Source organism: Fictibacillus sp. B-59209 (assembly GCF_036216745.1).
Classification (GTDB): domain Bacteria; phylum Bacillota; class Bacilli; order Bacillales; family Fictibacillaceae; genus Fictibacillus_C; species Fictibacillus_C marinisediminis.
Genome location: NZ_JARMMC010000003.1, coordinates 115,343 through 173,013, shown reverse-complemented (window position 1 = coordinate 173,013; position 57,671 = coordinate 115,343). Strand labels below are relative to the sequence as shown.

The 57,671-nt window shown below is 44.1% G+C and carries 55 protein-coding genes (2 of these 55 running past the window's edge); 16 read left to right on the top strand and 39 right to left on the bottom strand.

Annotated elements, in window-relative coordinates:
- On the bottom strand, positions 1-1,627 hold the 5' portion of the coding sequence (locus P4361_RS01905) for a glycine betaine ABC transporter substrate-binding protein (RefSeq protein ID WP_328088111.1). 107 nt of this gene lie to the left of the window's left edge; the window shows 1,627 of its 1,734 coding nt (coding positions 1-1,627); the start codon lies at positions 1,625-1,627; the stop codon falls past the left edge of the window.
- On the bottom strand, positions 1,624-2,832 hold the full coding sequence (locus tag P4361_RS01900) for a glycine betaine/L-proline ABC transporter ATP-binding protein (RefSeq protein WP_328088110.1): 1,209 nt from the start codon (positions 2,830-2,832) through the stop codon (positions 1,624-1,626). The genes P4361_RS01905 and P4361_RS01900 overlap by 4 nt, the downstream gene beginning before the upstream one ends.
- A gap of 367 nt (positions 2,833-3,199) precedes the next feature.
- Between P4361_RS01900 and cls the strand changes: the two genes are divergently transcribed.
- On the top strand, positions 3,200-4,648 hold the full coding sequence (gene cls, locus P4361_RS01895; protein WP_265409608.1) for a cardiolipin synthase: 1,449 nt from the start codon (positions 3,200-3,202) through the stop codon (positions 4,646-4,648).
- A gap of 291 nt (positions 4,649-4,939) precedes the next feature.
- On the opposite strand, the gene cccB is transcribed toward cls, so the two are convergent.
- The gene (gene cccB / locus P4361_RS01890) at positions 4,940-5,263 is read right to left on the bottom strand and encodes a cytochrome c551 (protein ID WP_053357037.1); all 324 of its coding nucleotides are present in this window, start codon (positions 5,261-5,263) and stop codon (positions 4,940-4,942) included.
- Positions 5,264-5,281: 18 nt separating this feature from the next.
- Complete coding sequence (locus P4361_RS01885; protein ID WP_091002936.1) at positions 5,282-6,160, bottom strand: LysR family transcriptional regulator; 879 nt, start codon at positions 6,158-6,160, stop codon at positions 5,282-5,284.
- Between the two features lie 105 nt (positions 6,161-6,265).
- Here P4361_RS01885 and P4361_RS01880 point away from each other — a divergent pair, with 105 nt between their 5' ends.
- Positions 6,266-7,372 (top strand): citrate synthase/methylcitrate synthase, encoded by a 1,107-nt coding sequence (locus P4361_RS01880; protein ID WP_328088109.1) that lies wholly within the window; start codon positions 6,266-6,268, stop codon positions 7,370-7,372.
- A gap of 47 nt (positions 7,373-7,419) precedes the next feature.
- On the opposite strand, the gene P4361_RS01875 is transcribed toward P4361_RS01880, so the two are convergent.
- From P4361_RS01875 to P4361_RS01860, 4 genes are all read right to left on the bottom strand, one after another.
- Positions 7,420-7,965, bottom strand: coding sequence for a bifunctional transcriptional activator/DNA repair enzyme AdaA (locus P4361_RS01875; protein ID WP_328088108.1), 546 nt, complete (start codon positions 7,963-7,965; stop codon positions 7,420-7,422).
- Between the two features lie 24 nt (positions 7,966-7,989).
- On the bottom strand, positions 7,990-9,030 hold the full coding sequence (locus tag P4361_RS01870) for a methylated-DNA--[protein]-cysteine S-methyltransferase (RefSeq protein WP_328088107.1): 1,041 nt from the start codon (positions 9,028-9,030) through the stop codon (positions 7,990-7,992).
- A 131-nt stretch (positions 9,031-9,161) separates the two neighbouring features.
- On the bottom strand, positions 9,162-10,208 hold the full coding sequence (locus tag P4361_RS01865) for a hypothetical protein (protein WP_328088106.1): 1,047 nt from the start codon (positions 10,206-10,208) through the stop codon (positions 9,162-9,164).
- Between the two features lie 74 nt (positions 10,209-10,282).
- A complete protein-coding gene (locus tag P4361_RS01860; protein ID WP_328088105.1) occupies positions 10,283-11,560 on the bottom strand; it encodes a murein hydrolase activator EnvC family protein in 1,278 nt (425 codons plus the stop codon).
- A gap of 474 nt (positions 11,561-12,034) precedes the next feature.
- Between P4361_RS01860 and P4361_RS01855 the strand changes: the two genes are divergently transcribed.
- Positions 12,035-12,361 carry a nuclease-related domain-containing protein gene (locus P4361_RS01855; RefSeq protein WP_328088104.1) on the top strand — a complete coding sequence of 109 codons (327 nt, stop codon included), beginning with the start codon at positions 12,035-12,037 and terminating at the stop codon, positions 12,359-12,361.
- 621 nt (positions 12,362-12,982) lie between these two features.
- Here P4361_RS01855 and cyoD read toward each other — a convergent pair.
- The 4 genes from cyoD to P4361_RS01835 are packed head-to-tail and all read right to left on the bottom strand — an operon-like array spanning position 12,983 to position 16,785.
- Positions 12,983-13,288 (bottom strand): cytochrome o ubiquinol oxidase subunit IV, encoded by a 306-nt coding sequence (cyoD, locus tag P4361_RS01850; protein ID WP_053357028.1) that lies wholly within the window; start codon positions 13,286-13,288, stop codon positions 12,983-12,985.
- Positions 13,289-13,888, bottom strand: coding sequence for a cytochrome o ubiquinol oxidase subunit III (cyoC, locus tag P4361_RS01845; protein WP_248253877.1), 600 nt, complete (start codon positions 13,886-13,888; stop codon positions 13,289-13,291).
- Entirely contained in the window at positions 13,888-15,846 is a 1,959-nt protein-coding gene (gene qoxB / locus P4361_RS01840; protein WP_328088102.1) for a cytochrome aa3 quinol oxidase subunit I, read from the bottom strand. Before qoxB ends, cyoC begins: the two co-directional genes overlap by 1 nt.
- Positions 15,847-15,873: 27 nt before the next feature.
- Positions 15,874-16,785 carry a ubiquinol oxidase subunit II gene (locus tag P4361_RS01835; protein WP_328088101.1) on the bottom strand — a complete coding sequence of 304 codons (912 nt, stop codon included), beginning with the start codon at positions 16,783-16,785 and terminating at the stop codon, positions 15,874-15,876.
- Positions 16,786-17,043: 258 nt separating this feature from the next.
- Here P4361_RS01835 and P4361_RS01830 point away from each other — a divergent pair, with 258 nt between their 5' ends.
- A complete protein-coding gene (locus tag P4361_RS01830; RefSeq protein ID WP_053357025.1) occupies positions 17,044-17,640 on the top strand; it encodes a cupin domain-containing protein in 597 nt (198 codons plus the stop codon).
- A 44-nt stretch (positions 17,641-17,684) separates the two neighbouring features.
- Here P4361_RS01830 and arsC read toward each other — a convergent pair whose 3' ends face one another.
- From arsC to P4361_RS01810, 4 genes are all read right to left on the bottom strand, one after another.
- Positions 17,685-18,104, bottom strand: a complete 420-nt coding sequence (arsC, locus tag P4361_RS01825) for an arsenate reductase (thioredoxin) (protein ID WP_328088099.1) — start codon at positions 18,102-18,104, stop codon at positions 17,685-17,687.
- A 23-nt stretch (positions 18,105-18,127) separates the two neighbouring features.
- Positions 18,128-19,426 (bottom strand): arsenic transporter, encoded by a 1,299-nt coding sequence (locus P4361_RS01820; protein WP_091002903.1) that lies wholly within the window; start codon positions 19,424-19,426, stop codon positions 18,128-18,130.
- Between the two features lie 15 nt (positions 19,427-19,441).
- On the bottom strand, positions 19,442-19,789 hold the full coding sequence (locus tag P4361_RS01815) for an ArsR/SmtB family transcription factor (protein WP_091002901.1): 348 nt from the start codon (positions 19,787-19,789) through the stop codon (positions 19,442-19,444).
- Positions 19,790-19,915: 126 nt separating this feature from the next.
- The gene (locus P4361_RS01810; RefSeq protein WP_328088097.1) at positions 19,916-20,317 is read right to left on the bottom strand and encodes an ArsI/CadI family heavy metal resistance metalloenzyme; all 402 of its coding nucleotides are present in this window, start codon (positions 20,315-20,317) and stop codon (positions 19,916-19,918) included.
- A gap of 469 nt (positions 20,318-20,786) precedes the next feature.
- Between P4361_RS01810 and P4361_RS01805 the strand changes: the two genes are divergently transcribed.
- Positions 20,787-21,059 carry a metalloregulator ArsR/SmtB family transcription factor gene (locus P4361_RS01805; protein WP_328088121.1) on the top strand — a complete coding sequence of 91 codons (273 nt, stop codon included), beginning with the start codon at positions 20,787-20,789 and terminating at the stop codon, positions 21,057-21,059.
- Between the two features lie 264 nt (positions 21,060-21,323).
- Positions 21,324-22,190, top strand: coding sequence for a permease (locus tag P4361_RS01800; RefSeq protein WP_328088096.1), 867 nt, complete (start codon positions 21,324-21,326; stop codon positions 22,188-22,190).
- A gap of 304 nt (positions 22,191-22,494) precedes the next feature.
- Here P4361_RS01800 and P4361_RS01795 read toward each other — a convergent pair whose 3' ends face one another.
- The 6 genes from P4361_RS01795 to P4361_RS01770 form a co-directional block, all read right to left on the bottom strand.
- The gene (locus P4361_RS01795; RefSeq protein ID WP_328088119.1) at positions 22,495-23,691 is read right to left on the bottom strand and encodes a PDZ domain-containing protein; all 1,197 of its coding nucleotides are present in this window, start codon (positions 23,689-23,691) and stop codon (positions 22,495-22,497) included.
- A 406-nt stretch (positions 23,692-24,097) separates the two neighbouring features.
- A complete protein-coding gene (locus P4361_RS01790) occupies positions 24,098-25,558 on the bottom strand; it encodes a S41 family peptidase (RefSeq protein ID WP_328088094.1) in 1,461 nt (486 codons plus the stop codon).
- Positions 25,559-25,710: 152 nt separating this feature from the next.
- Entirely contained in the window at positions 25,711-26,916 is a 1,206-nt protein-coding gene (locus tag P4361_RS01785; protein WP_328088093.1) for a murein hydrolase activator EnvC family protein, read from the bottom strand.
- A gap of 256 nt (positions 26,917-27,172) precedes the next feature.
- Positions 27,173-28,066, bottom strand: a complete 894-nt coding sequence (gene ftsX, locus P4361_RS01780; RefSeq protein ID WP_328088092.1) for a permease-like cell division protein FtsX — start codon at positions 28,064-28,066, stop codon at positions 27,173-27,175.
- Positions 28,056-28,742 carry a cell division ATP-binding protein FtsE gene (gene ftsE / locus P4361_RS01775; protein WP_328088091.1) on the bottom strand — a complete coding sequence of 229 codons (687 nt, stop codon included), beginning with the start codon at positions 28,740-28,742 and terminating at the stop codon, positions 28,056-28,058. Before ftsE ends, ftsX begins: the two co-directional genes overlap by 11 nt.
- A gap of 458 nt (positions 28,743-29,200) precedes the next feature.
- A complete protein-coding gene (locus P4361_RS01770; RefSeq protein ID WP_231689207.1) occupies positions 29,201-30,073 on the bottom strand; it encodes a YitT family protein in 873 nt (290 codons plus the stop codon).
- A 495-nt stretch (positions 30,074-30,568) separates the two neighbouring features.
- Here P4361_RS01770 and P4361_RS01765 point away from each other — a divergent pair, with 495 nt between their 5' ends.
- On the top strand, positions 30,569-30,823 hold the full coding sequence (locus P4361_RS01765; protein ID WP_328088090.1) for a hypothetical protein: 255 nt from the start codon (positions 30,569-30,571) through the stop codon (positions 30,821-30,823).
- A 310-nt stretch (positions 30,824-31,133) separates the two neighbouring features.
- On the opposite strand, the gene prfB is transcribed toward P4361_RS01765, so the two are convergent.
- From prfB to hpf, 5 genes are all read right to left on the bottom strand, one after another.
- Positions 31,134-32,232, bottom strand: a protein-coding gene (prfB, locus tag P4361_RS01760) for a peptide chain release factor 2 (protein ID WP_328088089.1) whose coding sequence is annotated in 2 segments (ribosomal slippage) — positions 31,134-32,168 and positions 32,170-32,232 — 1,098 coding nt in all. Because the reading frame shifts where the segments join, the coding sequence is not laid out codon by codon here.
- 130 nt (positions 32,233-32,362) lie between these two features.
- Positions 32,363-34,879 carry a preprotein translocase subunit SecA gene (gene secA / locus P4361_RS01755; protein WP_265409588.1) on the bottom strand — a complete coding sequence of 839 codons (2,517 nt, stop codon included), beginning with the start codon at positions 34,877-34,879 and terminating at the stop codon, positions 32,363-32,365.
- A gap of 322 nt (positions 34,880-35,201) precedes the next feature.
- Entirely contained in the window at positions 35,202-36,455 is a 1,254-nt protein-coding gene (locus tag P4361_RS01750; protein ID WP_328088086.1) for a dicarboxylate/amino acid:cation symporter, read from the bottom strand.
- Between the two features lie 79 nt (positions 36,456-36,534).
- Positions 36,535-37,359: a GNAT family N-acetyltransferase gene (locus P4361_RS01745; protein ID WP_328088085.1), complete on the bottom strand. Its 825-nt coding sequence runs from the start codon at positions 37,357-37,359 to the stop codon at positions 36,535-36,537.
- Positions 37,360-37,524: 165 nt separating this feature from the next.
- Positions 37,525-38,082 carry a ribosome hibernation-promoting factor, HPF/YfiA family gene (gene hpf, locus P4361_RS01740; protein ID WP_053357012.1) on the bottom strand — a complete coding sequence of 186 codons (558 nt, stop codon included), beginning with the start codon at positions 38,080-38,082 and terminating at the stop codon, positions 37,525-37,527.
- A 227-nt stretch (positions 38,083-38,309) separates the two neighbouring features.
- Here hpf and P4361_RS01735 point away from each other — a divergent pair, with 227 nt between their 5' ends.
- A complete protein-coding gene (locus P4361_RS01735; protein WP_328088118.1) occupies positions 38,310-38,726 on the top strand; it encodes a hypothetical protein in 417 nt (138 codons plus the stop codon).
- Positions 38,727-38,855: 129 nt separating this feature from the next.
- Here the strand turns inward: P4361_RS01735 and cspD are convergent, their stop codons facing one another.
- Positions 38,856-39,053, bottom strand: a complete 198-nt coding sequence (gene cspD / locus P4361_RS01730) for a cold-shock protein CspD (RefSeq protein WP_053357010.1) — start codon at positions 39,051-39,053, stop codon at positions 38,856-38,858.
- Positions 39,054-39,390: 337 nt separating this feature from the next.
- On the opposite strand from cspD, the gene P4361_RS01725 reads away from it, so the two are divergent.
- Entirely contained in the window at positions 39,391-39,663 is a 273-nt protein-coding gene (locus P4361_RS01725; RefSeq protein WP_053357009.1) for a YqhV family protein, read from the top strand.
- An 89-nt stretch (positions 39,664-39,752) separates the two neighbouring features.
- Here P4361_RS01725 and P4361_RS01720 read toward each other — a convergent pair whose 3' ends face one another.
- The 5 genes from P4361_RS01720 to P4361_RS01700 form a co-directional block, all read right to left on the bottom strand.
- Positions 39,753-41,765, bottom strand: a complete 2,013-nt coding sequence (locus P4361_RS01720; RefSeq protein ID WP_328088082.1) for a methyl-accepting chemotaxis protein — start codon at positions 41,763-41,765, stop codon at positions 39,753-39,755.
- Between the two features lie 154 nt (positions 41,766-41,919).
- Positions 41,920-43,167, bottom strand: a complete 1,248-nt coding sequence (locus P4361_RS23180; RefSeq protein WP_425590215.1) for a site-2 protease family protein — start codon at positions 43,165-43,167, stop codon at positions 41,920-41,922.
- Positions 43,168-43,418: 251 nt separating this feature from the next.
- Positions 43,419-43,562 (bottom strand): Fur-regulated basic protein FbpA, encoded by a 144-nt coding sequence (locus tag P4361_RS01710; RefSeq protein WP_082683571.1) that lies wholly within the window; start codon positions 43,560-43,562, stop codon positions 43,419-43,421.
- A 17-nt stretch (positions 43,563-43,579) separates the two neighbouring features.
- Positions 43,580-44,281: an LrgB family protein gene (locus P4361_RS01705; RefSeq protein ID WP_256224591.1), complete on the bottom strand. Its 702-nt coding sequence runs from the start codon at positions 44,279-44,281 to the stop codon at positions 43,580-43,582.
- Positions 44,278-44,640 (bottom strand): CidA/LrgA family protein, encoded by a 363-nt coding sequence (locus P4361_RS01700; protein WP_234293321.1) that lies wholly within the window; start codon positions 44,638-44,640, stop codon positions 44,278-44,280. The genes P4361_RS01705 and P4361_RS01700 overlap by 4 nt, the downstream gene beginning before the upstream one ends.
- A gap of 211 nt (positions 44,641-44,851) precedes the next feature.
- On the opposite strand from P4361_RS01700, the gene P4361_RS01695 reads away from it, so the two are divergent.
- The 5 genes from P4361_RS01695 (at position 44,852) to dhaM (ending at position 49,047) form a co-directional block, all read left to right on the top strand.
- The gene (locus P4361_RS01695) at positions 44,852-45,181 is read left to right on the top strand and encodes a MerR family transcriptional regulator (protein ID WP_053357005.1); all 330 of its coding nucleotides are present in this window, start codon (positions 44,852-44,854) and stop codon (positions 45,179-45,181) included.
- A 129-nt stretch (positions 45,182-45,310) separates the two neighbouring features.
- Positions 45,311-46,906: an APC family permease gene (locus tag P4361_RS01690; RefSeq protein WP_328088081.1), complete on the top strand. Its 1,596-nt coding sequence runs from the start codon at positions 45,311-45,313 to the stop codon at positions 46,904-46,906.
- A 192-nt stretch (positions 46,907-47,098) separates the two neighbouring features.
- Positions 47,099-48,085, top strand: coding sequence for a dihydroxyacetone kinase subunit DhaK (gene dhaK / locus P4361_RS01685; protein ID WP_328088080.1), 987 nt, complete (start codon positions 47,099-47,101; stop codon positions 48,083-48,085).
- A 1-nt stretch (position 48,086) separates the two neighbouring features.
- On the top strand, positions 48,087-48,689 hold the full coding sequence (dhaL, locus tag P4361_RS01680; RefSeq protein WP_328088079.1) for a dihydroxyacetone kinase subunit DhaL: 603 nt from the start codon (positions 48,087-48,089) through the stop codon (positions 48,687-48,689).
- Positions 48,682-49,047 carry a dihydroxyacetone kinase phosphoryl donor subunit DhaM gene (gene dhaM, locus P4361_RS01675; RefSeq protein WP_328088077.1) on the top strand — a complete coding sequence of 122 codons (366 nt, stop codon included), beginning with the start codon at positions 48,682-48,684 and terminating at the stop codon, positions 49,045-49,047. The genes dhaL and dhaM overlap by 8 nt, the downstream gene beginning before the upstream one ends.
- Positions 49,048-49,144: 97 nt before the next feature.
- Here dhaM and P4361_RS01670 read toward each other — a convergent pair whose 3' ends face one another.
- The 4 genes from P4361_RS01670 to P4361_RS01655 form a co-directional block, all read right to left on the bottom strand.
- Positions 49,145-49,843 carry a hypothetical protein gene (locus P4361_RS01670; protein WP_328088076.1) on the bottom strand — a complete coding sequence of 233 codons (699 nt, stop codon included), beginning with the start codon at positions 49,841-49,843 and terminating at the stop codon, positions 49,145-49,147.
- Between the two features lie 27 nt (positions 49,844-49,870).
- Complete coding sequence (locus P4361_RS01665; protein ID WP_328088075.1) at positions 49,871-51,016, bottom strand: pre-toxin TG domain-containing protein; 1,146 nt, start codon at positions 51,014-51,016, stop codon at positions 49,871-49,873.
- Positions 50,988-51,314: a hypothetical protein gene (locus P4361_RS01660; protein WP_053356999.1), complete on the bottom strand. Its 327-nt coding sequence runs from the start codon at positions 51,312-51,314 to the stop codon at positions 50,988-50,990. The genes P4361_RS01665 and P4361_RS01660 overlap by 29 nt, the downstream gene beginning before the upstream one ends.
- Positions 51,315-51,502: 188 nt before the next feature.
- The gene (locus P4361_RS01655) at positions 51,503-52,678 is read right to left on the bottom strand and encodes a styrene monooxygenase/indole monooxygenase family protein (protein ID WP_328088074.1); all 1,176 of its coding nucleotides are present in this window, start codon (positions 52,676-52,678) and stop codon (positions 51,503-51,505) included.
- Between the two features lie 268 nt (positions 52,679-52,946).
- On the opposite strand from P4361_RS01655, the gene P4361_RS01650 reads away from it, so the two are divergent.
- Together P4361_RS01650 and P4361_RS01645 are read left to right on the top strand one after the other, a co-directional pair.
- Positions 52,947-54,185, top strand: a complete 1,239-nt coding sequence (locus P4361_RS01650) for a helix-turn-helix domain-containing protein (protein WP_328088073.1) — start codon at positions 52,947-52,949, stop codon at positions 54,183-54,185.
- A gap of 94 nt (positions 54,186-54,279) precedes the next feature.
- Entirely contained in the window at positions 54,280-55,035 is a 756-nt protein-coding gene (locus P4361_RS01645) for a Nif3-like dinuclear metal center hexameric protein (protein ID WP_328088072.1), read from the top strand.
- Between the two features lie 107 nt (positions 55,036-55,142).
- Here the strand turns inward: P4361_RS01645 and P4361_RS01640 are convergent, their stop codons facing one another.
- On the bottom strand, positions 55,143-55,910 hold the full coding sequence (locus P4361_RS01640) for an SDR family oxidoreductase (protein WP_328088071.1): 768 nt from the start codon (positions 55,908-55,910) through the stop codon (positions 55,143-55,145).
- Between the two features lie 549 nt (positions 55,911-56,459).
- Positions 56,460-57,671 carry the 3' portion of a malate:quinone oxidoreductase gene (locus tag P4361_RS01635; protein WP_328088069.1) on the bottom strand. 294 nt of this gene lie beyond the right edge of the window, so the window shows 1,212 of its 1,506 coding nt (coding positions 295-1,506); the start codon falls outside the window, past its right edge; its stop codon occupies positions 56,460-56,462.

The following is a 57,671-nucleotide window of genomic DNA, read 5'->3' as shown; positions in this document are numbered from 1 at the left end:
ACTTGTCGTAATAATCCTTATGCGTTGTCGGCAGCCATGCCGCAACCATAGCGTCAGCACTTCCATCAGCCACACCGGCGAACATCGGTCCGGCTTCAACTTGCTGAAGTTTTACTTTATAGCCTTGCTGTTCAAGAACTTTGGCTACTACGTTCGTACTTGCAATTTCGGATTCCCAGGCCACATAGACAAGCTTGACTTCTTTTCCGTTGCCTTTTTGTGCGCCTTTCGTCCATTTGCCTACTTCTTGTTTATGGGATTTCACCCATTTCGCTGCAGCTTTTTCAGGCTGTGCTCCATCTTGAACATCCACCATGACTTCTTCCATGTCAGAAGGCTTCCAGAAGAACTGATCCAGGATTTTGTTAGCACCTGGATTTTCCTGCTTGAACCCTTTTTTCGTTAAGGTATGAATGGATTCACCTTTACCGTATGACCCTTTAGGATCCTTCAGGTATTTAAGATCGTACTTACTGAACATCCAGTGCGGCGTCCAGCCAGTAACGATGATCGGTTCTTTCTTTTCATACGCTTTTTTCAATTCGGCGGTCATCGCTGCGGCTGAACCTTCTTTCAGTGTCCAGTCTTTCTTCAGACCATAGTCTTTCATTGCTTTTTCTGTTGATTTCATCAATCCGGCACCAGGATCGATACCCGTAATTTCATAGTTCACCTGGTCACCAACATTTTTTGAGCTGGTTTCATCTGGTTTTGCCTGGCTGATCGCTACTGCAGCGTAAGCTACGATTAGCAGACCTGCCAATACAGAATAAACGATTTTTTTATTGATGATATTGCCGAAAAGCGGTTTTCGCAAGTTCTGAGAGATACGGTCCAGAATGATCGCGATGATAACGATCGAAATTCCGGCTTCAAAACCTTCACCGACTTTAATTTGAGTAACAGCACGGTAAACTTCTGCTCCAAGTCCAGGTGCACCAACAAGTGAAGCGATAACGACCATTGACAGGGCAAGCATGATACTCTGGTTCACACCAGCAAGGATAGTTGGTGCAGCAAGAGGAAGCTGTACTTTAAACAGCTTTTGCCCTGTTGTTGAACCAAAGGCCTCTGTGGCTTCAATTAAATCTCTCGGTACTTCACGGATTCCGAGATTCGTAAGGCGGATCGTCGGAGGCACCGCGAAAATAACGGAAGCCAGGATACCCGGTACAACCCCGATTCCGAAAAACAGAATAGATGGTATTAGGTAAACAAAGGCTGGCATAGTTTGCATGAAGTCCAGAATCGGTGTGATGATCCGTTTGGCCGTATCATTTTGTGAAGCCCAAATTCCAAACGGTATTCCGATCACGATGGTCAGGACAACTGACGACAATACGAGTGCGATCGTATCGACGGTCGCATTCCAATATCCAAGATTGTCGATTAACAATAATCCAACCAATGTAAAAATAGCAACTCCCCATCTGCTCGTATAAAGAGCAAAAAGGGTAATAATTAAAATTAACAAGATAGAAGGACCTATCCCAAGAAGAGTAACAAGGTTGTCAAGAAGCCCTTCAATAAATCCAGTAATAGCATTAAAGACAGGATCAAATGTATTTGTGATCCAGTCTACTAGATGGTCAACCCATTGTGCTAAAGGGATTTTCGGAAAATTCATTCGTCATCCTCCTTTCCGTTCAGCCCATTGCGGTTTCCAGCAAGCGCGCCAATGACAGCGCCGCGGATGATAACTCCTTTTAACCGTTTTTCTTCATCAATTACGGCAAGAGGAATATTAGTATTCGCCATCGGTTCAAGCAAATCTGAAAGCAGTGTATCTTCACTTGCAGTCAGCACATCTTTATTCATGACTTCCTCGATCGTCTTGTTTTCCTTAATGGCCATAGAGGCATCATCTGCTGTTACGGCCCCAAGCAATCTTTGCTTGCGGTCAACGATAAAGATGCTTGAATATCCTTGATCTTTCATAATCTGCAGCGCGACCCTCGGGCCTCTGTCAGGAGAAATCTTTTCTGCCCGTTTCATAACGTGAGAAGCGGTAAGAACGCGTGATATATCCACATCTTCTACAAATCGCTCAACGTATTCATTGGCAGGATTCATCATAATTTCTTCAGGTGTTCCTATCTGAATTATGCTTCCGTCTTTCATAAGGGCGATACGGTCGCCGATACGTAAAGCTTCATCCAGATCATGTGTAATGAAAATGATCGTTTTTTTCATGGAATCCTGAATTTCAAGAAGTTCGTCCTGCATGTCTTTCCGGATCAGCGGGTCAAGGGCACTGAATGCTTCATCCATCAAAAGGATATCAGTATCGCTTGCCAGTGCTCTTGCAAGGCCTACACGCTGCTGCATCCCGCCGCTCAGTTGGGATGGCATCTGATTTTCATACCCCTTTAATCCGACGATTTCAAGGGATCTCATCGCTTTATCCTTGCGTTCCGATGGGGAGACATTTTGTATTTCCAGACCGTACTCCGTGTTTTCTAACACGGTTTTATGAGGAAATAATGCGAAGTTTTGAAACACCATGCTGATCGTCTTGCGTCTCACTTCTCTAAGTTGAGAGGTAGGCATTTTCACGATGTCTTCATTATCGATAAGTATTTCGCCGCTTGAAGGATCGATCAACCGGTTGATCATTCGAATCAAAGTGGATTTTCCGCTTCCGGATAACCCCATGACCACGAAGATCTCACCTGGATAGATATCAAACGATGCGTTATTTACACCGACCGTGCTACCCGTTTCTTTTAATATGTCTTTCTTGGAGTAACCCTTTTTCAGTAATTGAACGGCAGCTTTCGGTGATTTGCCAAATACTTTGGTTACATTTCTAATACTCACTTTTGCTTCCATTAACATCACCTCTAGTTTCACGACATTTTTCGACAACGATTAACCGCAACTTTTTAATTGTAAAGAAGTTTCTTAGCTGCACCAAACTATGTATCCTTTGATATAAGGGTGTGTGACAGTTACTATTAGGAATCCCAACAGTTAGCCATAATATACTTACATATAAGAAGATATCCTCTTATATCCTCCCATATGCTTTCTTTCGCAATAGTCATTAGGAGATAAATGGGACTATGATACACTTTGTTTAGGGTTATGGAAAAAATTCAATCCGGTCATACTGCTTGTTATTTGAAGAACTGGGAATATACAAGGAGAGTATGGTATGTTATACATCTACCGCACTCTTGCTTGTTAAGGAGAATTTATGCATATTTTTTCTATATTACTTATGCTTGTTACCATTTTGAATATATTGCTTGCGGCCGTCATCGTATTTCGGGAACGCCGTGATGCCAGTTCCACCTGGGCATGGCTCCTTGTCTTAGTGTTCATTCCTTTAGGTGGCTTTTTTCTTTATTTATTGTTCGGACGAAACTTAAGCAGACACCGGCTATTTCAATGGGATGACCGAAAAAAGCTTGGTTTGGAGAAAACCTTAAAAAGCCAGATGAAGCATCTTCGGGACGGGTCCTTTGAGTTTTGCAACGAACCTGAGAGAGCAAGCCAGGACTTGATCTACATGCAGCTCGTCAATAACGAGGCTCCCTTTTCACGGGATAACTCCGTTGAAATTTTTACTGATGGAGGGAAAAAGTTCGAGAATCTGATTCAAGATATCGAACGGGCAGAACATCACATACACCTGCAATATTACATTATTAAAAAAGATAATCTTGGCAGAAAGATAAGGGATGTCTTGGTCGAAAAAGCAAAACAAGGGGTTAAGGTCAGGGTCTTATATGATGAATTGGGATCACGAAGACTCACCAAGCGCTTTTTCTCCGAACTCAGAAAGGCCGGGGGAGAGGTTGAAGTCTTTTTCCCCACAAGGTTTGCCTTCATTAATTTTCGGATGAACTACCGAAATCACCGGAAGATCGTTATTATAGACGGCAAGATCGGTTATGTCGGCGGTTTTAACGTAGGGGATGAATACCTGGGGCTTAACCCGAGGTTTGGGTTTTGGCGTGATACACACTTAAAGATTCAGGGCACAGCCGTCCACTCCATGCAAACCCGTTTTATACTAGACTGGAACCAAGCCTCATATGGACATGATATTGATTATGATCCTGTCCTTTTTCCTGAGGAAATCGGCAAAGGCGCTATCGGCATGCAGATTGTTACGAGCGGGCCCGAATCGGAGTGGCCGCAGATCAAAGACGGCTACATCAAGATGATCTCCCTTGCCAAACATTCAATCACCATTCAAACTCCGTACTTTGTTCCTGATGCCAGTCTGCTGGATACTCTGCGGATCGCCTGCCATTCGGGTGTAGACGTAAAGATCATGATACCGAATAAACCCGATCATCTTTTCGTATATTGGGCTTCGTTATCCAATATCGGAGACTTGCTGAAGGCTGGTGCGAAAGTCTATATCTATGACAACGGCTTTATCCATGCCAAATCGATTGTTGTAGATGATGAGATATCATCCGTCGGGACCGCCAATTTCGATATCCGAAGCTTAAAGCTGAACTTTGAAATCAATGCTTTTATATACAACAAAACAATAGCCAAAAAGCTGATGGACGCTTTTCACGAGGATGTAAAGCTTTCCCGTAAATTAACGTGGGAACAATATCAGGAGCGTTCGAAGTGGATCCGCTTCAGAGAGTCCATCTCCCGCCTGCTCTCCCCCCTCTTATAAAACACAAAAACCGCCTAAAAAGGCGGTTTTTGTTATGTACCTTGTTAGAGCGTATTATTGCTAATCTCTCAAAAACATCTCGCTTACTGATGCTAAGAGAGACCCTCAAATCTATTGACTTTTAGAACAAGAATGGGACTGCTGGCGAAGAATGAGCAGTCAGTTTGTGAAACAAATGCAGAGCCTGAATAGAAATCAAGGAAAAGCTGGCTTATCCTTGGTTTCTAAGAATGGCAATGCAATGCAATCCCATTCCTCACGAGCTACAAGACCATTCCCCTACAAGGTGTCCTATTTGTGTTCTTTCTTGAGCCACTCCGCCACAAGCCTCGCGTCTCCGCCAGTCAATAGACCGGCCGGCATACCATTTCGACCTTTTAAAATAATGCTCATGATCTCTTTTTCCGAATATTTACTTCCGATATGTTTTAGAGAAGGCCCTGCTGCTCCTTCAAGATTGTTTCCGTGGCAGCTTGCACAGTTTTGTTTAAAGACACTGTCAGCAGCCAGCATGTTTTGCTTTTCATGTTTCTTCTGCTCGTCCTGTCCGTTATTGGATGAACATGCAGCCAAAAGCAGCATCGCCATACTGATCATGGCCATTTTCTTTTTCATCGATTTTCTCTCCTTTTTTTAAATTCTATGGTTGGAAACAAAGGAAAGGAATTCTCTTTGTTTGGAGTGATCGTATTTTGTCAGTGCATAGGTATTGGCGTCAGGCAGCTGAATAGAATGGCAGTCCACTTCCAGCATCCTTCCCTCCAGCAGTTCTCGCCTGACTGTAGAGGCAGGCAGAAAGGATACCCCAAGCCCTTCTATAATAAATCTTTTCGTAATATGCACTTGTGACACTTTCATCATTCGCACACCAGGATATTTAGCTTTAATCGTTTTAATCAAGCCTCCCCAGTAACCTGGGTGATTATGAGTCAATAGATAATTCAATTCGAATACTTCTGCTTCCTCCAGAGGCGGTGCGGATTCTGAATCCCGGCCATCGTGTGTACAAACCAAGATCACTTTGTCTCTGTATAGGAGATTACAGATTAAATTGGAATTGGCTGTAGGAAGACATGATAGACCAATATCCACTTCATCGTTCAATACCGCTTGTTCGATGTGTTCTGATTCTATGATTTTCACCGATATTTCTGTTTCAGGATGCTTATTTAAGTATCGCTTCAGCACAAAGGGAAGAATCGTGTCAGCGATCAGCGGTGAGATGGCCAGGATAAGCTTGCTCGTATAGCCCTGGCTGAAGGAAGCAAGATCTTCAAGCCCGTTTTCATAAACGGCAATCAGCTTTTTGGCATGATCCAAGTATCGTTTTCCGTCTTCCGTCAGTTTAACTTTCTTTCCTTCCCGATGAAAGAGCAATACCCCGATTTCTTTTTCAAGCTGCTTAATATGAACCGTTACGGAAGGCTGTGATATGTAAAGAATCTCTGCTGTTTTTCTAAAATTCCCCGTTTCTGCCGCCGTTAAAAAGGTATATAGCCAATTAAACTCCATTATTATCTCCTTATTAATGATCCTAATCAAGTTCTTTAAAAAGATTTAATTTTCTTAATTATATATATTCTATACAATGTTATCAAAGAAGAAAAGGAGAGATGATTGGTGGAAAAAGGTCTTAAAGGTGTTGTGGCAGCACAGACGTCCATCAGCCATGTGGATGGCCTGAATGGAAAATTGCTGTATAGAGGTTTAGATATCGGCGAAGTGACAAAGCACTATTCATTCGAAGAAACAGCCTACTTTCTATGGCATGGAAAATTTCCAACTGAAAATGAACTGAACGATCTGAAGAATGAGTTAAAAAGAAACAGGAAGCTTTCAGGTTCGATCAAAGAGATCATTGATCACCTTCCAAAGAACATGGATTTGATGAGCGTGATCCGAACCGCCATCTCTTCAGAAGGCTCTGAAGAATATGGCTGGAAACCTACGATTGCTCAAGCGATTAGACTGACAGCGCTCGTTCCGAGTATCATAGCCTATCGGACACGCAGCATAGAAGGTAGGCCGTTTGTTTCTCCCTTCGAGGACTTAGATCATGTTGAAAACTATCTTTATATGATCAACGGCATACCACCTTTAAAAGCACATGCTGAAGCGCTGGAAACCTATATGATCTTGACGCTGGAGCATGGGATGAACGCTTCAACATTTTCAGCAAGGGTAACAGCTTCCACAGAATCGGACCTCGTTTCTGCTGCAACATCAGCCATTGGGACGATGAAAGGCCCCCTTCACGGAGGTGCCCCTTCCGGTGTGATCGCACTGCTGGATGAAGTGGCGGAAGCAGGCGATCCCGAAAGAGTAATTCGAGAGAAGTTAGTTCGTGGTGAGAAGCTGATGGGATTTGGCCATCGCGTATATAAAACACTTGATCCGAGAGCGGCCGCTTTGAAGGAGCGTCTCTTAAACATGACAGGAAAAGACCAATGGCTTGATCTGGCTCTTGAGACAGAACGCACGGCTGTTGCTCTTTTGCAGGAATTTAAACCAGGACGTTCGCTGTATACGAACGTAGAATTTTATGCTGCAGCGATTATGAAGGCCATTCAAATGGATGACGAGCTGTTCACGCCCACCTTTACGGCCAGCCGAATGGTAGGCTGGACCGCCCATGTTCTTGAACAGTCAGAAGACAACACGATATTCAGGCCCGAATCGGTTTATATAGGGCCGACACACAGCAAGGAAGATGTGAAGAACTGAATTCGATTCTAAAAAACACAAAGCACTTCCGCAAAGGAGAAGTGCTTTTACTTATTACGAAATTCACTTGGTGAACAATCCAAGACCGTACGAAAGACTTTATAAAAATTTGACGGACTTCGAAACCCTGCTTCATAGCAGATTTCGAGATTTGTAAGGCTCGTATTTTTAAGAAGATGGGCCGCCTTGTCTACCCGGATCTTCTCCAAATATTCCCTCGGCGTTTCTGAGGTCGCCTGTTTAAATTGCCGTTCCAGATAAAACGGACTGACCCCGGCAAAATCGGCAATGTCCTGTAGAACAAGCGGTTCTTTATAATGCTGAACAAGAAATGATTTGACGCTTGTGACTAGCTCCATCTGCGGAGAAAGCCCGGCATCCGGCTGGCATCGTTTACAGGCTCGAAAGCCCGCCTCTACTGCTTCAGGAATAGTTCCATAGAAATCCACGTTGATCTTCTTCGGTTTTCTTGAGCGGCAGGAAGGACGGCAATAAATTTTTGTCGTTTTGACAGCAGTATAAAATAAACCGTCATACGAACTGTCGCACGCCATAATTTTTTCCCACATCTCATCAAATGAGAGATTGTCCATCTTCGCTGTCCCCTTCCTCTGCTCCTATTGTAAACTTCTGTTATTTTCAAGTTCAAGTAAAAATTGTTTTCGATCCAATCCACCCGCATATCCTCTCAAGTCACCATTATCCCCGATCACCCGATGGCAAGGAATAAGGATGCAGATGCGGTTCTTGCCGTTTGCGTTGGCCACTGCCCTGACGGCTTTGGGACGTCCCAGATGCTCCGCCTGCGCTTTATAGCTGCGCGTCGTGCCATAAGGTATATCCTTCAGCGCTTTCCATGTTTGCACTTGAAATTCCGTTCCGATGCTGGCAACCGGCACGGAAAATTCCTTGCGTGACCCGGAGAAATACTCTTTGAGCTCGAAACCTAATTGGCGGCTCAATGAGCTTGATCTCTTTTTGAGATTGGCTTTAAGTCTCTTTTTCAGAAAAACAAGCTCGGTCTCAAGCGCCCGCCGGTCCATAAATTCCAGCAAACAGCATTCCCCCTCATAAAAACAGGCGATCAAAACACCGATCGGCGTCAAGTATCTCTGGAAGCTAAGGGTATTCGGGAGCTCTTCGTCACGGTTGCTTTCGCTGCGGAGCATGTCGTTTACCCGCTTGACGTACACGTACTTTTGCAGATCTCCGTCATGCTGCTTCAAAAACCATCTCCTCGCACAGCTATAAGAGGAATCATCCGGAGAGATCTGCTTCAAATATTTTTCCGGATGTTGTTCCTTCTGTATCAGGTCAAGAAAGTCCCGGATGTCCTCTTGTTCGGTCCCATGGGTTAACGGCTTGCAAACTTTGCATTCCCTGAACCCGAAGCAGACGAGATCAAATAATCTTTTGGAAAAGACGGTGTTCTGCTTGTGGGGAGGTGTAGCGCTGCAGCCAAAGCGGCATGCGATGCCAGTTGTCGTCACGCCGATATAATAGCCAGCGTATTCATCCTTCCTAAGCAGTTTTTCGTAAAGGGCAGCATGCTTATCGTTTTCAGGTTCAATATAGTCATACCGTTTCTGAAGCATAAGATTCACCAAAAGCAAATCATTGCCTTGATGCAGTTCGTTAAACCGCTTGATCTGATTCATCTCATCACTCACCTCTTCATTATTCTGCCCTCATTCTATCAGCTTTCATCGGTTTAAATCGTCCTCATTCTTGCTCTTATGGTCTACTCGGCGTATTAAAAAAGACATGCCCTTTATCCGGGGGCATGCCTTTACTTATTTTTATTAATATCAGGGTTGGCCGCCATAAGGGCATTGGCGGTGTCCCATACAGCCGGCAGAAAGCTGATCACTTCCTGTGCCCTGTCAAAGATATCTCTTGTGGTTGCAATACCTAAATCAGCGAGGAGTTCGGTAAAAGCAGGAGCCAGTGATTCTTGCAAATCAAGCGGGGCATCTGCTGCAAGGATCGTGCGGCATCGCGCAAACGTGGCTGCAATCCAAAATACAGCTTCTCGATGAAAACCGTCCTGAATCAGTTTCCTGCTTCCATCAATGGCGATCGGACGGGCAATTTTCGTAATATCTGTACTGAAAAAGAACGGCGTCCTGGAGACCGCCGCTGCACCATCGAAGGTTCCTTCAAGGTTGGCTAGGTGGTGCTCCACTTTTTCAGAAGTAAAATGCTCACAGCCGAGCAGCCTCAACAGATCCGTATATAACCCCTCCTGTCCGTATTCCACCAGTACCTCGCGCGCTTTAAGGTAACGGAGCCGGACGGTCGGATTCTTCATGGCAGCAACGAGAAGAACGTGGGTCGTGACCCCTGCCGGAAACAGCCAGCTTGTTACTTGTTCATGAATCGGTGCTTTCGGCTGAATTGCAGCGAGCCCGGATTCAATTCTTCTCATTGCGTTTTCGCATCGGTTCCTCACCCATTTTTTCTCCGGAAAATACTTGGACACTTGCTGTTGGAGTTTCTGCAAATGTCCTGTGGGGTCAGCAATGATCGTGTTCGTACGGAAGCTTCCTGCCAAGTGGTAAGAGGATAGCACTTCTTGGGCTGATTTTAATAATTTTTGAGATAGATAAGTAGCTTCCAGCAAGGTATCACGATAGAGGAACTTGCCGGGTTTCATCGGCGGTTCGTCCTCCTTGGAAACAAGGACGACATCGACGTCTGAACCAACCGGCAGTTCTTCGTCGTCTGCGAGTCCGATGGTCGATCCGCTGAAATACGCACCCAAAAACCATCTTTCAGAGCTGGCGTACTTCTTCACCCAATCTGACGCGTTCGTACGAGCTTGACCGGCTTTCATCTTCTCACCCCGCTATTTTTATAAACAAAAAGGGAAGCCTGGAGATGTCTCCTTATGCTTCCCTGATGTGTTGATTAACGAAGATATGGGATTGGATTTACAGCGTTTGATTTCGCGTAGTTCCACTCACCTTTATGAAGTTCGAAATGCAAATGCTGTCCAGTGGAATGTCCAGTATTACCCATCGTACCAAGTCGTTGTCCTTGAGTTACACTTTGTCCTGTGCTGACTGCACGCTCACTCATATGTGCATAAACAGTCGTGTACAGCTGGCCGTCAATGAAAGAAGAAATAAATACGACATTACCGTAAGAAGACGATAGGTAAGAACGGGCAACCGTACCTGAAGCCGCTGCTGAGATCGCATTGTCCGATCCAGCTTGAGCGATATCGATACCCGGATGGAAATCACTGCCGCCAAAACGCTTGCCAAATGGCGATGAAACGTAGCCATTGGCAGGCCAGATAAAGTTCGCTGAAACACTTGGCTCGCTATGAGTCGGCGCAGGTGAAGGCGCTGAATCATGCCGCTCTTGTTGGCGTTCAGCCGCACGTTTGGCTGCCTCTTTACGGGCTGCTTCTTCACGCTTGCGCTGTTCAGCTTCTCTTTTTGCTCTTGCCATCTCTTCTTTTACCGCTTTTTCCTGTGCGGAAAGAATTTGATTTTTCTCTTCAATACTTGTCACGTCTTCATGAAGATGCGTTTCCTTCTTCTTTAATGAAGCGGACAGTCTGTTTTTTGCTTCTTTTTGGGCGCTGAGCTTATCATTCAGCCCATTTAATTCCTGAAGCTTCGCATTCAAGGAATTCAGCTTTTGTTCTACATGCTGTTTATCCTGTTCAACTGCTGCTTTATCTCGCTTTTGATCTTCCAAAATGGACTTATCAGATTCTGCGATCAAATTTAATGAGATCAAGCGGTCAAGGAAATCACCGAAGTTTTGTGAGCCAAGTACGACATCAAGGTACTTCACCGCTCCGCCACTTTCATACATGGAACGGACACGCTCTTTTAAGATCGCATCGCGTTCTTTGATGCGTTTTTGAATCTTGGCAATTTGGTCTTTCAAGCTTTGAATCTCGTTTTTCGTATCATTGATTTCTGTTTTTTTCGTCTGAATATTATTCAGCGTCTGCTGCAGAGTAGACTCAATTTTTTGCAGTTCCTCAAGCACCTGGTCCTGCTGTCCTTGCACGTCTTTAATTTCTGCGTTCTTTTCTTGTTTTTTGGCCTGGTTTTCAGCTTGCTTTTGATGTATATCACTTAACGTTTGCGCGTTAGCAGAAGTGTATGTAAAAGCGCTCAAGCCAATGCTTAGAGATAATAACCCCTTTAATATCTTTCTTTTCAATGGTATTGCCTCCTCCATACGTTCTCCTACACCCTCTTTTAATCCCAAGTGCAATTATATCATTTAGATAATAGAGTTTTTGGGCAATTACATTACAACTATATTTCAAATTGTTACAAAACTCGCGAAAATAACCTAAGAAATGTAAGAATGAGTGATTAATTGACATAAATGATGGGGTTTTACTTTGCAGGAACTGACAATGAATGGGGATAATGTAGGGGTTTTTGTGGAAATTAAGCCGGTTTAGTTGAGCGCAGTTATCTGAATTTTTAGTTTGGATCAATTATATTGAGTTACGCTCAATTAAATGTTGTTCGGCTCAATTAATTGAGCGTACGGCACAATTCCTCTCCTTTTCTGCTCAATTCTTCACATAAACTCCCCATCCGCTCTCCTCCCTCCATAAAACCACCCTTCTAAAGCAGGGAAATCTACTAAAAAAGAGAAATCTATCTAATAAGAAGTGTTGCTATGATCGTCAAATCTATACAAATCCCTCTTATCATCAAAAAACTAGAAGCCTTGCTTCGCAGACTGCCCCCAAACCATCCAAAACGTCCAATCATCGAAAAAGAGCTGGCCAGCCGGTTCAAAGGATACCGCGGCGAACAGTCCCTCGACTTTTATCTGCAAGAATTTCCATCGAAGGACCATCTTATCCTCCATGACATACGCCTTCCTGCTCTCAACAGTCAAATTCAAATGGATTTGCTCATTCTTACACCCTATTACCTTCTCAATCTAGAAGTGAAGAATTTTTCAGGCTCACTTCTTTTGACGAAACACATCCACAGCTGATTCGTACACACGAAGGTAAAGAAGAAGGATTTGCATATCCGATCATACAAATCCAACGCCATAAAAAGCTGTTAACCGAATGGCTTACAAAGAACCGTCTACCACCGCTCCCCATTGAATGCCTCGTTGTTATCAGCAGTCCCCGGACCATCATTCGAACCAAAGGCAGTCCTGGTAACCTCAAGTACATTACCCGAAGCTCTTTAGTCCCTGAAAAAATAGAACACCTTAACCAACTGCACACAAATGAGATTCTGAGCAAAAAGCAGTTAAAACGGTTGTCCACTCTTCTTATCAAAAAGCATACACCTGAAACATTCGATTCCCTCGAATACTTCCTCATACCTCCAACCGACCTTCTCACCGGCGTGCATTGCCCGGTATGTTTTACCCTTCCCATGAAAAGAAAAAGAGGAAAATGGGTCTGCATCGCCTGCTCCTATTCATTAAGCGATGCCCACATTTCCTCTTTACAAGATTATTATTTTCTTATTCAGCCGCCCATCACTAATCAGCAGTGCCGGCACTTTCTCCAGCTTTCATCTCGATTTATCGCTCATGATCTGCTTTCCGACATGCTCCTCCAGCATACAGGAACTACAAAAGGTAAAGTCTATTCCCTTAATGAACCTGAGAATTAAACGTCATGATCCAGATGGAGCCGGCTACGATCGTGAACACCATGACAGCTCCAAGCACAAGTGCCATCACATGATACCTCGGCTTCTCTCCTTCTCTAATGTGCATGAAGAAGAAAAACTGAATGATGAGCTGCAGTAAAGCGATCAAAAGAATGGAAACCGTCAGCATGCTCTTGCTCATCACATGCTGGATCACAAGCCACAGCGGGATGATCGTTAAAATGATGGAAAAGAGAAAACCCATAATGTATGTCTTTGCTGAACCATGGTTTTCATGTCCGTTCATCTACATCACCCCCAACAGATAAACAACGGTAAAGATGAAAATCCAGACGACATCGAGAAAATGCCAGTACAGGCCGACAATCGTTACTTTTTCTTTGGTCAGATGGTCGATGCCGTGCCTGCCGATCTGAACCATCACACCAATCATCCAGATCAAACCGAACGTGACGTGAAGTCCGTGCGTTCCGACCAGTGTAAAAAAGGAAGAAAGAAACGCGTTAGTGGATATCGTTGCTCCCTCAGCTGCCATTTTGGCAAACTCCGTAATTTCAAGTCCCACAAAGGACATACCGAGCAATACGGTGACCGCCAGCCATGCCATCAGCTGTTTTTTGTTTCCTTTATGCATCGCGAGTGAAGCAAGCCCGCTCGTAAAGCTGCTTGCCAAAAGGATGAAGGTTTCAGCAGTAAAGCCCTTGACCTCAAACAGCTCATGCCCTGTAAGATCTCCATCTGTGTGAGTCCTCAAGACGGCATATACAGCAAACAAACAAGCGAAAATGATACAGTCTGTTACAAGAAAAATCCAAAAGCCCAGCAATTTAAACGTATCGTGATGCGCCTCGTGGCGGGTATCCATAGACGTTACCGATTGTGCCATCACACGACCCTCCCTAAAGAAGCTTCCGTCCGCTTGATTTCATCTACAGGAATGTAGTAGTCCGTTTTCCGCTGGAAGGAACGGGCCAGCAAGCAGATGGCTACACCAGCCAAGCCGGCGATTCCTACCCACACCCATTCAAAAGTAAGCCCAAATCCAGCTACAAACCAGCACGCCGCCATGAAAAATGGAATACCTGAGTTTTTAGGCATGTGGATCGGTTCAAACTCTTTATTTACTTTTTCATATGCAGCTCCATGCTTATGTTCCTTCATATCCCACCAGGCATCATCACTCTTCACCTCTGGAATATAGGCAAAGTTATAAAGCGGAGCAGGAGATGGAATGGACCACTCCAGCGTCCGGCCGTTCCACGGATCTCCTGTAAGATCGCGCTCGCCGTTCTTGATGCTGTAGAGGATCTGCCACACCTGGAACACGAAGCCGATTCCCATAAGGAACGCGCCACCCGTGGAAACAAGGTTGTACGGCGCCCATCCCATGTCCCATCCGTACGTATAGACACGGCGGGTCATGCCCATGAATCCAAGCGCATATTGCGGCATGAAGCATACATAGAACCCGATGTTCCATGTCCAGAATGCCCATTTGCCGAGGCGGTCGTTCAATTTAAAGCCGAACATTTTCGGCCACCAGTAGTAGAGTCCTGCCAAATACCCGAAGACGACCCCGCCAATCAAGACCTGATGAAAGTGGGCAATCAGGAAATAGCTGTTATGGTACTGATAGTCAGCCGGCGCAACAGCCAGCATGACCCCTGTCGCTCCCCCAACGACAAAGCAGGGAATAAAAGCGAGCGTCCAGAGCATCGGCTGCGTCATGCTGATGCGGCCGCGGAACATCGTGAACAGCCAGTTGAATACTTTAACACCGGTTGGAATACCGATTGCCATCGTTGTTATGGCAAAGAACGTATTCACATCGGCTCCGGCACCCATCGTGAAAAAGTGATGGACCCACGTAAAGTAGGAAAGTACACTGATGATCATCATGGAAAATACCATGGATTTATAGCCGAAAATTTTCTTTTTCGAGAAGGTGCTGACGACCTCTGAGTAGATACCGAACGCCGGCAGCACTACGATATACACTTCTGGATGTCCCCACATCCAGATCAGGTTGACATACATCATCGGATTTCCGCCTCCGGTTGCCGTAAAGATATGGGCACCGAAAAAGCGGTCAACAAACAATAACGCCAGCGTTATCGTCAATACAGGAAACGCGAAGATGATCGTGATGCAGCTGGCTAGTACAGACCAGGAGAACAGCGGCATCTTCATGAGTTTCATGCCGGGAGCACGCATCTTTAAAATGGTGACGAGAAAGTTAATTCCAGTTGCCAGACTTCCAATCCCAGAGATTTGAATTCCCCAGATATAGAAGTTTTGTCCCGGCCCCGGGCTTCCCGCAAGTTCGGATAACGGCGGATAGCTCAGCCAGCCGGCATCCGGCGATCCTCCCACAACAAAGGATAAGTTGAACAGCATGGCGCCAAAGAAAAACAGCCAGAAGCTCAGCGCGTTCAAGAACGGATACGCGACATCGCGCGCTCCGAGCTGCAGCGGCACCACAATGTTAAACAGTGCAAACATAAAGGGCATCGCCATAAACAAAATCATGATTGTGCCGTGCGTCGTAAAAATCTCATTGTAATGCTGTGAATCCAAAAAGTGTGAATTCGGGAACGCCAGCTGCATTCTCATGAGCAGTGCGTCAACTCCTCCCCTGAACAGCATGAGGAGGGAGGATACCAAATACATAATTCCGATTTTTTTATGATCAACGGTTGTGAGCCACTCGCGCCACAGCCAGCCCCATTTTTTGAAAAACGTAAGAAAAACCAAAATACCAAGAAGCGTGATCACAATGGCAACATCCGCGCCATAAATCAGCGGATCGCCGGTTACAAAAAATCCTTTCGCCTTGTCTGCCATCTGTTTTTCCCCCTTTCTTCTTTTCTATTATTTATCGTGGTCCATCATCGACATGTCATGTCCCCCGTGCTTCATCTCAGGCTTCATATATTTGCCGCCGTTGCGGTCGATCGTGTTATGAAACAAGGATTCAGGATACGAAGAAAATGATTGTTTCTCTGCCAGTCCTTTTTTCGTCAGCAGATCATATCTCTCCTGAGTTAGCGCCGGAGCTGATTTTTTAATTTGTTGTGCCCATTGGTTAAATTCAGCCTGCGGCTTGGCAACCACCTTAAATTTCATATGTGCAAAACCTTTTCCGGTAAAGTTGGCACCAGATCCGAAGTACGTTCCCGTCTTGTCTGCCTGCAGCCAGAGCCTCATCGCCATTCCCGGCATCGTATATTCTTGTCCGCCAAGCTCCGGAACCCAGAACGAGTTCATCATCGAATCCGATGTTAATTGGAATTGAACTGGAACGCCGGCCGGAATTTCCGCATAGTTGACGGTCGCAATTTTTTGATCGGGATACTGAAACAGCCACTTCCAATCGAGTGAGGTGACCTGAATGGTAATCGGTTTTACATCTGTCACCGGCGGTTTGACAAGAGAATACGTTGTTTTGGCAGTGTAAACGCCTAAAATACAAATAATGATGACCGGAATTCCCCACCACACGATCTCCAATATTTTGCTGTCATTCCACTCTGGCGTATACGGTGCTTTATTGCCCGGTTTGTCACGGTACCTGTATACGATATAAAAAAGCAAAACTAAAACCGGTATCACCACAGCGGCACATAAAACCGCAGACAATACAATTAAGTCAAACTCCTTTTGCGCGACAGGCCCGGACGGATTAAAGACGAGATACCGCCGGTCGCATCCTGTTAGAAGTGCTAACAGGGTGATGCCCAGAGCAGAAACCTTCCAAAGATAGCCGGACGTATGTTTCTTCATGTGTGACCTCTCCTTTCATAACCTGAAACAATGTTTCTATCTTCCTGACGGAGTGAAATAAGTACTATTTCATGCTATAACGGAGGGGCTTTTCTCATATGTGATATAAATCACACTTTCATAAAAATAAGGCCTGTTCTGCTTCTTTTGTCACAAAGTGGACAAATAAGGCCGCAGCAGGAAAAAATACTGTCACGCCATCTGGGCACCTGCATAGGGTATGGTAGTGACCATCTGCCAAAAGAAAGAGGGTAAACTATGGTGCAAAACCTGGATTACACATCACCAGCCACTCAATACACCGCCGATGTCAGCAGCAACGTGTTCACCAAAGACCGCGAGAATTATATAAATGTTTTGGGGATCCAGCAGTTAAACACGTTGGACAATGTTTCCTTATTGGATATTTTCTTGAGCACCAATAACGTCGTCGAACCTCATTATCACCAAAATGCCGCAGAGCTTGTGTACTGCATTTCCGGTTCTGCTGTTGTTTCCATCTTCAATCCGTTTACGAAACAGTTCCATCACTATCCGATCGGACCCCGGCAGGTTGCTAACGTTCCTCAAGGCTGGTGGCATTATGAAGTGGCTGCCTCTGACCAAACCCACCTGCTGGCTATATTCAACTCACCGACCCCGGATGTCATCCTGGGTTCCGATCTTTTAAAATTCACCCCGTCCAACATCATGGCTCACACATATTGCATGAATGAAAAACAATGGATCCAAACGGTCGCACCCGTCCAGTCCACCACGTTTATCGGGCCGCCGAAAAACTGCAGTGGAGAACAACGCCAAGATCAGTATTATCCAAGCCATTATCCTCAGACTTTCTATCATCCGCCATATTAAAACGGCAAAAAAAAAGGCTTACCTCGACGGGTAAGCCTTGCTTGTTATTTTTCTGTTTTCGCGAACGTTGCGATACGTTCTCCGATTTCATCACGGACGCGCTGGAACACCTTCCATTTTTCTTCTTCTGTTCCTTCCGCTTTCGCCGGATCATCAAATCCCCAGTGATCTCGTTTTACATGCGGAGGAGTCATCGGGCACTTGTCAGCCGCATCCCCGCAGAGCGTGACAACAAGATCTGCGTTATTTAAAATATCGGGATCAATGATGTCAGACGTTTGATTCGAAATATCAATCTCCACTTCATTCATCGCTTTAACCGCATTGGGATTTAAGCCATGTGCTTCAATCCCTGCGCTTTTTACTTCCCAGTCTTCACCAAGATGCTTTTTAGCCCAGCCTTCTGCCATCTGGCTTCTGCATGAATTTCCGGTACATAAGAAATAGATTGTTTTTTTAGCCATTCTCAAACACTCCTTAACTCAATTTAATGAAGGATAATTAACCATAGATAGAGACCTGTCAACGTTATAAACAAGGTTGGAACGGTTAAAACGACCCCAATTTTAAAGTAGTATCCCCATGTTATTTTCACGCCTTTAGTATTCAGCACATGAAGCCATAATAATGTAGCTAACGAACCAATCGGTGTAAGTTTCGGCCCCAAGTCCGAACCGATCACGTTCGCATAAATCAAGGCTTCCCTCATGACACCTGTAGTATGGGTATCAGATATGGCTAACGCATCAATCATAACGGTTGGCATATTATTCATCACAGAAGAGATGACTGCTGCGATAAAGCCCATTCCAATCGTTCCTGCAAATAGTCCATGATGTGTGACGGATTCAATGGCACTAGCCAATAAATTGGTCAGTCCTGCATTTCGCAAACCATACACGACAACATACATACCGATGGAAAAGAATACGACCGCCCAAGGTGCACCTTTTATTACTGTTCTTGTCTGGACGGCTGAGCTTTTTCTTGCAGCTGCCAAGAAAATAACCGCGATGACTCCTGCGATGAAGGATACAGGTACAGAGAAGAATTCTCCTATAAAGTATCCAGCGAGCAGAACAGCTAATACATACCATGACAATGTAAACATTTTTACATCTTTAATGGCCTCTGCCGGTTTTTTCAGCTGATTGACATCGTATGTCTTTGGTATGCTTTTTCTGAAATACAGATAGAGTACAAGAATGCTTGCCAGCAGACTAAAGAGATTGGGAATGATCATACGGCTGGCATACTCTGAAAAACTGATGCCGAAAAAGTCGGCTGAAACAATATTCACCAGATTGCTGACGATCAGCGGCAAGGAAGTCGTATCTGCAATAAACCCGCTGGCCATGATAAATGGGATCACCATTTTGTGCTCAAATTTCAAATGGCGAACCATCGCTAAAACGATAGGAGTTAAGATTAACGCAGCTCCGTCGTTGGCAAAGAAAGCGGACACCACTGCTCCTAATACCGTTACCAGCAAAAACATTCTGATCCCGTTTCCATTTGCATAGCGGGCCACATGAAGAGCCGCCCACTCAAAGAACCCTACCTCATCTAAAATAAGAGAAATAATGATAATAGCAACAAATGTGAGAGTAGCGTTCCAAACAATTCCCGTTACATCTATTACATCCTGAAAGGAGACCACTTGAAAGAGCAAAGCAATAAGAGCTCCTCCACAAGCTGACCATCCAATACTAAGACCTCTTGGCTGCCAGATCACAAACGTCAGTGTGGCTAAAAAAATGATACTGGCAATAATGACTGAACTCACAAATATAATACCTCCTTAACTATCACAAGAAATTCGTTTTCCCTGTGCCTCTAATTCTTCTATACGATACTGCTGACTCGGTAAGCCCTGAATGACTTGCAGGACAAACGAACGAAAAGGATAAGCAGCATTTAATGAATAATAGATCCACTGCCCGTTTCTCCGTTCTTTAACTAAACCGATATCCCTTAACTTTCGCAGGTGCTGACTAACGGCTGGCTGGCTCATCTGAAACAGATCGACAAATTCACAGACACAGCATTCGTTCTCAGACAATATTTTCACCATGGCTAACCGTGTTTTATCGCCTAATAATTTTAGTATGTTAGCAGCGGTTTCCAATTTTAATTCTTGACTGGCCATCCAGCAAGCACCTCCAATATCATCACATTATCCGTCATCATTATATAAGTATATACTTATGTACGCAACAATAAATTCGTATCAACAAAAAGTCACCTGCCGGAATAACAGGTGACCTAGTATGATTTAGCAGCAAGACGCTGATTTTGTTGGTTCATGTACTTCTCTATCACTCTTCGTATAAAAGAATTCCCACTCATTCCCGTCTGGATCCGTCACCCAAAATTTATCTTGAGTGGCATAGCAGCAGTAAACATCCATTTCTTCACGGGCAAAAAATCCTAACTTCTCTAAACGATCCTTGTGTTTTATCACTTCTTCCTCGTTTTCCACTTGGAAACCGAAATGGCCGACCTGATTTCCTGATACTTTGCCTTTGAGGTTTAATTTAAAGTTAAGACCTGGATCTTTGAGTAAGTATTTCGCATAATTTGCCTTCACTTTTACTGGATCTGTATTAAAAACCTTAGAATAGAACTCCATGGATTTTTCCAGATCCGTGACATTGATGCCCACATGCATTTTCATCGTGAAACCCTCCATCCAAGAATGATTTTATTTATTGCAGCACGACGCTTCTTTCGCTTCTTCTTTTACTTCCTTGATTTCAATCTTGCAGCAATCTGATTGTTTAGTTGACTTTCCAGTTAGTTTGCGTAACCAGCTCAAATTTTCTCCTCCTCACTAAATCAATTTTAATTGATTTAATGACAGTATATTAGCAGATTTTTCTAATTGCAAGTGTTTAATCAAAAAAAATTGATTATTAATGTTTACCTCTTTTATATTTCATCATAAGATAAAAGTAAGTAAAAATAATACTTTCGAATTTAAATCAAATATTTTTGATAAAGGAGTTGACATTTGAAAATAATGGATATAGTATGAGTACATCAAGAAAGTTTGATTTTAATCGAGGTGAATGAACGTGCAAAAAGAAATTCCGCTTAAAGATGTTTCAAATGACAACCATCGTTCAACAGAAAATGATTTTGAGATGTATGAAAGCAAGTTCAAAGCCCTTGCCGACAAAAAACGGTTGCAAATAATGAACATCCTAACCCAAAGAGGAAGTATGTGTGTCTGCGATCTTGCTCCCCTCATGGATATGACTCAATCTAAATTGTCGTATCACTTGAAAATCCTATGGGATGCCAACATTCTAACCAAGGAAACAAGAGGCACCTGGAGCTATTACAACATCAATACAGAAGAAATTAATCATTTGTTATCACACGAACTCTGCTGCATTTTTAAACCAAGCTGTTAAATTTTTTTCGAAATTACATCAATTTTTTTTGATTAATAAATCAAAATTATTTGATTAAAACTTGGGAGGAATAATTATGTTTCATGAGTATGCCGTTTACCAATGGATAAAAGCTCGTCAAGAAATGGTTGAAAGAAACGCAAGGAATGCCTGGATGCATCACGTTCCACAGATTACAAGTAAAACAAGAAGTCAGGCAATGCCTGCATCATTAAAAACGGAGACCTGCTGCACCAGTGCGTGCTCTTAAGGAGGAGATGAAGTATGTGGATTGAAACGTTAAAATCATTCGGTTCCATTGCTTTAGAATTAACCCTCTTCTTCATTGCGATATCCTTTTTAATCAGTCTTTTTCAAGGTTATATTCCCTATGAAAAAATAGAAAAGAAATTAGCCGGGAAAAACAAGGTCATCGCCGCTATAGCGGCCATCGTGTTTGCGTTTATTACACCCTTTTGTTCCTGCTCCACGATTCCAGTAGTCGTCAACATGTTAAAAAAGAAAATGCCATTTGGCATCGTAATGGTTTTTCTTTTCGCTTCACCAGTTCTTGATCCCACCATCTTAACCATCATGGGCGTCGCATTAGGTTGGAAGGTGACGGTGATCTATACCCTCTTAACCTCCGTGTTCTCCATCATCATTGGGTTTATGCTTGAGAAACTTGGGTACGAAAACTCAGTTAAAAACGTGGTGATGACAGGATACGAAGAACAAACTCAAAAGTTCAATGTCAAATTGGCGTTAAAAGAAACTTGGGACCTCATGAAAAGTGTATATCCATACTTGGTTCTCGGGGCAGCCATTGGAGCTGTAATTCATGGACTGGTTCCAACAGAATGGATTTCATCCGTTTTTGGAAGAGACCACTGGTGGCTGATTCCGATTGCCGCCACCATCGGAATCCCGCTTTACATTCGGCTGTCGAGCATGATTCCCATCTCACAGATTCTGATAGCAAAAGGTATGGCGTTAGGACCTGTAATGGCCATGATCATCAGTTCGGCTGGCGCCAGTTTGCCCGAAGTCATATTATTAAAATCCATCTTTAAAAAGAGGCTGGTTTATACGTTTGTCTTCTCTGTCTTTACCATGTCTACTATTTCGGGTTTTATATTCTACTTGATTTAAGAGAGGATAAAAAGGGGCTGTCCAAGAAGTCTGGTAGCTGTTGATCTCCGCTCCAGGCTGCTCGCTTTCCGCGGGGCGTGCGGTGAGCCTCTTTGGCGCAAGCGCCTGCGGGAGTCTCACCTGTCACGCTAGTCCCGCAGGAGTCTCGCACTTTGCACTCCAATAAACTTTTCATTGAAGATTTTTCACCTCAAAGGAGCTCCCTGAAGGTCAATTTTCGACTTTCAGGACAGCCCCCTCTATTTTGTCAACCTTTTTTACAGTCCTCAATGTCTGCTTCAGTATCGATTACGTTCATAGGAAATTACGATACTTCCACACTCTTCTTTTCTGTCACTTCATGCACGAACAGCAAGCCGAGCTCGTGATGTTCATTCTCATAGAGCGACCGCTGGGAAAAACGGAGCTCTCCTCTATGATCCAGAACTTCGAGTTTACAAAAGGCTGCATTAATCTGCAATGCACGGTAGAATTCACGCTCATTTTTCAAGGCGACTCCGTTCACCTTCATGATGACTTCTCCAACCTGGATTCCCATCTTGGCAGCAGGGGTGCCAGGCACCACACCGAGGACCACGAGTCCTTCATTCCGGCGTGTGAAGAATGGCTTGCCGCTCTCATCACGCTGGCTGTTAATGACGGTAATGAGCTCACGGCCAAGCGTTCCGCCAATGATAGCGATAACCGCAAGCAGCGGCAAGTCTGTAAAGAAACCAACCAGCGCAATCGCCACAATAAGTGCGCCGAGAGCCAGTACTTGTTTTCCGGTCGCTTTAATCGCCTCCTGTGGAAGGGAATGAGAATTCAGCTGACGGAAACCTACCGCAAATGGGACAAGGAGAATGGAGTATCCTACAGCCTGCAATCCAAAGATCGGCCAATCTCCCTGTGCGGGAATGGCACCGATCGGGATGAGGAAAAATTGCGGGACAAGCCAGAACCTTGTTGCCTCATGCGCACCCACGTATTGACCTCTCTTGCCTTTCAAAAGACGGGGAGACGTTCGATTTGACCCTTTCCAGATGATCAGAATCCCTTCCTGAATGAGGAGGAGTGCCATTAGAATACCGAGAGCATCAAGCGGCGTGTTGCGGATATCCCTCAGCCATGTATCCAGCAGAACTACATTCGTCGTGATATGCGGGAGAACAAGTGCAACTATTGATGCGAGTCCGATCGCATAAGCCGGGTTTAAAAACCTTGTTCTCAGTGTTAAGCCAAGCAACGCGTACATTGCGCCGATCAAGGCCACCATTCCCATCGGAACGACGACACCGGCGCCGAGCAGAACAACGGAAAAAATAATACCAATGAGAAGACCAGGAAAAAATGATTGAATCAAATTATCAATCACAGGGTGGACCTTTACTTTAAATTCTTTTCGTTCCCGTTTTACTCGCTTAAAACCAATAACAAAAGCAACAATCACAAACACGTATGAAAGTGGATGTAAAAAAAGAGCCGCTATGCCCTCAAGCAGTTCCTTTACATAGATATCCATCACGCAAACCTCTCCTTAATGCTTCTTTTCTCAACGTTCGTAATCTATTCAAAATGTGATTCCGGCTTCTGCCTGGAATGTAAATTTACAAAAGCATTATGTAGTTAATATTTTTAAGTATAACCCGAAAAGAACAAGGAGTGTGAGAAAAATGTGTAGCTTTTCATAAAGAAAGGCGCTTACAGATCGTTTGTCAGAAGATGAGCAGACGTTCGGTTGGGTTTACATGCGGGTTTTCATGAATTACGTGCGGGTTTTTAGCATTTACGTGCCAGTTTAATCACTTTACGTGCAGCTTTATTGCCTTAACGTGCCACTTTCCACCTTTTACATGCCAAACACAGCATTTCTCCAGCTTCTCAATCAACAAAAAAATTCCGCAGGCAAGAACCTGCGGAATCCTTCGTTATTTTTTCTTTTCTGCCGCCATCTCCAAAGCAGTTTGAAGCTGGACGTCGTTTTTCTTGTTTCTGATCTCAGTGATGATCTTGCTTTCCAGCTTGCCGGCTGTTTTTTGATCCACTTTGCCGGATGGGCTGAGCTTGTTGGCTTTTTGGAAAGCAGTAACGGCTGTTTCTGTTTTTTCGTCAAAATAGCCGTCTGTGCGTCCCGGATCAAAGCCAAGGCCCTGAAGCATTTTCTGCGCATTTTTTACTTGCTCGCTGTTCATGTCAAAAACAAGCGGTTTTTCGATTGTAAGCGGGCTTGTGTAGAAGTAAGCCGGCTGTTTTACGGCATAATTTGGCTTGATGCCTTTTTTATGGATCCAATTGCCGTCCGGAGTCAGCCATTTAGCAAGCGTCAGCTTCACATTGCTGCCATCCCCCAGATCGATGGTCTGCTGAACCGTTCCTTTTCCGAACGTTTTCTCGCCGACTAGCGGATAGCCGCCTGCTTCTTTTAATGCTCCAGCCATGATTTCAGAAGCTGAGGCACTTCCTCCATCTACGAGACCGACAATAGGATAGGCTTTCTTCTCTTTCAGCTGAGAAACATACCGTTCCTTGTTGCCTTTGCGGTCTTGAATTTGAACGAACGGTTTGCCTGCCGGAATAATTTCCTTCAGCATGCTGTCGACCGCATTCAGATAACCGCCTGGATTTCCGCGGACATCGATGACAAGCCCTTGGATACCTTTGCTTTCAAGTTCACCCAGTTTATCTTTAAAATCGGTTCCTGTATCTTCAGAGAAAGAGGTAATGTTGAGGACACCGATTTTTTTGCCGTTTACGTTTCGAACGTTAGAATAAACCGTCTCAATCGGAATCGTGTCGCGTTTCACATCGATGTTAAGCGTGTCATTAACACCTTTTCGCTTAATGCCGAGTGTAACTGTAGAACCTTTTTTGCCTCGGATTTTTAGAACAGCCTGATACAGATCAAGCCCTTCAAGACTTTTGCCGTCAACTGAAACGATCTGGTCATTCGGCTTCACACCTGAACGTTCTGCAGGTGAATCTTTAAATGGTGCAATAACGGTTACTTTTCCGTCCTGCATGCTTACTTCTGTTCCAATACCTTCAAAGGAAGAATCCAGTGATTGGGTAAACTGGCTGGCCGTGTCTTCATCCATATAGACAGAGTAAGGATCTTTTAATGTCCTTACCATCCCGTCGATGGCACCTTCAAGCAGTTTCTCTGAATCTACTTTCTGATAATACCTCGAGGAGATCAGCTCGTACGTTTTTTGAAGCTTCGCAAATTCCTGATCATGATTCACCGGCGCTTTGGTGCTTTTCATCTCACTGACCGAGCCGGCGTTGCCCAATGATTGATCTTTATTGGACCATTGCATGTAGCCGTACATTCCGCCGGCTCCAATAACAAGCGATAAAACCATAAGAAGCGCAACAACTTTTCTTTTCAATTTCGCTCACCTCATTTTTGGCAGAAAAAGGCATCACACCTTCCCGATGCGATGCCAATTTTCAAAGTAAGAGATGGACCTGATGTGTCCGCCCGAAACTCCTACTCTATATTATGAACAGCTTGTATTTTTATGTCCATATATTTCTCTGATTACATATACGGACGAGGGTCAACTGCATTGGATTTCGATGCGTTCCATGGCCCTTTGTGAAGTTCAAAATGCAAGTGCTGGCCTGTTGAATGGCCGGTGTTCCCCATATATCCGATCAGCTGGCCGCGTTTTACAGAACCGCCCTGAACGACACGTTCTCTCATGTGCCCGTAAACCGTGGTCCACGTTTGTCCATTGATCGAGTGGGTAATGAAGATTACATTTCCATAGGATGAAGAGTAATCTGAACGGATGACAGTACCATCTGCCGCTGCGTAGATCGGAACTGTACCTGGCTTGGCAATATCAACACCCGCGTGGAACTTGTTCCAGCGAGAACCGATCCCGGAAGTAAAGATACCCGCTGCCGGCTTCATGATCATTCCTGATCCGGTATTCGCAGCATTTCCGCCTGCGCTTCCCTTCGAGCTGTTTTGCTCCTCAGCCTGTTTGGCTCGAGCTTGTTCTTCTTTAATGGCCTTCTCCTGGCTGCTTAGAAGCTCAGCTGAATGCTCATACTTTTCCACTTCGTCCTCAATTTCAGAATGCTTTTTCTTTAATGAAGACATCAAACGGGTTTTCTCTTCCATTTGTGCATCAAGCTGCTTCTTCAGATCCTGAAGCTCACGCATTTTGTCCTGGAGAGCAGAAAGCTGATCTTCAACCTTTTGTTTCTTCTGCTCTAAAAGGTCCTTATCTTTCTTTTGCTCTTCCAATAGCTGGCGGTCCTGATCCGCAATCAGGTTCAATGCGACAACCCGGTCAAGAAAGTCACCGAAGTTTTTTGATCCGAGAACCACATCAAGATACTGGACAGCTCCGCCGCTCTCGTACATGGAGCTGACGCGTTCTTTCAGCAGCTGGTCCCGCTTGTCAATCCGCTTTTGAACAAGATCAATCTCGTTCTTAAGCTGATCGATCTGATCCTGCGTTAATTGGATCTCGTTTTCTTTCTTTTTAATCTGGCTTTCTGTAGCCATCGTTGATTTATCGATGCGTTCAATTTCCTTTTTTGTAGCTGCCTGATTCTTTTCGTTGAGCTTTAGTTTTGCGTTAGCGGCGCCTTGTTTCTTTTTATTCGCCTCTTTTTTCTCTTGTATGCTCTTTAGCGTTTCTGCGCTGGCTGTCGTGGATGATTGGTATGCTGTAATACCGCTAAGAGCGAGGCTTAATGAAAGTGTTAATCCTGCGATCTTTCTGTTCAAATCAAGTCCTCCCCTTTTCTACCCCAATTTTTCATGTATATCTTTCGTAATCTTTGTGGCTCTTGGAAGCAGTTGATTTCCGTTCCTGGCTGCTCACTTTCCGCGGGGCGTGCGCTGAACCCCTCGGCGCATGCGCCTGTGGGTTTCACCTGTCACGCTTCTCCCAGCCGTAGTCTCGCACCTTGCACTCCATCAACTTGTCCATGAAGTCTCTTTGCAAAATTGTTTCCAAAGCACAATCTTGCTAAAAATGAATTTATACTTTTAAGAATTTACGTACGGATGAAATGCTTCCCCATACTCCAATCAATCCACCGATAATGGCCAGCAATGCTGAAAGCTGAAGCACCATCGGATAGACCGGCAGCAGTCTGACAAAGACGGTATCGAGCTGATTATTGACTGAGCCGTGCAGGAATTCGTATCCGAACACGATAACGAGGATCGGAACAATCGCCCCCATCACACCCAGTACAAACCCTTCAATAAAGAAAGGCCAGCGAATAAAGCCATTTGTTGCACCAACAAGTTTCATAATTTCAATTTCTTTACGCCGGGATACAATTGTAAGTTTAATCGTGTTTGAAATGAGGAACATTGCTGTAAAGATCAATCCAACGATCAATACAATCCCAACATTTCTGGCAGCGCCTGTCACTTTAAACAGCTTTTCTACGGTTCCCTGGCCGTAATCAACCTTCTTGATGTGGTCAAATTTCTCTATTTCAGAAGCAACTGATGCGGTATCCTGAGGCTTTTTCGTTTTAATGATGTACGCATCTGGCAATGGATTCTCTTTTTTCAGAGATGAGAAAGCTTTTCCTTCATCTCCAAGGCTTTTGATCAATTCTTTCAATCCATCTTCTTTGGATTGGAATTTCACTTCATTGACATGCGGAACCTGTTCCATTTTTTGCTGCAGATCAGCATACTCCGTCTGTTTTGTCGTGCGGTCAATATACGCCCGAATCTCTACATCGCCTTCAATCTGGCTTGCAAGATGATTTAAGTTTAATAGGACCACTAGAAAAACGCCGACAAGCAATAAAGTAACCGTTACTGCACTAACGGAGGCAAATGACATCCAGCCATTTCTCCCAAGACTTTTAAATGCTTCTGTAAAGTGACGCTTTAGGGTTCTAGTTTTCATAGCCGTATTCCCCCTTCTGCTCGTCACGCACGATTCGTCCGCCTTCGATGGCGATTACGCGCTTTTGAAAACTGTTAACAATATCTTTATTGTGAGTGGCCATGACAACTGTCGTACCACGTTCGTTGATTTCCTTGAAGATGTCCATGATCTCCCATGCCGTTTCAGGGTCAAGGTTTCCTGTCGGCTCATCCGCAATAATAACTGGAGGATGATTAACGATGGAGCGGGCGATCGATACACGCTGCTGCTCTCCGCCTGATAGCTCATCGGGAAAAGAACGTGCTTTGTTTTTCAGCCGAACCAGATCGAGAACTTCCATAACGCGCTGGCGGATTACTTTTGGAGTCTCTTCGATAACTTCAAGTGCAAAAGCAACATTTTCATATACTGTCAGCTTTGGCAAAAGTTTAAAGTCCTGAAAGACTACTCCAATTTTCCTGCGCATTTTAGGAATGTTTCGTTCCCTTAATTTTGCCAGATCTGTGCCTTGTATGAGGATCGAACCTTTTGTCGGCTTCTCTTCTCTGTACATGCACTTGATAAATGTAGATTTACCGGCTCCACTCGGCCCTACTACATAAACAAATTCTCCTTTATCTATGTAGATATCGATCCCATTTAAAGCCATAACACCATTGGGATATGTTTTCCATACATCTTTCATTTCTATCAAAATTCATCACTTCCTTAATTCAGAACTGCGTATTTCCCCATCCGCCTTTTAAATTCGACAATCTATAACAACCAATTTATTAAAATCAGTGTTTTTTCCCGTAATTCCTATTATAACATCGGAAACTGTAAAATTTATTACAGTTTCATTTCAAGTTACGACGTTATTTTCGAATAACAAGTGACTTTTTCACTATCTTTACAGCTTTTCGACAAATATATTACGACATTATTCGCATTTTTCTGTCAGCGGTTGGAGAATACGTTATTTACGATTTTAATTAAGCTGTAATGTTCTAAAAAATCACTGCTATTTGCTTAGCCGACAAACATACCCATTCGTATTTTTTTCTGTTATCATGTCGGTACGTTTCATGAAATCGGACAAAATCCATCATTTCTCAGTCTTTTCATAAAAAAACCGGCGAGCAATTTGCTTACCGGTGTGTTTTTTATCGATTATGCACGCTTAAATCCTTCGCCCAGAACTTCATTGGCGTTCAACAGGATAATGAACGCAGAAGGATCTATACTTTTGACAAATTGCTTCAGTTTGGTCACCTCATATTGAGCGACTACACACATGAGCATCGGACGCTCATCCTGTGTATATCCCCCGAACGCATTGATCTTTGTTACACCTCTGTAGATCTCGGTAAGAATCCCTTGGCGCATTTCTTCCTCCTGATCCGAGATGATCAGTGCCACTTTAGAAACGCCAAGCCCCATTTGCACAACGTCAATTGTTTTTGCCGTCAGGAACATGGCGATCAAAGCGTAAAGAGCTTTTTCAAGACCGAAAACAAGTGCGGATGTACAAACAATCGTTCCATCAATAAACAGAATGCATGTCCCGAGGGAGATTCCGGCATATTTGTGAAGGATCTGCGCCAGCAAGTCAACACCGCCTGTTGATGCTTTTCCTCGGAATACGATGCCCAGTCCGGCTCCAACACCCAATCCTCCGAATAATGCACCAAGCAGCGGATCGTTCGTAGCTGGTCCCCAACCGCTGAATACAAAAACGAAGAGGGGTAAAACGACAGTGCCGACGAGTGTTTTAGCGCCAAACTGCCTTCCGAGAAAAATTATACCGGCAAAAAATAGCGGAATGTTAAGTGCCCATTGGACAATCGACGGATCCCAGCCTACAACCCATTTTAAGATGGTACTGATCCCGCTCACCCCGCCGGAAGCAATCTTGTTCGGCAGCAAAAACACAGAAAAGGCAAGCGCTACGAAGGCCGAACCGATCACCACAAATATATATTCCAAAGCGAGCTCTGCCTTTGGCGGCAAAACCCCATTACGTCTTCGCAAAGCTGTCATCATTGCTACATTACCCTACTTTCTAAACCACCTAAGTTCGTAAAATGGTAAAACCCGAATCATTATATCACTACTAGTCTGCCCTGTGAACGCGATCCCGATGACGCGGTAAAGGAATAAAATTGAAATTTCCGATTATATTTTTAACCATAAATTAGATGAAATTTATTTAAACAAGAATTAAACAATACGCTTCAGCAGATGGCCGCTGCGTCCGATCAGGCCGCTTCAGCCAACAGCTCTATACAAGAAGTAAGAGCAGCTTGAGACCGTTCAGCACGTATTGGAAATCTCACAATCGTTAACTGACCTGACTGAAGAGCTCAACCATCTTTTATCCGCAAAAGATAATGAATAATCCATCATCCCGCCGCGTCCGGTCTGCTTCCGGGAACCTGGCGGGCTTTCTTTTGTCGAACGGTTTTTTACAAATTCAGACAGCTTTCCGTTAAACTAGTAACAACATATTGAGGGACAGGAAAGGGGATAAAAATTGAGATGGATGAAAAAAAGCTGTATCTCCTCCTTTTGCAGCGTATGGAGGAAGCACTCGGCAGACTCGACCGTTATCAAGCTAAAATTGAAATCATTGAAACCAATTTCAATAAGCTTGATCAAGGAATGGAAAACTATCATTCCGCCGTACTCCAGCGTTTTGAGCAGATGGAACACTATATATCCTACCTGGAGCATGAGATCGAAATACTTCAGCGCAATGTGCCCGGAGCTGATGAGGCCTTGCCTCTGCAATAATTACATAGAGAAAGAATCGAAACTATCCAGGGTGCGATCTGGATAGTTTTTTTGTTCATTTTGGAATGAAAAGATCTATGTTAGCAGGCTCTGCCGAGGCTCGTGCGTGCCATTGCGTGCCGTTACTTGCGGTTCGACACGCTTTACTTGCAGTTTGGTTCGCGTTACTTGCGAAAATGCTATGTTTACTTGCGGTTCGACAAGACTTACTTGCGGTTCGACAAGGTTTACTTGCAAAACGCATCATTTTCATACAAACAAATACAAAAAAAGGCTGGCCCATCCAGGACCAGCCTTTTCCCTTATCCTATTAAATTTTAGAACGCAGATACGCGTCGATAAAGCTTTCGATGTCTCCGTCCATAACTGCTTGAACGTTCCCCATCTCCGTATTGGTACGGTGGTCTTTTACGAGGCTGTATGGATGGAAAACGTAGGAACGAATCTGGCTTCCCCACCCGATCTCTTTTTGTTCTCCGCGGATTTCAGCCAATTCTGCCTGCTGCTCTTCAATCTTCCGCTGAAGAAGTTTCGCTTTCAGCATTTTCATCGCATGGTCACGGTTCTTGATCTGTGAGCGTTCAGTTTGGCACGATACGACGGTGTTTGTAGGAATATGGGTAATCCGTACGGCAGAGTCCGTCGTGTTAACGTGCTGGCCGCCTGCTCCGCTGGCCCGGTAAGTATCCACTTTTAAATCTTCGGTACGAACATCAATTTCAGAATCATCATTGATCTCTGGAACGACGTCGCATGATACGAACGACGTATGCCGGCGTCCCGATGAGTCAAATGGAGAGATCCTGACCAATCGATGAACTCCTTTTTCCGCTTTTAAATATCCGTATGCATTGTGGCCTTTAATGCCAAGCGTTACGCTTTTTACACCCGCTTCATCTCCAGGCAGGTAATCCAGCGTTTCTACCTTGAACCCTTTTCGTTCCGCATAGCGTGTGTACATGCGGAGAAGCATGGAAGCCCAGTCCTGTGACTCGGTCCCCCCAGCACCCGGATGAAGTTCGAGTATCGCATTGTTGCTGTCGTATGGCTGGTTTAAAAGAAGAGAAAGCTCAAATGTATTTAAAGCATTGGACAGTTCCTTTAAATCACGCTCAAGTTCCTTCTGCATTTCAGCATCGGGTTCTTCCTTCAGCATTTCATGTGCGACTTCAAGATCTTCGTAACGTCCGTTTAAATCTTCGAACTGGTTCACTTGCTCTTTCAGTCCGTTTGCTTCACTGATGACCGTTTGCGCAGCATTCTGGTCATCCCAGAATGCCGGTACGCTCATTTTTTCATCGAGCTCTGCTATCTTTACTTTTTTGTTATCGAGGTCAAAGAGACCCCCTGAAGTCCGCTAATCGCTTAGCCATAATGTTCAGTTCCTGCTTAATCTCTACTAATTCCATTCTGCCACCTCGTGTTTTTGGTTATATCCTAATCGTGAGTATATGTTGTTTTGCTGTGAAAAAACACAGCAAAGAGAGCCTTAAAACCCGACTCTCCTGCTTCTTCCTTTATTATATCACCACGGCGGGATTAATTCTCCGCTGCACCGTGACATTGTTTATATTTTTTGCCGCTGCCGCATGGACATAAGGCGTTTCGGCCGATATCCTGTTTCTTTTTAACTGGCTGGCGCTTGGTCTCCTGCTTATCGCTAGGAACAACCGCTTTACCTTCAGCCACTTGCTCACGCTGCATGTTCTGCTCCACTTGAGCTTTCATGATATACATTGCGACTTCTTCTTCAATTGCAGCAATCATGGACTCGAACATCTCAAATCCTTCAAACTGGTACTCGCGAAGTGGATCGTTTTGTCCGTATGCACGAAGGTGGATCCCTTGTCGAAGCTGTTCCATCTGGTCGATGTGATCCATCCATTTGGAGTCAACAGAACGCAGGATGACCGCTTTTTCAAACTCGCGCATATGTTCAGGCTCGATCATCGCTTCTTTCTCAGCAAACGCGTTGTGCGCTTTTTCTTTCAGAAGCTCGATGATTTCTTCCTGATCCAGTCCTTCAAGCTCTTTGACTGTCACGTCATCTTCATTTAGGAAAGTAGCGGCAGCGTAATTTACAATCTCAGTAAGATCCCATTCTTCCTGAACCATTTCGTCAGCAGTATGTGCTTTAACGATACGGTCAATAACGGAATCCACCATTCTAAGAACGATGTCACCTAGATTTTCAGCATCAAGCACTTCCTGGCGCTGTTTGTAGATGATCTCACGCTGCTGGCGCATAACATCGTCATATTGAAGAAGCTGCTTACGAGCATCAAAGTTGGATCCTTCAACACGTTTTTGCGCAGATTCAACCGCTTTGGTGACGAGCTTGCTTTCAATTGGCGTATCTTCATCCATCCCAAGGCGTTCCATCATGTTCATCATATTATCTGAACCGAATCGGCGCATCAGCTCATCTTCCATGGAGATGTAGAATTGAGAAGAGCCTGGATCTCCCTGGCGTCCGGAACGTCCGCGGAGCTGGTTATCGATACGGCGTGATTCATGGCGTTCTGTACCTAAAATATGGAGGCCTCCAAGTTCACGGACACCTTCTCCAAGCTTGATATCCGTACCACGGCCCGCCATGTTTGTGGCGATGGTAACCATGCCGGCCTGGCCTGCATTTTCAATGATTTCCGCTTCACGCTCGTGGTTTTTCGCATTCAAAACATTATGCGGAATCCCTTTTTTGCGAAGCATTTGTGAAAGCAGCTCAGATGTTTCAACTGCAACCGTACCGACGAGGATCGGCTGTCCGGTCTCATGGCGTTCCTGAATTTCTTTAACGATGGCGCGGAATTTGCCTGCCATTGATTTATAAACAAAATCGGAGTTATCTTCACGCGCAATCGGACGGTTCGTCGGAATCGCGACAACCTCCATATTGTAAATGTTGCGGAATTCTTCTTCTTCCGTTTTTGCTGTACCCGTCATACCGGAAAGCTTATTGTACATACGGAAGTAGTTTTGGAAGGTAATCGTTGCAAGCGTCATGCTCTCGCGCTGAATTTCCAGACCTTCTTTTGCTTCAATCGCCTGGTGGAGACCTTCGCTGTAGCGGCGGCCTGCCATCAGCCGGCCGGTGAACGGGTCAACGATGACAACTTCGCCATCCTGAACAACGTAATCCACATCAAGAATCATAATGATATTCGCTTTAAGCGCCTGGTTGATATGGTGGTTCAGGGTAACATGGTTATAATCATACAAGTTATCAATATTAAAATATTTTTCTGCTTTTGTAATCCCATCTTCTGTGAGCTGAACGTTTTTTGTCTTCACATCAACGGTATAATCTTCTTCTTTTTTCAGTGTGCGGACAAACATGTTGGCCATCATGTACATTTCCGTAGACTTTTGAGCTGAACCCGAAATGATCAGCGGTGTACGGGCTTCGTCAATAAGAATGGAGTCCACCTCATCGACAATGGCATAGTTCAACGGACGCTGAACCATTTGTTCTTTATAAACAACCATGTTGTCACGAAGATAATCAAAGCCATATTCGTTGTTTGTACCGTACGTGATGTCGGCTGCATACGCTTCCTTCTTTTCTTCTCTGGAAAGGTCGGAGATGTTCAGACCAACCGAAAGGCCAAGAAAATTATACAGAGGACTCATCAATTCGGAGTCACGGCGGGCAAGGTATTCATTGACTGTGACCACGTGAACGCCTTTGCCTTCAAGGGCATTCAAATAAACAGGCATCGTCGCTACGAGTGTTTTACCTTCACCGGTTTTCATTTCAGAAATGTTTCCTTCATGAAGTGCAGTCGCCCCCATGATTTGAACAGGATATGGACGCATTCCGAGTACACGTTCTGCCGCTTCTCTGACAACCGCAAACGCCTCAGGAAGAAGGGCATCCAGAGATTCCCCTTTGGCGATGCGCTCTCTGAATTCCTCCGTTTTTTGACGAAGTTCATCCTCGGAAAGACCTTTAAGAGCATCCCCCAGTCCATCTACCTGATCAGCGATCTTCTGGTATCTATTTAAATTTCGATCGTTCGTACTTGGAAAAATCTTTTTAAGCAATCCTATCATCTGCTAACGCTCCTCTGTTCAGGAAATAAGTGCTATTACTTATTCTATCAGTTTGTGAATTTTACGACAAGAAAGCTGAAATCTCTTCAACTGTCAATTCAATTTTTCGCACGTCCTTTCACAAACTCTCTGTTTCTCAGTATAAAGAAAAATGAATTGAATGGTGGAAATGTAAAAGAATTTACAAAAAGCCGTAACACAAGCTAAAGCTAAATTGGCAAAGGCATTTTCCTTTCATCCATAAGGATACACTCCCTGCTGTCCTTTTAAACGCATGATAACATACAAAAAAGCACAGCCTCCATGGCTGTGCCCTGAGCTGTTACGCTCCTTTTTGTTCTCCAAGTTTCATGACGGTTTCTTTCATTCTCTTTTTGCCTTCTACGAGTCGTGCTGTCAGCATGCTGGCCACATTATCTCCAGTTGCATTCAGCAGGGTAGCCGGCGGATCGATAATCGTACTGATCGCAGCGGCGATCGGCAAGGCTTCAACCGGGAACCCGAAGAGTGAAAGAATCAGCATTTCACCGATCATCCCGCCTTGCGGAATCGCACCCATGACCATTCCTACCAATAAAGAAACCACAAGAACGAGAAGGTACGTACCGATCCCAGAGAAATCATGTCCGAAGATCCCGAACAAGAAAGTGATCTTCAGGACACCGCCCATTACTGAGCCGTCTTTATGAAGCGTCGCTCCAAGCGGAATGGCTGTCTCACTAATATCATTCGGCACACCCATTCGTTTAGAAGCTTCAAGGTTAACAGGAATAGAAGCGGCCGAGCTGCAAGTGGCAAGAGCCGTCAGCGATGGAGAAAGCATGTTTTTCCAGAAATGACGGACACCTTCTTTTCCACTGGCCATAAACGCATACAGCGAGAAAAATCCAAAGAAATAAATAATAGCAAGCGGGTAGTAATACAGAACCGCGCGGAAATAAGAACCAAGAAGCGTCGGTCCGAACTCTCCAATTAAGGCTGCAAAATAAGCACCAAGACCAATCGGCGCATAATACATGACGAGGCTGACCATCTTCAGCATCACTTCGCTTCCTGATTTCAGGAAGTTCGCGAATGGTTTTCCTTTTTCACCGATCATAGAAACGGCTACTCCCATCAACACAGAAAATAGGATGAGAGCGAGCATGTTATTGCGTGAAAACAGCTCAGAGAAATCAGAAACGGTTAATGTTTGGACAATCTGGTCACCCAGCGACACCTTTTCCGCAGCATCTTCAGGTTTTACAAGATCGATGTTAACTCCTTTAGATGGCGAGTAAAGCTTTACTCCTGCCATGGCTATCACGGAAGCAACGACTCCTGTAAAAAGGAAAACGACCATCATTGAGCCCATCACTTTTCCGAACCGCTTGACTCCTCCCATAGAGGCAATGGCTGATGAAATGGAAAAGAAAACGAGCGGTACGACGATCATAAACATCGCATTCAAAAATATATCACCAAACGGTTTTAATACGGCAGCATCCTTGCCTTCCGTAAAACCGATGATGCTTCCGATGACGATCGACAGCAGAAGAATGAGCGGAAAACGGTAAGTCTTTAAAATACTCTTCATAGTTAATATCCCCTTTATCATGATCATGTAAATTATAGGCATTATTGCAGAAAATTACAATGAGTGTTCAACAGATCAATCAATTGGATAAACGAAAATAATCCTGAGTGTAGTACGCTTTAAAACCGCAAGCTTCATAAAGTTTCAAGGCATGGTTATTTTTCGCTTCCACTTCCAGAAAGACCGAATTTCCCTTCGCGTTCTGAGCTGCGATAATGGTCTTCAGTGTCTTTCGGCCGATTCCTTTTCCCTGTTCCGACGGAGTAATCGCAAAACCATAAATCCAAGCTTCACCAGAATCAGCTGCCACTCGTACTTTTCCTACCGCTTTTCCATCATTCTCAATGATGTAGAATTGCTGTTTATCATCATTTTTTATTCGATGGTTGTAGTCTTTTGCCTTTTCAGGGTTAAACCCAAAACAGTCAACATCAATCTGTACCTCAAACATCAGATCTTCTGGACGGGACGCCCTTAACGTGACTCCCTCTTCAAGCTGAAGCGGGGCCTGCTGCCATTTCATCTGATGTTCAGAAAACGCGAAACGGCACGGAACGGTTTTTAAATATTCTTTTGCTGTATTCGAATTGGCTGGTGCATTCAAAAGGATCTGTTCATAGCCCTGGTATTTAACAGCTTCCAGCGCTTCCTTGAACAAGGAGGTGAACAGCCCTTTTCGCCGATATTCCGGTGAGACCATCCCGCAGAGCTCTACTTTATTTCCAAAGCCGTAAAGGCCAATAAAAGCAGCTAATTCACCTGCCTCATAATGAAAAAAATCCTCCTTTCTCTCATCAGTCCGCTGTTCAAGCATGTCCCAGTTCAGCTTTAATTGCAGGTTTTCATCTGATTCGCATTGCTGCTGAAGTTTTTTGATATCTGACAGCTGTTTTTCTGATAGCATGTGGATCCCCCAATTTTTTCTCTTTCTTTCTCATTTCTTGCCGAGCAGCAAAAGTCCTCTAATGAAATCAGGAATGAGGAAATGGCAGGCAAAATAAAAGCCGGCTCAAAGGGCACTGTTCTCCCTCGAGCCGGCTGATTTTTTTATTTTAGTAAAAGTAAAAAGTTATTCTGGGCTGATCAAGCCATATCTTCCATCTCTGCGTTTGTACACCACGTTTGTAGTACCGGTTTCCGCATGATTATATACGAAAAAGTTGTGGCCCAGCAGATCCATCTGTAAGATGGCTTCTTCAGTATCCATTGGTTTTAAATCAAATCGTTTTTCACGGACGATTTCAAACTCGTCTTCCTCTTCGTCATCAATGACTAAAGTTGTTGTTGCATCTGCACTGTTGGCAATCATTTCATGAATGCCTCCGTTTTGTTTGGAACGGCGGTTCACCTTCGTTTTATGTTTACGAATCTGACGCTCTAGTTTTTCAATCACGAGGTCGATTGCAGCATACATATCCGTATGGCTTTCCTCAGCACGGAGCAGCAACCCTGTCATAGGGATGGTCACCTCAACAGATTGGTCATTGTTATAGACCTTTAAGTTGACATGCGCGTCAGTGTTCGGAGTTTCGTTAAAATAGCGTTGAAGTTTAGCAACTTTCTTTTCCACATACTCCCTTAAAGCTGGAGTCACCTCAATGTTTTCTCCACGAATGTTAAATTGCATATCTTAACTCCTCCTTCCGTGATGTATATATATTTCGATATACCCTTTATCAATTCCTTCGTAAACTTAAAAATCTCTTGACAAAAAATTTACTTTATCGACATATCTTTCATTTTGCATTTACATTTATGGAAGAGATAGGTTCCAGGAACAATGGGTATGTATAAATCAGGAGGGATGACCGTGCATAATCAAAATGTTGTAAAACAAAGTGTTAACCGGGGCGCCTGCAGAAGAAAAACAGTCGAGGTGTAGCTTCAGCAGCGCTGATGCTCAGCGGAATCGGGCTTGCCATCTCTGTACTGTTTTCTTTTTTGCTTCCGGATACCGTTTATGAATACATGACCACCTCTGCAGGCATCTTGCTTATTTTGAACTGGCTGATTATCCTGGCCTCTCATATTAAAAAAAGAAAGCTGATCGGTGCGGAGGAAGAACATTACCGTTCTGCATCCTACCCGGTGACTTCTTATTTAGGAATCGCGCTGATCGCATTTACAATCGCTGGTTCCCTGCTCCACACGAACCAGCGCGTCGGCTTCTTTATCAGTCTGGGCTTCGTCGCCGCCATCCTCGGCGCTTACTTCCTCGGCTCCCGCGTCGGCAAGTTCAAGAAAGTCCACAAATCCGAAGAAGAGTATTGATTGGTTTATGCGGTGCCATTAGTTGGTGCCTCATTAGGTGGTGCCTGGCACCACATCAAAAATCAGAACATAAATAACCCGGCATTCTGTGAATGCCGGGTTATTATCCGATGTATCGGTTAGTTTAAATTATAGTTTCGTTACGTTAGCTGCTTGAGGTCCGCGAGCTCCATCTACGATTTCAAACTCAACTTCTTGGCCCTCATCAAGAGATTTGTAACCATCAGAATTGATTGCTGAGAAATGTACGAATACATCGTCTCCGTCTTCTCTTTCAATAAAACCGAAACCTTTTTCTGCATTAAACCATTTTACTTTACCTTGCATGCACTTTCACTATCCCTTCATCATGACGATCTGTATAGTTGCCCTATACAATCATAGTATTACATATTTAAAAATTTGTTGTCAAACTCTTCATTTAGCGAATAGTGAGAAGTTTTGTCGAATAATCTTTTTCCGGATATATTCTTTTAAAATACTAAATAAAAACACCCGGATTTGTGAAAAATCCTTCTTAATCCATGGATAAGAATCCGGGAAATATTATTCACTTCTACTTCCATGTGGACAACATATAGTGTATGGAGCAGACGGTGCCAGGCACCGCTTTTACATATGTGTGTAATCCTGGTGCCTGGCACCCGCAATGGGGGTTGAAGATATGTTTCAGGTGTTTGAGAAGATTGTCCTTGGAATGGCATTGATCCGAATGGTTTCCGGCTTATGTGAAGTATCCGCCGCTTTCCTGATGCTCCGCTTTAATTCTGTGGAAAAAGCACTGCTGATCAATTCCACTTTATCCATCATCGGCCCATTCATCTTCTTTTCCACGATGTCCCTGGGGCTAGTCGGCATCACCGCCAAGATCAGTACAGGTAAACTGTTGTGGATCCTGGCGGGACTGGGGCTCATCGTCTACGGAATAAGGAAATGAATAAGTTATCCCAAAATGCTAAAAGCACTGCCTTAACATCATTTAAAGGCAGTGCTTAACATTCGAATGCTATAGTAAGATATCTAATTTTACGACTCGAGGTTAAAGTGCTTAATCTGATCCTGTAAATGGCTGCTTGCTGCATTGAGTTCGTTTGCCGATTGAGCCACACTACCAAGTGCACGGACCTGTTCATCGGTTGAAGCGCTGACTTGTTCTGAAGCTGCTGCAGATTGTTCCGCTACTGCAGCGATATTTTGAATGGATCCCACAACTTCTTCTTTAAATGATTGAACAAATTCTACCTCTTTACGAACGCCTGAGATGGAATCTACAATTTGCAGGACCGTATTTGAGATCTGCTGAAAAGCTTCGATGGTGTTCTTAACACTTTCTTTTTGCTCAACTGAGATGTTTTTGGTGTTCTCCATTTCTTTAACGACACGTTCTGTCTCCGTTTCAATTCCCTCAATGGTTTGGCGGATACGCTCAGTCGCGTTTTTGGATTGCTCTGCCAGTTTTCTGACCTCATTCGCAACAACCGCAAAGCCTTTTCCGCTTTCTCCTGCCCTGGCAGCCTCAATACTGGCGTTGAGAGCTAATAGATTCGTTTGATTGGATATGTCGGTGATGGTTTGAACAACCTCTTCTATCTCCTGTACTTTTTCTGATAGCCCTAGAATAACGAAGCCGATTGTTTCGAGCACATTACTCGTCTCTTCCGATTTTTCATCCAATAAAGTTATCTTTGAAATACCTGTTTCATTCGCTTCAAAGGCTTGATCAGATAAGCCCAGCATCTTGTCTGTCTCGCTATTAAGCTGCTGAATGTGATGAGCCAGTTCCAGTGTTCTATTATTCGTTTCTTCGGCATCCTCTGCTTGCTTCATAGCGCCTGTAGCAATTTCCGTAACGGCGGTTGCCACTTCATCACTTGTTGCTATCGTTTCTTCTGCGATCGCACTTAAATTTGAGGCTGAATCCGTAACTTGAAAGATAGACGTTTCAACAGAACTGATCAAACTTCGTATATCACCAACCATTTTATTAAAATGAACGGTAAGCTGAGCTATCTCATCTCTCCCTTTTTCCTGCATTTTGATGGTCAAGTTCCCTTCTGCCACCAATCCCATCTTATTTCTCATTTCACTGATAGGTTTTGCGATGCTCCTTGAAAGAAAGAAAGTAACAATTAACGAAGCGATAACCGATAACAGGGTAATAAACAACATGATTTCACCTTGCTTGGCGGCACCAGCCATTAATACTTTTTGATCGTAAACTACACCTATTTTCCAATGAGTCTTATCTACCGTTTGGTAAAACAGATCAAATTTGCTGCTGTTGCTCGTGAAATGTGCCAAGCCGCCTTTGCGCTCCAACATCTTTTTTACATATCCTGTTTTAGAAAGATTTTTCTTTTGCTGTGAGGGATGTACTAGCGCAATCCCTTTTCCATCTAATAATATCGGATACCCTTTATAACCAACATTCGTTTCATTGATCATCTTGGATAAACCGGCCAAACTTAAATCAAGTCCAACTACCCCCAGAACTTTACCGCTTCCAGGTTGAATGACACTCTTGGCAACCGTAACCACGTATTCTCCTGAACTTGCATCAACATATGGATCGGTCCACAGAATTTTACCTGGCTGCTTCACAGCATTTTGGTACCACGGTCTTGAAGTAGGGTCAAAACTGGGAGGAAGGTCAATCTTTGGGGTAGTTTTAAATTGCTTTGTTGCAGCCCCTACATACAATACTGCCACATTTTTATTTAAATTTAAGAAAGATTGATAATCTTGATCCACTAAAGGCCACTTTTGATCAAGACCTTTCTTTTCATTTTTTTCCAATGTAGTTAAATAACTGATTACCCGGCTGTCATTGCTGTATCGTTCGATCGTATCACCATATAACGTCAGATACATTTCAGTGGTTTTCTTCAAATGGCCTGTAACCCCTGTTGCTTGCTCTTCAATATTGGTCTGCATTTCACCGCTCGTCTGACGGTACGTAAATAAGGACACTGTTACTAGTGAAACTGCAACTAGTATCCCAATGGATACCATAAGCTTGGTCTGTAATTTTTTAAACATCCTCTGATCCCCCTAAAGCTGTAGAAAGTTGTATTTTCCTTTTTATCGGCTTTAAGGTGAAAAAATTTATACGAAAATTCAGAAATAGGGTGCCAGGCACCGCGTTTACACACTTGTGTAACGACGGTGCCTGGCACCTGAATTTTTTTCAATATTATCTCCCCAGCAGCTCGCGGTGGACTTCCATGATGGTATGCCCATAAACGGCAAAGTAGGATAACACACCAGCGAGTGCAAGATACAAGATCAGCACAATAACTTTTGTTTTCATGTTTGCGACATAATAATTCTTACGCCGGTCGACCTCTTCCTGCTGTTTATCTGCTTCCTCTCTCACAGCCGAAAGATAGGCCTCAACCACGATTTCAGGACGTCCGCCCTCCGGCTCTTCCCAATGGGTTTCTTCCTCTGGATGCAAAGACCTCTCAGCAAGAATACGCGCTTTCTCCCGCTCTTTCATGACTTCTTCTTTGTAGATAAGCAGGAACCATTTTTCCCGTTTAGCGAGCAATTCAAGCTCCGTCAGCAATGCGGCTTTTTTCAGACGTTTTTTATCATGAAAGAATGGAATATTCCTTCCTGTTGGAATCTGGCGCATCAAACGCTGCTGCTGCACCCTTCCTTCATCGATAAAAGTATCCACGATGTATGGAAAGTTAGGAAGCTCCCGGTATTCACTCATGTCTTCCACGAGAGAATGAATTTTTTCTTCTTCTCTGCGGCAGATTTCCAGCGCCTGGCTGCTCTCCTGCAGGACATAATCCTCTCTCACCCTTCTCCACCACGTGGCGATTCCGAACAAGAAGATCAAAAAAATAATCGGATCAGGTGAAATAAACATGTATGGAATCATACAGATCAGCCCGATCAGCCATAATTTTGTGGAAAGAACACCTACAATCCGGCCCCCGTCCAGCGGAGATACCGGAAACAGGTTGAAAAGGTTCAGCATCGCGCCTAAAAATACAACCAATCCCCAGAATGGCGATCCTTGTGTCTCGTACAAATAAACGGCCGGCAAAAAGGACAGCAAACCGAACAGCGGCCCGGCATAAGCTACAAATGCTTCATCCTTTGCGTTCTTGGGCATTTCTTTCATTCCCACGACCGCACCCATAAAGGGGATAAAAATCGCCGGCGAGGTAGGTATGCCCTTTCGCTTCATGGCGACCAAATGGCCCATCTCATGGACAAAAAGGAGGTACACAAGGGCAACAGCAAACTTCCATCCGTAAAAGACGGCGTAGGCACCGACCGACAGGAACATGGAAATGAGCGTTGCAAATTTTCCAAGCTTCAATAATCCAAATACCCATTTTAATTTTCCTAAAATAAATACACCAATTGCAGCCAGAACCGTCAAAATTTTAGACTGGCTCTTTTTTTCAGCTCTTTCAGCCATTCATCATACCCCCAATAATCTCTGCGGCAAGAAGTAAGAATCTGTAATTTTTTCTATCCAAACCATACCACATATACGTACCAATGTGGAAAAAGTTACAGACCCGCAGAAGAAAAACCGCCTAGGATCAGGCGGTTTAAATCAACTCTCCATCTTCACTTTTCAGCACGTGGTGCCTCAGCACTGTGGTGCCAGGCACCGCTTTTACATACTTGTGTAACGGCGGTGCCTGGCACCACCAATGCCACGCTCTATTGATACAGCGCCTTAAGTTTCAGCGTCTGGTATTCTTTCAATAGTTCCTCTACGCTCAGTTCGTGCAGATGGCCGTTCTCTGATTTATAGTAGCCTGCATCAATCAGCTTACTGATCAAGACTTGCTTTTTCTGTTCCATACTGATGATAACCTCCTTTATAGATACGCAATTATTATCATGCCCGCTGGAATGAAAACAGAAACAAGAACAGCTGTGGTTGTCATTCCGACGCTTCCCATCACACCTTCTTCTTCTCCCCACTGGAACGACCGGTTGGCTCCGAGCGCCTGTGCTGAAACACCCATTGCCAGTCCCCGGGCCGTTTTACTTTTAATGTTGCATCTGTCCAGTACGCGGGGGCCGACGATCAGCGAAAATAAAGCAGAGAACAATACAAAAAGAATAGTTAAAGATGCTGTTCCTCCAAGAGAATTCGAAACAGATAAAGCTACGGGCAAGGTTGCCGCTTTTGGGAGCAATGATGCGACCACGTTTCCTTTAAATCCGAGCAGGACAGCGAACGCACCTGCAGAGACAACTCCTGCCAGACCGCCGCTGACAATTCCGACCGTGATTTTCTTTATATTTTTCTTAATGAGCGGGTATTGTTTGTAAACAGGAATAGCAAGCGATACAATCGCCGTCTGAAGAAGAATGGAAAAGATGCTGCTTCCTTTTTCATACGTTTTTACATCCATATGAAGAAAAGGCAGCAGAAGAAACAGCAGCAGCGTAACCGTATATAGCGGATTCAGCCAGACGTTATGATTGGACTTGCGATAGACCTTCAACCCGCACAAATATGCGAGGCTCGTTGTGACAATACTTATCATGGCATTCCCCAACATCATGCTCATCGATTTCTCCTCCTCTTTCTCTTTTCGTAGTATTCAACAGAAAATCCTGTACCCAGTAAAATACATAAACTGCTCAATGAAAGCACGAGCAACACCTTCCATATCTGAACATGAACGGTTCCCCAGTTCAACAGGAGTCCGACAACCGGCGGAATAAACAAAAGCGTCATGTGCCGGAGATGATAGTTTGCCGCTCCTTCCACCCATTCCAGCTTCACGATTCCAGCCAGCAGGCCAAGCAACAGTAAAAACATTCCGATGATACTTCCGGACAGCGGCAAATGAAAAAATGATGCAGCTGCGTTTCCTGCTCCTAAGGCCATAAGGATGATCCCAAACTGCCATAGCAATGTTTTCAAAATGATCCCCCCTCAGTTACCCGGAACGGTTAAGGCTATTATAAAAAAGAAAAATACAGAAATCTCCCATTCTGTCAGATTACCTTACGCACTTTTTTCAAAGAGCAAAAACTCATGTGAGAAAATCTAACATACTTCTTTTCATTAAGGTAAGAAAACATTATAGTAATGGAAAGAACTTCGTGCCACCACTGACAAAGGAGTGATGTGGGTGTCTAATGAGAGTTCCTCATATAAAGAGAAAAAAGTGATTTCCATCGGCACGGTTAAAGACTTAACGGGGTTATCGGTCAGGCAGATCCGGTATTATGAAGAGCGGAATTTAATCTTTCCTGCCCGGACGGAAAAAGGCACACGCAAGTATTCCTTTTCAGATGTGGAGATGCTGATGAGCATAGCAGACAAGAGAGAAGACGGGGTTCAGACGCATGAAATCAGGAAGGAGCTGAAAAAAGCAGAGGAACGAACGAGAAAAGAACAGTTGCGGGATACGATGATCAGGGGGCAGTTGAACGCGCATTTTAATATGATAAAAAGATAGAAAAGATGCCAGTTTCTGCAGGTTATAGCCTGAAAGAACTGGTTTTTATTTTGAACAGCGTTTATGCCGCTGATTTTCAGGGGAATTTTACTATATATACACTTTACCAAAATTAAGGAGGTGCCTTAAGTGGCTGCAGATCAAAGCAATGGTAAATTTAAACGAAGACTAAACACATTGGACTTAACGTTTCTCGGGCTCGGTTCCATTATCGGATCAGGATGGCTGTATGCAGCGGCCACCGGTGCTCAATACGCAGGACCCTATGCCTGGATTTCCTGGCTCATCGGGGCTGTCATCATCATGTTCATCGGACTTGTTTATGCAGAACTTGGCGCGGCTATCCCCGTTGCAGGCGGCTTTGTCCGCTATCCGGATTTCACTCACGGATCCATCGTCGGTTTTCTGATCGGATTCATCTCCATGCTGGCCTATTCAGCGGTCATCAGTATTGAATCGCAAGCGGTCAGGGGGTACCTGGAATACTGGTTTGACGCCCTCGGCCATAAAGACGGAACGCCTACGTTCGCAGGTTTTGCCGTTCAGATCGGTCTCATCCTTCTGTTCTTTTTCCTTAATTACTGGAGCGTCGCATTATTCGGCAAAATCAATACTTTTCTTACTGTCTTTAAATTCGTCGTTCCTTCCATCATTATCATCGTGCTTTTCATGCACTTTGATGCTTCTAACTTCGCTGTGAGCGGTGCACAGCCTGGCGGTGCCAAAGGGATATTCGCTGCCGTTACAGGAGCCGGTATCGTGTTTGCTTTTAACGGCTTCCGACAGCCGATCGAATTTGCCGGTGAAGCGAAGCGTCCGGAGAAAAGCATTCCGTTTGCCATTATCTACGCCGTACTGATCGGCCTCCTTGTCTACATGCTGCTGCAGATTGCCTACATAGGAGCCGTACCGTCAAATATGCTGGATAAAGGCTGGAGCGGCCTCCACTTCGACTCTCCATGGGCAGACTTGGCTTCTGCACTCGGAATCGTATGGCTTGCCAACCTGGTGCTCGTCGATGCGGTCATCTCGCCTTCCGCTACCGGGAATATCTATTTCTCAGCAACAGCCCGCTCTCTCTTCGCCTGGGCAAAGAATGGCTATTTCTTTAAGATCTTTCAGAAGATTGATAAAAAAAGCGGATTGCCGCGTGCGGCACTCTGGCTTACTCTTGCGCTGGCCATCATCTGGATGCTTCCCTACCGGTTCCAGGCATGGGCAGACTTGGTCGATGCCAGCACCTCGCTGAAAGCGCTAACCTTTGTCGTCGGGCCTGTATCCTTAATGTCCCTTCGCCATAGAGCGACCGAACTCAAGCGTCCATTCTTGCTCAAAGCGGCCAACATCGTCACTCCGCTTGCTTTTGTCGGTGCAACACTGGTGATCTATTGGAGCAAATGGAAGGTTGTCTCGTTCATCATTCCGATCATTATTTTATCACTTATTCTATATTTCATTTTTGCGTACCGTGAAGCATCATATTCAAAAGAAAAAGTCAGGCTTCATTTGAAATCCGGATGGTGGCTCATCATCTATTACTTATTCCTGCTTGCCATGTCATATGTCGGCAGCTATGGCCCGGGAACGAGAGCAGACCATCTCATCCACGCACCTTGGGACACGTTGGTGGCCGGCGTTCTTTCAATCATATTCTATTATTGGGGCGTTCATTCAGCCCTCGACGACCCAGAGATCAAAATGGATGATGTGGAAAGCACCCATTGATCGTTAACCCCTGTCAGTTAAGCGGCAGGGGTTTTTAAATTTCGAGACTGCTATTCTATGATTAAAGCAAAAGAGCGCGGGGAATAGTAAGAAAGCGTTTTAATTCCTTGACAGTTTTCCAGATTTCCAGCGAAAGTTATAATAACGGGTTCTTATCAGTACTCGATTTCAAGCAGAGAAGGAGAGATGAAGTTGGACAAACTCATGCAGGATCCCAATCAATTCGTATCAGACATCGTTGACGGACTCGTACGCTCCCACCCCGATCAATACGAAAAAGTGGAAAGCGTAAATGTGATTAAAAGAAAAGACGGTACACCTTCAGGACACGTCGGTCTCGTTTCCGGAGGAGGAAGCGGGCACGAACCTGCCCACGCAGGCTATGTCGGTGATGGTATGCTTAGTGCGGCAGTATGCGGAGAAATCTTCACCTCCCCAACGCCGGACATGGTTCTTGAAGGAATCAAGGCAGCAGATGCAGGTGCCGGTGTCCTTTTGATTGTAAAAAACTATTCTGGCGATGTGATGAACTTTGACATGGCGAAAGAATTGGCAGAACTTGAAGGCATCCAGGTCGAAACGGTAATCGTCAACGACGACATCGCCATAAAGAACCATGATGACCGGCGCGGTGTTGCAGGTACTGTGTTCGTTCATAAAATTGCTGGAGCCGCAGCGGCTGCAGGGAAATCGTTAAAGGATGTAAAAAAGATCGCAGAAAAAGCCATTGCCCAGGTGCGTTCCATTGGGATGGCCCTCTCCCCTTGCTATATGCCGGAAAGCGGAAAACCGGGATTTGACCTGCACGAAGATGAAATGGAGATCGGCATTGGCATCCATGGAGAGAAAGGCATCGAACGGAAACCCATTGCTTCGGTAAAAGAGATTGTCGCTCAGATGCTGGAGAAACTGACCGCAGAAGTGACAGACAAACGGATCGCCGTCATGGTGAACGGGATGGGCGGCACCCCGGTGTCCGAACTCTATCTAACCTATAAATATGTGAGTGAACAATTGGAACAGAAAGAATATGAAATCGTCCGCAGCTATACAGGAAACTATATGACAGCTCTAGAGATGCACGGTTTTTCCATCACGCTGCTAGCTGTAGATGATGAATTACTGGGGTACTTGGATGCCCCGTCAAATACGATAGGATTTCCAGTGAGAGGTGAATAAGATGAAACTAACTGCAGAAGGATTGCAAAAAGCGCTGCTTCAAACCGCAGAACAGATCGAACAGCAAAAAGATGAACTCACAGACCTTGATCGGGAAATTGGAGACGGTGACCACGGCATCAACATGTCACGCGGTTTTCTGGCGGTAAAAAAAGAACTGGAGAACAAGGATTCTTTTGAAGATCTCGGTGAGCTTTCCAAGCTTGTCGGAATGACCTTGATCAAAACAGTCGGCGGCGCATCCGGACCCCTCTTCGGTACCATTTTTGTAAAATTCGCAGCCAAGTGGAACGGCAAAGATGCGGTGGAAGGCGATGAGTTGTACAACGGATTTAAGGAAGCCGTTGACGGCATTGCCGCCCGCGGAAAATCTCAAGCCGGCCAAAAGACGATGCTGGATGTTTGGGAGCCGTTTACCGAAGCTCTTAAGAGTGATGAACCCCTTGAGACAGTGATTGAAAAAGCATTGGCTAATACGAAGGAATTGAAGGCAACAAAAGGACGAGCCTCCTACTTCGGCGACGCCTCCAAGGGTGTTCAGGATCCAGGTGCGTTGTCCAGTTCCATTCTGCTTCGCCAGTTCGCGGAGGTGCTTAATGGTTAATCTGATTCTCGTATCTCACAGTGAAAAATTGGTTGACGGTCTTAAAGAACTGCTCGCCGAAATGGCATCGGATGTGGAGATTCACAATGCTGCAGGCTTAGAAGGCGGAAAGATCGGAACAGATGTCTCCCGGATTGAAGAAGCTTTTTCTTCAATAACCGACGACGCCATCATCTTAACCGACATCGGCTCAGCGACCATGAACGCCGAGATGGCACTGGAGCTCTACACCGGTGATCGAACCATTCAATTTGTGGATGTTCCCCTTGTGGAAGGCGCGTTTTTGGCCGCTGTCCAGAGCGGACAGGGACAGTCGGTGGAGAAGATTGTGAAGGCGTTGGAGGGGGAGTTTTCTTAATAAAGGTAAAAAGGAGGGGCTGTCCAGAAAGTCGAAAATTGACCTTCAGGCAGCCCCTTTTTGNNTTCTTGGACAGCCCCTTCTTCACTCTTAATTATTATATTTGAGTAAGAACGTAAACTAGCGGATTCTCAAGGCTTGCTGTCCCAAAAAAGTAAATATTATTACCTAAAAAGAGTTCATAATAATCCCTGTTTGAAGGTTCTTGCTTTTTAGTAAAGCTTAGTTTCACTTGTGAAGGTGCATCAGGTAATTTTTCAAATTTAAAATCTTCAAGCAACTGCATCAGGAAAACCATAGGTTCTGTTTTATTATAGCTGCCCGGAGTTTCATCATCAGCTACCCAATTTGGGGAACCTCCAATTTTATTATTAAATATTTCTTTATCAATCTCTTCAATCAAAGTAATCCTTTTGAATTTTACTTTTTCTTTATAGTTAGTCTGAATAGCTCCATCAGTTGTTTTAAAAACTTCTATTCTGAAATTTTTCTGATATTCTCTTAAAAAATCACTCGGTATATTAATTCCAGATAGCTCGTCCTCAAGCATCTCTGGAATAAAATATCCTTCATGAGCACAAGAAGTGCATGCAAAAACTGCCATACTGAATTCATTCCATTTATGATTCTCTGGAAAAGCAATTTGAAAGAAAAAAGATTGTTCTTCTCCACATAATTCACATTTAGGTATATCAATAGATTTAGGTACTCTAGGTTTTCCACCTAAAAAAGAAAGGTCGCTCTGACTTTGCGTCTCTTCACTATCACTTATCTTTATTCGATAGCAGTCACTCAAAATTAACACTCCTTTAATCTAGAACTACTAGGGATTAGGAAAAATCCTTTTAATCGTCTGACCATCAATACGTACCTGATAAAGTATTTCATAAGGTCTTGTAGATCCACTATGATATTTAGGCACTACCCTAACAAAAACCTCTTTACCTGAGGATACCTCTTGCGAAATTTCTTTTTCAAATTGTCTAAAGTCACCACGATTTACGCTTGGAGTTTGAGGAAAGATATTACCAGAATTAGACCCTCCAGGTCCTCCTAATTTTTTCCCTATCGCATGCCCTGCATCATCCGTTGATTTGCCAAGTACTCTAGCCAATTCACGAGATGAAGTATTGGTAGCGGTACCTGTGTTTATATGATGTTTTTCAATTTTTGCAAATGCGGACAATAATTCTCCATTTTCGCCATGTGTGGTTCTGTATTTAAGACCCCCTGAAAAGGTTCTTAAAACTTTTCCGGATTTTTTTAAAGTTGTTCCTGCCCTGCCATTTGCGACAGAAAATAATTGTCCTAAATCTTTAACCTTATAAAAATCAATAACATTATGTCCAGTAGTTAATTGAGAAATAGTTCTAGGATACAAAGGGAACTCTTTTATGCCAGCTAATGCTCTGTTAAAAGCATTTTTTATAATCTTAGGATCTAGCACCTTCATCATACCGCGGATCGTTTCGACGGCTTTGTCGCCCATCTTTAAAACCTTCGCACCTTTAATGATCGCTTTGCCTCCCAATCCCGCTAGTTTTGCAGGTGGAAAGATGGTCAGCGCCGTCCAGCCAACAGCTTGAAGCCTGTCCCATCCATCAAGCTTTTCACCGGTTACCGGGTCATACTCGGCAAAAATACGGACAACGTCGTTTACGCCGACGAGCTCCATGCCCCATTCCTTCGCCTTGCCAAACCAACCCTGATCGGCTTCACGAAACTGGGCTTCCGTTCTTTTGACGACTTCCTGCGCATTGTTCAACAGTGTCTTATAATGATCGAGTTTTTGAATAAGGCTATGGTAGAGTCCTCCTGCATGGGTACTGTCGATATCCCAGTAGGTTGCATGGAGGAGATTATAGTTCCATTTTAACGCATCTTTAATGTCATCGCATTGATCTTCCAACTTTTCTATATCATTGGCAAGGGCTTCGAGTTCATCGGGCTTGACGTTGATTTGACTCATCCAGCTTCTCCTGCCTTTCCATTTCATTCGCCATTTCTCTCAGCCGGGCTGCTTCTCTTTTTAACGCTTCTTTCAATTGTTCTCCTGTACTTGCCGAAGCAAAGTGAGTGACTGCTGCTTCTGACATGATTTGCAGGTAGGTGGCTTTGCTTTTGCTTTCCCATGTATCAGCTTTTGTCAGCACACGGTTTCGATCCCATCTAAGCTGGTCGAGCTTTTGCATCGATTCATTCACTTTATGCGAATACCAATCCAGCATCTCAGCCTGCATCCTGTATTTCTGCTTATCAAAAATCACGACATCACCGCCTGCTCAATCTCTGTCTCTCTATTGTAAAAAAGAAAAAGGGATGGAGGTACTAGACTAAGTTACTAAAATTTGCTAAAAGACGGGATGATTGGACTAGACATGAGAAAAAAAAGGAAAAGGGTGCCAGGCACCGAGATTACACAAGTGTGTAAAAACGGTGCCTGGCACCCTCGCTATCACACCTTCGCGAGAAATGCCTGGTGAGCGGTGGATGGGTTTTCGAACCAGCGGGCTATCTGATCCGCTTTTTGCTGATCTTCTGCAGCACTCAGCAGCATCTGAATGACATGCCCTGGAAGTGGTTGTGTCATGGCGTTCGTCCACTCTGTCACCTCTTTGACGAAGGACTTTATACGCTCCCAGTATAAACGGCCGAGTTCTTCATCCCATCGATCAGAATGCTTATGTTCAATCAGCAAGTCAGACAGCTGTTCCGCGCAATAGGATGAGAGATTGCTTCCCTGTCCGGTAATCGGATCGTTGAGAATTACGCTGTCTCCACAGCCAAGGAACAGCTTATCGTTCACGTTGAGATAAGGTATGCGTACCTCTGGAGTAATCGCGATTTGTAAGAAGCCGTTCTCATCACATAGAGCGAACTCGATATCTACAATTCGCTCATGGATTTCAGGAAAAAACATTTCGACGGCTTCTCTCATTTTTATCGTGAATGCTTCAGGTGTCTTAATGCCTTTAAACATATCCAGCGGCCCTTCAGGAACGGCCGTGATGAACAGGATCGTAACAGGACCGTACTCCGTTTCAGAAGGAATTTCGAACATTTCCCCAAGTTCCGGAATCACCGTCACACTGACACCTAGAGGAGAAGTTGGTTTCACTCCTTTAAAATACCCGACGATACATTTTCGCTGCGGGGTTTGAAATGGAGTAAGTTCTTTTTCGACTGGAAACGGAACAAGCGGACCGTTTTTTCCTGTACAATCAATAACCAGATCAAATTCGTCACTGAATGCTTCAATCTCCTCTTTTATGACCTTTTTCTGCTGAAAGGACACACCAGCTCTCTCTAATTCTTCTGCATAACGAGAGTATGCCAGACGCTGATCGACGGATAATGCCGGTTTTTCAAGCATACCCGCAAACAGCTTTTGGTCACCGACCGTGATATGAATGCTTTCAATCATTGAATCGCTTTCCCACTTCGGCATATGAAATCGTTCCTCGCGGGCTCGTGTTGGACTGAAATGAACCTGCGTGGACATGATCCGCCCGCTGCGCAGCTGTTCTGGTGTACGATGAGAAACAATGGCCACTTCAAAATCATTCTTTAAAGCATAAGCCAGCTGCAATCCGGTCGTTCCGCTTCCCACAATTCCAATACGCTTTTTCAAAACCCTCAACTCCTTTATTAAAAATTCTTATGCCTAACTTCTTCTTTGATGGGTAAAGTCCTTTTTTACCTTTAAAAACAGGAAATATAGAACAGGTTTCGACAGATTATTTCCTAGGAAATTCGACTTATCCTCTTTGAAATCAAACCTCCTTGCCATTTACAGACAAAATGGGATAGAAATCGGCAAAATTATGTATATAATAGGAAAAATCAGTTTTTTTATATGATATGATAGAAAAAACTAGAATGGATTAAAGAGGTGGATCATGATTAGAGGGGAGAAAATTAAGTATTTTAGAGAAAAAAATAAACTTACCCAAAAAGAACTCACTTCTGGCATATGTTCAGTTCCCTACCTTAGTAAAGTCGAGAACAACAGCATCGTCCCTTCTCGGGAAATTCTAATTTTGCTTTGCAAAAGGCTGAATATTGAATACGATGATCTTCTGCAATCCTCCTCAAGCGATGGCATCAAGAAGATGATTTTTAATTGGTATGAAGATATAAAAGCAAGAAATCGACCTGCTTCCGCCGACCATTACGCAGCGATCGAGAAGAAGATTAAAGGCATCACCGACATAGAACTTTTAACGATGTTTCACCTGGCCGCTACCCGGCATTTTTTGCTTATTAGAGAATTTAACAAAGCCGAAGAGCAGCTGGCTTTTGCCGAAAAATACATGACGTATATGCCAAAAGAGATTGAAGGATACTACTTTTACTTTTCAGGATTGAATGAATACTTAAAAGGACACTTTCAAAAAGCGCTGGAGCTGTATTTAAAAGCAAGCGAATATGTAAATGAGCCGGAATACCATTACCAGCTTGCACTCATTTACAGCCGGTTGGGTAAGATTACACTTTCCATCTTTCACTCCGAGAGGGCGATGGAAGAGTTCAACAAAAACATCTTATTTTTTAAAGTGGTCGATTGCTACATCCTGTTGGGCATCAACTACAACCGGATCAACGAACACGCAACTGCCCTCTCTTATTTTAAAAAGGCGCTGAAAGGCATCGAATCCCTGCCGGACATCGGCCATTTAAAGATACATATCTATCATAATATTGGGATTGTCTATCATAAGCAAAAGAAGCCGTGGGAAGCGATCGATTATTTCTTAAAATCTCTTAATGTGCGCAAAGATCTGCAAGGCGGGGAGCTTACGATCTACCTTCTCGCCAGTAACCTTTTTCAGCTGAACGAGATTGAAGATGCCACCCGCTGGATTGAAAAAGGGCTAGTGCTGTTAAAAGGCGAACTGAACGAAACCTACTGCCTGCTGAAGATCCTGCAATTTCAAGTGCAAAAAAGACGTAACGAAGAAGATTATAAGATTTTTCTTGAAGAGACCGCCCTTCCCATCTTCAAGCAGAAGGATGAATTCATGTATATCCGGATGTGCTATGAACAGCTGGGCGATTATTATTACCGGAAGAAACAGTACAAGCGCTCAAGCGAATGCTACTGTGAAGCCAACAGCGTCGAGAGCTCATTCATTTAATAACCGGGTGCCAGGCACCGCTTTTACATACTTGTGTAATTGCGGTGCCTGGCACCTATAAATGGCACCTATAAAATCAAAAGGAGTTCCACTTATGAACCTGGATCGATTTGAAGATACGATTAAATCACTTTTTCCTGAAGAGCTTCTTAGTGAGTTTCTTGATGATTATGGTTTCACGAGCTGTGTAAAGAACGAGATTAACAGAGTTGGCTACTGCACAAATCTTTCCCTGGAAGCCATAGAGCTTGCAGCCGCTCAAAACGTTGACCTGCTGCTGACGCATCACGATGCGTGGGATTTCCTCTGCGGCTTGCGGGATGTCTGCATGGAAAAATTAAAAGAACACAACATGAGCCATTTTTATATTCATGGGCCACTTGATTATGTGGAATTTGGAACGTGCACATCGCTGATGAACGAACTTGAGATCAACAATATCATTCAACTCTCCATCTATGATGAGGGCGACATTCCAGGGATCGGCGAGTTTACTGAACCGCAATCCTTTGAAGTCCTGACTGAAAAAACAACCCAAACCTTAAACGAACACGTTCGTGCCTGGAAGCATCATGACCGGCCAGTGAAACGGATCGGTATGGTGACGGGAGCGGGCCATTCCTCCAACACTATCAAAAAGGCAGTGGATGCCGGATGTGATACCTACATAACAGGTGAAGCTACGTTATACAGTATCCAATATGCCCAGTTTGCAGGAATCAATCTTATTGCCGGAAGCCATACGTTTACCGAGATATTTGGTGTAGAAAGCCTGGCAAAAAAAATAAAAGAGCAGCATGAAGAGATCAGTATCGTCAGGATTGAAGAGTCTCATTTTGAGGCCAGATAAAGAGCACAAAATGGAGTTATTCACCCCAAAACTGCTCATTATTTCTCTCTATCTGCCAAAACCCGGTAACAACAAAATCCCCTTTCCAAATGAAAGGGGATTAAATATTACTTCATAAAATCCGGATTGTTTTTCTGAAAGTTTTGCCACGCCATCTTGATTCCTTGTTGAATTTCCTTCCTCGGAGCGCTAAGACGCTCTTCTGTCCCGCCGTAACCAACCTCCAATTGTTCCTTTTTCAATCCTTCAAAAATAGTATCCGCGAAATCATCCAACGGAGCACCGAACGTATGCAAACCAACGCCTCCCAAGTCGGTATTTACAGCAGGAGGAATCACTTCCACGATCTCAATATTCGTGTCTGCCAGCTGATGTCTTAGTGTAAGCGTAAAGGAGTGCATCGCTGCTTTTGTTGCACTATAAATCGGGACCCAGACTCCTGGCTGTATCGCCAATCCTGATGTTATGTTCATGATGCCTGCCCTTTTTTGTTTTTTCAGGTGAGGAATTAACAGCATGGACAAATGGATGGGACCTTCAATATTGATCGCCAACTCCTTTTGATAATAACTCCAGTCATGTGCAGCGTTTTGCAAATTGACTCGCTGCTGGATTCCTGCATTATTCACCAATAGATTGAGATCCGGAAATTCATTGACTGCCCACTCAACCAGTTCAATGCGTTCTTCCTCTTTGGAAACATCACACACTTTTGTATGCAGTTCTGGGAGCATCTCTTTTGCTTCTGCCAGCTTTTCTTCCCGCCGGCCAACTGCAATGACCTTGTTTCCTTTTTTTATAAAACGTTCAGCGAAAGCAAATCCGATCCCTGAAGCCCCGCCTGTTATCAAAATGGTGTTTCCCGTAAGACCCATTGCTGTTCCTCCTGACTGGGATTTTTAGGTTCATTCTATCAACCCCTTTTCTTTTATACAAACAATTGAACGTAATAAAAGGCTCTTTTCGCAAATTATGTTGCTATTGAGACCATAATAAAAAGACATCTAATTGGATGCCGTTCTGCAATTGCAAACCGTTAGTTGATGCGAATTTTTAAAAAAGAACCTTCAATCCAAAGAAGATCAAAGGTTCTGTTTTTAATTTTTTATTTTAGGCTCTTTTCTAAAAGATTGTTGCTTTGGGAACCTTTTTGTATATAGGCTTCATTGACAAGTTGATTGGAGTGCAAGATGCGAGACTCCTGCGGGACTAGCGGGACAGGTGAGACCCACAGGCGCTTGCGCCGGTAAGGCTCACCGCCCGCCCCGCGGAAAACGAGCATCCTGAAACGGAAATCAACAACTCTCAAAAGCAACAAAGGTTACGAAAACAGCCTTATTTTATCTCTGTTTTATTCAATCATTGTCTTTTCAATCTCTTCATCATAGAAAGCTTGTCCATTAATAGTTTCTACATCCAAAGAATTAACTAAAGGCCATCTCTTTTTTTTTGCTTAGACCAAGCGCCTGTGCTGTTGAAGAATGAATTTCGTGCAGAAGATCTGGGTTTTCCATTAGTGAAACACCATAAGAAGGAATCATTTCTTTGATTTTCGGTTCCCACTCTTCCATATGCTGCGGGAAGCATTTTTTGATTACCTCAAGCATAACGTGAACGGCAGTAGAAGCACCCGGAGATGCGCCTAGTAATGCTGCGATCGAGCCATCAGCAGCAGTAATCACTTCCGTACCAAACTGAAGTGTTCCTTTGCCGCCTGCCTCTGTATCTTTAATAACTTGCACACGTTGGCCAGCTACGACTAAATCCCAATCCTCGCTTTTGGCGGTCGGAATAAATTCCCGCAGCTCTTCCATGCGCTGTTCCTTTGATAACATAACTTGCTGAATCAGATACTTTGTCAATGACATCTCTTTTGCACCTGCCGCCAGCATCGTTAAGACATTATCCGGTTTTACGGAAGTTACTAAATCGAACAAGGAACCAGTTTTTAAAAACTTTGGTGAGAAGCCGGCAAATGGTCCAAATAGCAACGATTTCTTATTGTCGATATATCTGGTATCAAGATGCGGAACAGACATTGGCGGAGCCCCAACCTTAGCTTTGCCGTATACTTTTGCATGCTGCTGCGCTATGACCTCCGGATTATTGCATACCATGAAGATTCCGCTTACCGGGAATCCTCCGATATGTTTCCCTTCAGGAATACCGGATTTTTGCAGTAAATGCAGGCTTCCTCCTCCGCCACCAATAAAGACAAATTTTGCCGTATGGCGTTCTGCGCTGCCGCTATCGAGATTTTTCACTTTCAATTCCCACGAGCCATCGCTTGTACGTTTAATATTATCAACACTATGTTTGTATTTGATATCGACGTTTTTAGTCTTTAAATGGTCAAACAACCTACGCGTCAACGCACCAAAGTTGACATCTGTTCCAGAGTCAATTTTGGTAGCTGCTATCGGTTCATTCAATGAACGGCCTTCCATGATAAGCGGAATCCATTCCAACAGTTTTTCCGGAACATCGGAAAATTCCATCCCTTGAAATAGCGGATTGTTTGACAGCGCTTTAAAACGTTTCTTTAAAAACGCTACGTTTTCTTCCCCTTGTACCATACTCATATGGGGCAATGGCATGATAAAGTCCTGGGGATTTTTTATCAGCTTGCCGTTTAC

Bases quoted from the DNA above. Each gene is read 5' to 3' on its own strand.
- P4361_RS01900 (WP_328088110.1), bottom strand. From the start codon at position 2,832: ATGGAAGCAAAAGTGAGTATTAGAAATGTAACCAAAGTATTTGGCAAA.
- cls (WP_265409608.1), top strand. From the start codon at position 3,200: ATGCATATTTTTTCTATATTACTTATGCTTGTTACCATTTTGAATATA.
- cccB (WP_053357037.1), bottom strand. From the start codon at position 5,263: ATGAAAAAGAAAATGGCCATGATCAGTATGGCGATGCTGCTTTTGGCT.
- P4361_RS01885 (WP_091002936.1), bottom strand. From the start codon at position 6,160: ATGGAGTTTAATTGGCTATATACCTTTTTAACGGCGGCAGAAACGGGG.
- P4361_RS01875 (WP_328088108.1), bottom strand. From the start codon at position 7,965: ATGGACAATCTCTCATTTGATGAGATGTGGGAAAAAATTATGGCGTGC.
- P4361_RS01870 (WP_328088107.1), bottom strand. From the start codon at position 9,030: ATGAATCAGATCAAGCGGTTTAACGAACTGCATCAAGGCAATGATTTG.
- P4361_RS01865 (WP_328088106.1), bottom strand. From the start codon at position 10,208: ATGAAAGCCGGTCAAGCTCGTACGAACGCGTCAGATTGGGTGAAGAAG.
- P4361_RS01855 (WP_328088104.1), top strand. From the start codon at position 12,035: ATGATCGTCAAATCTATACAAATCCCTCTTATCATCAAAAAACTAGAA.
- cyoD (WP_053357028.1), bottom strand. From the start codon at position 13,288: ATGAACGGACATGAAAACCATGGTTCAGCAAAGACATACATTATGGGT.
- cyoC (WP_248253877.1), bottom strand. From the start codon at position 13,888: ATGGCACAATCGGTAACGTCTATGGATACCCGCCACGAGGCGCATCAC.
- qoxB (WP_328088102.1), bottom strand. From the start codon at position 15,846: ATGGCAGACAAGGCGAAAGGATTTTTTGTAACCGGCGATCCGCTGATT.
- P4361_RS01835 (WP_328088101.1), bottom strand. From the start codon at position 16,785: ATGAAGAAACATACGTCCGGCTATCTTTGGAAGGTTTCTGCTCTGGGC.
- P4361_RS01830 (WP_053357025.1), top strand. From the start codon at position 17,044: ATGGTGCAAAACCTGGATTACACATCACCAGCCACTCAATACACCGCC.
- arsC (WP_328088099.1), bottom strand. From the start codon at position 18,104: ATGGCTAAAAAAACAATCTATTTCTTATGTACCGGAAATTCATGCAGA.
- P4361_RS01815 (WP_091002901.1), bottom strand. From the start codon at position 19,789: ATGGCCAGTCAAGAATTAAAATTGGAAACCGCTGCTAACATACTAAAA.
- P4361_RS01810 (WP_328088097.1), bottom strand. From the start codon at position 20,317: ATGAAAATGCATGTGGGCATCAATGTCACGGATCTGGAAAAATCCATG.
- P4361_RS01805 (WP_328088121.1), top strand. From the start codon at position 20,787: ATGTATGAAAGCAAGTTCAAAGCCCTTGCCGACAAAAAACGGTTGCAA.
- P4361_RS01800 (WP_328088096.1), top strand. From the start codon at position 21,324: ATGTGGATTGAAACGTTAAAATCATTCGGTTCCATTGCTTTAGAATTA.
- P4361_RS01795 (WP_328088119.1), bottom strand. From the start codon at position 23,691: ATGGATATCTATGTAAAGGAACTGCTTGAGGGCATAGCGGCTCTTTTT.
- ftsX (WP_328088092.1), bottom strand. From the start codon at position 28,066: ATGAAAACTAGAACCCTAAAGCGTCACTTTACAGAAGCATTTAAAAGT.
- P4361_RS01770 (WP_231689207.1), bottom strand. From the start codon at position 30,073: ATGATGACAGCTTTGCGAAGACGTAATGGGGTTTTGCCGCCAAAGGCA.
- P4361_RS01765 (WP_328088090.1), top strand. From the start codon at position 30,569: ATGGATGAAAAAAAGCTGTATCTCCTCCTTTTGCAGCGTATGGAGGAA.
- secA (WP_265409588.1), bottom strand. From the start codon at position 34,879: ATGATAGGATTGCTTAAAAAGATTTTTCCAAGTACGAACGATCGAAAT.
- P4361_RS01750 (WP_328088086.1), bottom strand. From the start codon at position 36,455: ATGAAGAGTATTTTAAAGACTTACCGTTTTCCGCTCATTCTTCTGCTG.
- P4361_RS01745 (WP_328088085.1), bottom strand. From the start codon at position 37,359: ATGCTATCAGAAAAACAGCTGTCAGATATCAAAAAACTTCAGCAGCAA.
- hpf (WP_053357012.1), bottom strand. From the start codon at position 38,082: ATGCAATTTAACATTCGTGGAGAAAACATTGAGGTGACTCCAGCTTTA.
- cspD (WP_053357010.1), bottom strand. From the start codon at position 39,053: ATGCAAGGTAAAGTAAAATGGTTTAATGCAGAAAAAGGTTTCGGTTTT.
- P4361_RS01725 (WP_053357009.1), top strand. From the start codon at position 39,391: ATGTTTCAGGTGTTTGAGAAGATTGTCCTTGGAATGGCATTGATCCGA.
- P4361_RS01720 (WP_328088082.1), bottom strand. From the start codon at position 41,765: ATGTTTAAAAAATTACAGACCAAGCTTATGGTATCCATTGGGATACTA.
- P4361_RS23180 (WP_425590215.1), bottom strand. From the start codon at position 43,167: ATGGCTGAAAGAGCTGAAAAAAAGAGCCAGTCTAAAATTTTGACGGTT.
- P4361_RS01710 (WP_082683571.1), bottom strand. From the start codon at position 43,562: ATGGAACAGAAAAAGCAAGTCTTGATCAGTAAGCTGATTGATGCAGGC.
- P4361_RS01705 (WP_256224591.1), bottom strand. From the start codon at position 44,281: ATGAGCATGATGTTGGGGAATGCCATGATAAGTATTGTCACAACGAGC.
- dhaL (WP_328088079.1), top strand. From the start codon at position 48,087: ATGAAACTAACTGCAGAAGGATTGCAAAAAGCGCTGCTTCAAACCGCA.
- dhaM (WP_328088077.1), top strand. From the start codon at position 48,682: ATGGTTAATCTGATTCTCGTATCTCACAGTGAAAAATTGGTTGACGGT.
- P4361_RS01665 (WP_328088075.1), bottom strand. From the start codon at position 51,016: ATGAGTCAAATCAACGTCAAGCCCGATGAACTCGAAGCCCTTGCCAAT.
- P4361_RS01650 (WP_328088073.1), top strand. From the start codon at position 52,947: ATGATTAGAGGGGAGAAAATTAAGTATTTTAGAGAAAAAAATAAACTT.
- P4361_RS01645 (WP_328088072.1), top strand. From the start codon at position 54,280: ATGAACCTGGATCGATTTGAAGATACGATTAAATCACTTTTTCCTGAA.
- P4361_RS01640 (WP_328088071.1), bottom strand. From the start codon at position 55,910: ATGGGTCTTACGGGAAACACCATTTTGATAACAGGCGGGGCTTCAGGG.